Source organism: Fodinibius sp. (assembly GCF_034521915.1).
Lineage (GTDB): Bacteria > Bacteroidota > Rhodothermia > Balneolales > Balneolaceae > Fodinibius.
On sequence record NZ_JAXHLU010000002.1, the window covers coordinates 1 to 52,729 of the forward strand.

General features: G+C 45.5%; 79 protein-coding genes, 2 tRNA genes and 1 pseudogene (1 of these 82 cut by a window edge). 74 read left to right on the forward strand and 8 right to left on the reverse strand.

The genetic code is table 11. The features are described 5' to 3' along the window. Nucleotides 1-836 precede the first annotated feature (836 nt). The gene (locus U5J89_RS15865; RefSeq protein ID WP_416208491.1) at nt 837-1,001 is read left to right on the forward strand and encodes a DUF4238 domain-containing protein; all 165 of its coding nucleotides are present in this window, start codon (nt 837-839) and stop codon (nt 999-1,001) included. Nucleotides 1,002-2,261: 1,260 nt separating this feature from the next. Here the strand turns inward: U5J89_RS15865 and U5J89_RS01850 are convergent. Continuing rightward, complete coding sequence (locus U5J89_RS01850; protein WP_322573909.1) at nt 2,262-3,332, reverse strand: IS110 family transposase; 1,071 nt, start codon at nt 3,330-3,332, stop codon at nt 2,262-2,264. A 285-nt stretch (nt 3,333-3,617) separates the two neighbouring features. Here U5J89_RS01850 and U5J89_RS01855 point away from each other — a divergent pair, with 285 nt between their 5' ends. Then, a complete protein-coding gene (locus tag U5J89_RS01855) occupies nt 3,618-4,022 on the forward strand; it encodes a hypothetical protein (protein ID WP_322573910.1) in 405 nt (134 codons plus the stop codon). Then, entirely contained in the window at nt 3,991-4,578 is a 588-nt protein-coding gene (locus U5J89_RS01860; protein WP_322573911.1) for a serine hydrolase domain-containing protein, read from the forward strand. Before U5J89_RS01855 ends, U5J89_RS01860 begins: the two co-directional genes overlap by 32 nt. A gap of 1,410 nt (nt 4,579-5,988) precedes the next feature. On the opposite strand, the gene U5J89_RS01865 is transcribed toward U5J89_RS01860, so the two are convergent. Beyond that, entirely contained in the window at nt 5,989-6,549 is a 561-nt protein-coding gene (locus U5J89_RS01865) for a tyrosine-type recombinase/integrase (RefSeq protein ID WP_322573912.1), read from the reverse strand. 516 nt (nt 6,550-7,065) lie between these two features. Here U5J89_RS01865 and U5J89_RS01870 point away from each other — a divergent pair. From U5J89_RS01870 to U5J89_RS01880, 3 genes are all read left to right on the forward strand, one after another. Next, entirely contained in the window at nt 7,066-7,734 is a 669-nt protein-coding gene (locus U5J89_RS01870; RefSeq protein WP_322573913.1) for a helix-turn-helix domain-containing protein, read from the forward strand. Between the two features lie 260 nt (nt 7,735-7,994). Next, entirely contained in the window at nt 7,995-8,723 is a 729-nt protein-coding gene (locus U5J89_RS01875) for a hypothetical protein (RefSeq protein ID WP_322573914.1), read from the forward strand. Nucleotides 8,724-8,749: 26 nt separating this feature from the next. After that, a complete protein-coding gene (locus U5J89_RS01880) occupies nt 8,750-9,037 on the forward strand; it encodes a TPR end-of-group domain-containing protein (protein ID WP_322573915.1) in 288 nt (95 codons plus the stop codon). A gap of 398 nt (nt 9,038-9,435) precedes the next feature. Here U5J89_RS01880 and U5J89_RS01885 read toward each other — a convergent pair whose 3' ends face one another. After that, the gene (locus U5J89_RS01885) at nt 9,436-9,888 is read right to left on the reverse strand and encodes a carboxypeptidase-like regulatory domain-containing protein (RefSeq protein WP_322573916.1); all 453 of its coding nucleotides are present in this window, start codon (nt 9,886-9,888) and stop codon (nt 9,436-9,438) included. Between the two features lie 524 nt (nt 9,889-10,412). On the opposite strand from U5J89_RS01885, the pseudogene U5J89_RS01890 reads away from it, so the two are divergent. From U5J89_RS01890 to U5J89_RS01900, 3 genes and pseudogenes are all read left to right on the forward strand, one after another. Continuing rightward, nucleotides 10,413-10,704 (forward strand): annotated as a pseudogene (locus tag U5J89_RS01890) (ferritin). Between the two features lie 240 nt (nt 10,705-10,944). Beyond that, nucleotides 10,945-11,511 carry a hypoxanthine phosphoribosyltransferase gene (gene hpt, locus U5J89_RS01895; RefSeq protein WP_322573918.1) on the forward strand — a complete coding sequence of 189 codons (567 nt, stop codon included), beginning with the start codon at nt 10,945-10,947 and terminating at the stop codon, nt 11,509-11,511. A 75-nt stretch (nt 11,512-11,586) separates the two neighbouring features. Continuing rightward, nucleotides 11,587-11,676: transfer RNA gene (locus tag U5J89_RS01900), tRNA-Ser, on the forward strand. Nucleotides 11,677-11,811: 135 nt separating this feature from the next. Here U5J89_RS01900 and U5J89_RS01905 read toward each other — a convergent pair. From U5J89_RS01905 to U5J89_RS01925, 5 genes are all read right to left on the reverse strand, one after another. Next, nucleotides 11,812-12,996: a tyrosine-type recombinase/integrase gene (locus U5J89_RS01905; RefSeq protein WP_322573919.1), complete on the reverse strand. Its 1,185-nt coding sequence runs from the start codon at nt 12,994-12,996 to the stop codon at nt 11,812-11,814. A 2-nt stretch (nt 12,997-12,998) separates the two neighbouring features. Then, nucleotides 12,999-13,313, reverse strand: coding sequence for a hypothetical protein (locus U5J89_RS01910; protein WP_322573920.1), 315 nt, complete (start codon nt 13,311-13,313; stop codon nt 12,999-13,001). Then, complete coding sequence (locus U5J89_RS01915; RefSeq protein ID WP_322573921.1) at nt 13,310-13,699, reverse strand: helix-turn-helix transcriptional regulator; 390 nt, start codon at nt 13,697-13,699, stop codon at nt 13,310-13,312. The genes U5J89_RS01910 and U5J89_RS01915 overlap by 4 nt, the downstream gene beginning before the upstream one ends. Nucleotides 13,700-14,049: 350 nt before the next feature. Next, nucleotides 14,050-14,256, reverse strand: a complete 207-nt coding sequence (locus U5J89_RS01920; protein WP_322573922.1) for a hypothetical protein — start codon at nt 14,254-14,256, stop codon at nt 14,050-14,052. 177 nt (nt 14,257-14,433) lie between these two features. Then, entirely contained in the window at nt 14,434-14,835 is a 402-nt protein-coding gene (locus U5J89_RS01925) for a helix-turn-helix domain-containing protein (protein ID WP_322573923.1), read from the reverse strand. Nucleotides 14,836-14,901: 66 nt separating this feature from the next. On the opposite strand from U5J89_RS01925, the gene U5J89_RS01930 reads away from it, so the two are divergent. The 65 genes from U5J89_RS01930 to U5J89_RS02245 all read left to right on the forward strand — a co-directional run. Then, a complete protein-coding gene (locus U5J89_RS01930) occupies nt 14,902-15,144 on the forward strand; it encodes a hypothetical protein (RefSeq protein WP_322573924.1) in 243 nt (80 codons plus the stop codon). 26 nt (nt 15,145-15,170) lie between these two features. Then, nucleotides 15,171-15,563, forward strand: coding sequence for a hypothetical protein (locus tag U5J89_RS01935; RefSeq protein WP_322573925.1), 393 nt, complete (start codon nt 15,171-15,173; stop codon nt 15,561-15,563). Continuing rightward, the gene (locus tag U5J89_RS01940; protein ID WP_322573926.1) at nt 15,560-15,817 is read left to right on the forward strand and encodes a hypothetical protein; all 258 of its coding nucleotides are present in this window, start codon (nt 15,560-15,562) and stop codon (nt 15,815-15,817) included. Before U5J89_RS01935 ends, U5J89_RS01940 begins: the two co-directional genes overlap by 4 nt. Nucleotides 15,818-15,821: 4 nt before the next feature. After that, nucleotides 15,822-15,989 (forward strand): hypothetical protein, encoded by a 168-nt coding sequence (locus tag U5J89_RS01945; RefSeq protein ID WP_322573927.1) that lies wholly within the window; start codon nt 15,822-15,824, stop codon nt 15,987-15,989. Nucleotides 15,990-16,004: 15 nt separating this feature from the next. Next, nucleotides 16,005-16,994: an ATP-binding protein gene (locus U5J89_RS01950; protein WP_322573928.1), complete on the forward strand. Its 990-nt coding sequence runs from the start codon at nt 16,005-16,007 to the stop codon at nt 16,992-16,994. A 113-nt stretch (nt 16,995-17,107) separates the two neighbouring features. Continuing rightward, nucleotides 17,108-17,992 (forward strand): hypothetical protein, encoded by an 885-nt coding sequence (locus tag U5J89_RS01955; protein WP_322573929.1) that lies wholly within the window; start codon nt 17,108-17,110, stop codon nt 17,990-17,992. A 1-nt stretch (nt 17,993) separates the two neighbouring features. After that, a complete protein-coding gene (locus tag U5J89_RS01960) occupies nt 17,994-18,659 on the forward strand; it encodes a hypothetical protein (protein WP_322573930.1) in 666 nt (221 codons plus the stop codon). A 17-nt stretch (nt 18,660-18,676) separates the two neighbouring features. Continuing rightward, nucleotides 18,677-19,363, forward strand: a complete 687-nt coding sequence (locus tag U5J89_RS01965; RefSeq protein WP_322573931.1) for a recombinase RecT — start codon at nt 18,677-18,679, stop codon at nt 19,361-19,363. A 120-nt stretch (nt 19,364-19,483) separates the two neighbouring features. Next, nucleotides 19,484-19,864, forward strand: coding sequence for a hypothetical protein (locus U5J89_RS01970; RefSeq protein WP_322573932.1), 381 nt, complete (start codon nt 19,484-19,486; stop codon nt 19,862-19,864). Nucleotides 19,865-19,889: 25 nt separating this feature from the next. Further along, nucleotides 19,890-20,384: a hypothetical protein gene (locus tag U5J89_RS01975; protein ID WP_322573933.1), complete on the forward strand. Its 495-nt coding sequence runs from the start codon at nt 19,890-19,892 to the stop codon at nt 20,382-20,384. Further along, the gene (locus U5J89_RS01980; protein ID WP_322573934.1) at nt 20,374-21,123 is read left to right on the forward strand and encodes an MBL fold metallo-hydrolase; all 750 of its coding nucleotides are present in this window, start codon (nt 20,374-20,376) and stop codon (nt 21,121-21,123) included. Before U5J89_RS01975 ends, U5J89_RS01980 begins: the two co-directional genes overlap by 11 nt. Before the next feature lie 81 nt (nt 21,124-21,204). Continuing rightward, nucleotides 21,205-21,432 (forward strand): hypothetical protein, encoded by a 228-nt coding sequence (locus U5J89_RS01985; protein WP_322573935.1) that lies wholly within the window; start codon nt 21,205-21,207, stop codon nt 21,430-21,432. 194 nt (nt 21,433-21,626) lie between these two features. Continuing rightward, nucleotides 21,627-21,726: transfer RNA gene (locus tag U5J89_RS01990), tRNA-OTHER, on the forward strand. A gap of 125 nt (nt 21,727-21,851) precedes the next feature. Beyond that, entirely contained in the window at nt 21,852-22,070 is a 219-nt protein-coding gene (locus U5J89_RS01995) for a hypothetical protein (protein WP_322573936.1), read from the forward strand. Between the two features lie 95 nt (nt 22,071-22,165). Beyond that, nucleotides 22,166-22,585: a RusA family crossover junction endodeoxyribonuclease gene (locus U5J89_RS02000; protein ID WP_322573937.1), complete on the forward strand. Its 420-nt coding sequence runs from the start codon at nt 22,166-22,168 to the stop codon at nt 22,583-22,585. Beyond that, on the forward strand, nt 22,585-22,908 hold the full coding sequence (locus U5J89_RS02005) for a nuclease domain-containing protein (RefSeq protein WP_322573938.1): 324 nt from the start codon (nt 22,585-22,587) through the stop codon (nt 22,906-22,908). The genes U5J89_RS02000 and U5J89_RS02005 overlap by 1 nt, the downstream gene beginning before the upstream one ends. 28 nt (nt 22,909-22,936) lie before the next feature. After that, on the forward strand, nt 22,937-23,125 hold the full coding sequence (locus tag U5J89_RS02010) for a hypothetical protein (protein ID WP_322573939.1): 189 nt from the start codon (nt 22,937-22,939) through the stop codon (nt 23,123-23,125). Nucleotide 23,126: 1 nt separating this feature from the next. Further along, complete coding sequence (locus U5J89_RS02015) at nt 23,127-23,396, forward strand: hypothetical protein (protein ID WP_322573940.1); 270 nt, start codon at nt 23,127-23,129, stop codon at nt 23,394-23,396. After that, nucleotides 23,371-23,571: a hypothetical protein gene (locus U5J89_RS02020; RefSeq protein WP_322573941.1), complete on the forward strand. Its 201-nt coding sequence runs from the start codon at nt 23,371-23,373 to the stop codon at nt 23,569-23,571. The genes U5J89_RS02015 and U5J89_RS02020 overlap by 26 nt, the downstream gene beginning before the upstream one ends. Before the next feature lie 192 nt (nt 23,572-23,763). Beyond that, nucleotides 23,764-23,946, forward strand: coding sequence for a hypothetical protein (locus tag U5J89_RS02025; RefSeq protein ID WP_322573942.1), 183 nt, complete (start codon nt 23,764-23,766; stop codon nt 23,944-23,946). Beyond that, nucleotides 23,946-24,134: a hypothetical protein gene (locus U5J89_RS02030; protein WP_322573943.1), complete on the forward strand. Its 189-nt coding sequence runs from the start codon at nt 23,946-23,948 to the stop codon at nt 24,132-24,134. The genes U5J89_RS02025 and U5J89_RS02030 overlap by 1 nt, the downstream gene beginning before the upstream one ends. Nucleotides 24,135-24,303: 169 nt before the next feature. Next, nucleotides 24,304-24,495, forward strand: coding sequence for a hypothetical protein (locus tag U5J89_RS02035; protein WP_322573944.1), 192 nt, complete (start codon nt 24,304-24,306; stop codon nt 24,493-24,495). Between the two features lie 592 nt (nt 24,496-25,087). After that, on the forward strand, nt 25,088-25,489 hold the full coding sequence (locus U5J89_RS02040; RefSeq protein ID WP_322573945.1) for a hypothetical protein: 402 nt from the start codon (nt 25,088-25,090) through the stop codon (nt 25,487-25,489). A gap of 2 nt (nt 25,490-25,491) precedes the next feature. Continuing rightward, on the forward strand, nt 25,492-25,686 hold the full coding sequence (locus U5J89_RS02045; protein WP_322573946.1) for a hypothetical protein: 195 nt from the start codon (nt 25,492-25,494) through the stop codon (nt 25,684-25,686). Between the two features lie 3 nt (nt 25,687-25,689). Then, entirely contained in the window at nt 25,690-26,535 is an 846-nt protein-coding gene (locus U5J89_RS02050) for a hypothetical protein (protein ID WP_322573947.1), read from the forward strand. After that, on the forward strand, nt 26,507-26,995 hold the full coding sequence (locus U5J89_RS02055) for a hypothetical protein (RefSeq protein WP_322573948.1): 489 nt from the start codon (nt 26,507-26,509) through the stop codon (nt 26,993-26,995). Before U5J89_RS02050 ends, U5J89_RS02055 begins: the two co-directional genes overlap by 29 nt. Nucleotides 26,996-27,092: 97 nt before the next feature. Next, a complete protein-coding gene (locus tag U5J89_RS02060) occupies nt 27,093-27,662 on the forward strand; it encodes a hypothetical protein (RefSeq protein ID WP_322573949.1) in 570 nt (189 codons plus the stop codon). Further along, nucleotides 27,662-28,438 carry an N-6 DNA methylase gene (locus U5J89_RS02065; RefSeq protein WP_322573950.1) on the forward strand — a complete coding sequence of 259 codons (777 nt, stop codon included), beginning with the start codon at nt 27,662-27,664 and terminating at the stop codon, nt 28,436-28,438. The genes U5J89_RS02060 and U5J89_RS02065 overlap by 1 nt, the downstream gene beginning before the upstream one ends. Nucleotides 28,439-28,454: 16 nt before the next feature. Further along, nucleotides 28,455-28,757 (forward strand): hypothetical protein, encoded by a 303-nt coding sequence (locus U5J89_RS02070; protein ID WP_322573951.1) that lies wholly within the window; start codon nt 28,455-28,457, stop codon nt 28,755-28,757. Between the two features lie 42 nt (nt 28,758-28,799). Next, nucleotides 28,800-29,012, forward strand: a complete 213-nt coding sequence (locus U5J89_RS02075; RefSeq protein ID WP_322573952.1) for a Cas9 inhibitor AcrIIA9 family protein — start codon at nt 28,800-28,802, stop codon at nt 29,010-29,012. Continuing rightward, a complete protein-coding gene (locus U5J89_RS02080) occupies nt 28,984-29,217 on the forward strand; it encodes a Cas9 inhibitor AcrIIA9 family protein (RefSeq protein WP_322573953.1) in 234 nt (77 codons plus the stop codon). Before U5J89_RS02075 ends, U5J89_RS02080 begins: the two co-directional genes overlap by 29 nt. Beyond that, on the forward strand, nt 29,214-30,542 hold the full coding sequence (locus tag U5J89_RS02085; RefSeq protein WP_322573954.1) for a PcfJ domain-containing protein: 1,329 nt from the start codon (nt 29,214-29,216) through the stop codon (nt 30,540-30,542). Before U5J89_RS02080 ends, U5J89_RS02085 begins: the two co-directional genes overlap by 4 nt. 18 nt (nt 30,543-30,560) lie before the next feature. Next, on the forward strand, nt 30,561-31,343 hold the full coding sequence (locus U5J89_RS02090; protein ID WP_322573955.1) for a hypothetical protein: 783 nt from the start codon (nt 30,561-30,563) through the stop codon (nt 31,341-31,343). Between the two features lie 4 nt (nt 31,344-31,347). After that, nucleotides 31,348-31,773 (forward strand): hypothetical protein, encoded by a 426-nt coding sequence (locus U5J89_RS02095; protein ID WP_322573956.1) that lies wholly within the window; start codon nt 31,348-31,350, stop codon nt 31,771-31,773. Continuing rightward, nucleotides 31,773-31,985 carry a hypothetical protein gene (locus tag U5J89_RS02100; protein WP_322573957.1) on the forward strand — a complete coding sequence of 71 codons (213 nt, stop codon included), beginning with the start codon at nt 31,773-31,775 and terminating at the stop codon, nt 31,983-31,985. Before U5J89_RS02095 ends, U5J89_RS02100 begins: the two co-directional genes overlap by 1 nt. A 3-nt stretch (nt 31,986-31,988) precedes the next feature. Beyond that, the gene (locus U5J89_RS02105) at nt 31,989-32,126 is read left to right on the forward strand and encodes a hypothetical protein (protein WP_322573958.1); all 138 of its coding nucleotides are present in this window, start codon (nt 31,989-31,991) and stop codon (nt 32,124-32,126) included. Then, entirely contained in the window at nt 32,119-33,186 is a 1,068-nt protein-coding gene (locus U5J89_RS02110; protein ID WP_322573959.1) for a phage Gp37/Gp68 family protein, read from the forward strand. Before U5J89_RS02105 ends, U5J89_RS02110 begins: the two co-directional genes overlap by 8 nt. Next, a complete protein-coding gene (locus U5J89_RS02115; RefSeq protein ID WP_322573960.1) occupies nt 33,159-33,806 on the forward strand; it encodes a hypothetical protein in 648 nt (215 codons plus the stop codon). Before U5J89_RS02110 ends, U5J89_RS02115 begins: the two co-directional genes overlap by 28 nt. Before the next feature lie 97 nt (nt 33,807-33,903). After that, nucleotides 33,904-34,560, forward strand: a complete 657-nt coding sequence (locus U5J89_RS02120) for a hypothetical protein (protein WP_322573961.1) — start codon at nt 33,904-33,906, stop codon at nt 34,558-34,560. Continuing rightward, nucleotides 34,553-35,326: a hypothetical protein gene (locus U5J89_RS02125; protein WP_322573962.1), complete on the forward strand. Its 774-nt coding sequence runs from the start codon at nt 34,553-34,555 to the stop codon at nt 35,324-35,326. Before U5J89_RS02120 ends, U5J89_RS02125 begins: the two co-directional genes overlap by 8 nt. 28 nt (nt 35,327-35,354) lie before the next feature. Next, nucleotides 35,355-35,900 (forward strand): hypothetical protein, encoded by a 546-nt coding sequence (locus U5J89_RS02130; RefSeq protein ID WP_322573963.1) that lies wholly within the window; start codon nt 35,355-35,357, stop codon nt 35,898-35,900. After that, nucleotides 35,890-37,236: a hypothetical protein gene (locus tag U5J89_RS02135; RefSeq protein WP_322573964.1), complete on the forward strand. Its 1,347-nt coding sequence runs from the start codon at nt 35,890-35,892 to the stop codon at nt 37,234-37,236. The genes U5J89_RS02130 and U5J89_RS02135 overlap by 11 nt, the downstream gene beginning before the upstream one ends. Before the next feature lie 3 nt (nt 37,237-37,239). Then, complete coding sequence (locus tag U5J89_RS02140; RefSeq protein ID WP_322573965.1) at nt 37,240-38,901, forward strand: hypothetical protein; 1,662 nt, start codon at nt 37,240-37,242, stop codon at nt 38,899-38,901. A 6-nt stretch (nt 38,902-38,907) separates the two neighbouring features. Further along, entirely contained in the window at nt 38,908-39,651 is a 744-nt protein-coding gene (locus U5J89_RS02145; RefSeq protein ID WP_322573966.1) for a hypothetical protein, read from the forward strand. Between the two features lie 110 nt (nt 39,652-39,761). After that, entirely contained in the window at nt 39,762-39,935 is a 174-nt protein-coding gene (locus tag U5J89_RS15870) for a hypothetical protein (protein ID WP_416208493.1), read from the forward strand. Continuing rightward, the gene (locus U5J89_RS02150) at nt 39,907-40,050 is read left to right on the forward strand and encodes a hypothetical protein (RefSeq protein WP_322573967.1); all 144 of its coding nucleotides are present in this window, start codon (nt 39,907-39,909) and stop codon (nt 40,048-40,050) included. Before U5J89_RS15870 ends, U5J89_RS02150 begins: the two co-directional genes overlap by 29 nt. Before the next feature lie 897 nt (nt 40,051-40,947). Then, a complete protein-coding gene (locus U5J89_RS02155; RefSeq protein ID WP_322573968.1) occupies nt 40,948-41,136 on the forward strand; it encodes a hypothetical protein in 189 nt (62 codons plus the stop codon). A gap of 1,744 nt (nt 41,137-42,880) precedes the next feature. Further along, nucleotides 42,881-43,624, forward strand: a complete 744-nt coding sequence (locus U5J89_RS02160) for a hypothetical protein (protein ID WP_322573969.1) — start codon at nt 42,881-42,883, stop codon at nt 43,622-43,624. 66 nt (nt 43,625-43,690) lie between these two features. Next, nucleotides 43,691-44,317, forward strand: a complete 627-nt coding sequence (locus tag U5J89_RS02165; protein WP_322573970.1) for a hypothetical protein — start codon at nt 43,691-43,693, stop codon at nt 44,315-44,317. Between the two features lie 38 nt (nt 44,318-44,355). Further along, nucleotides 44,356-45,480: a major capsid protein gene (locus tag U5J89_RS02170; RefSeq protein ID WP_322573971.1), complete on the forward strand. Its 1,125-nt coding sequence runs from the start codon at nt 44,356-44,358 to the stop codon at nt 45,478-45,480. An 11-nt stretch (nt 45,481-45,491) separates the two neighbouring features. Beyond that, complete coding sequence (locus tag U5J89_RS02175) at nt 45,492-46,088, forward strand: hypothetical protein (protein WP_322573972.1); 597 nt, start codon at nt 45,492-45,494, stop codon at nt 46,086-46,088. A gap of 3 nt (nt 46,089-46,091) precedes the next feature. After that, nucleotides 46,092-46,484: a hypothetical protein gene (locus tag U5J89_RS02180; protein ID WP_322573973.1), complete on the forward strand. Its 393-nt coding sequence runs from the start codon at nt 46,092-46,094 to the stop codon at nt 46,482-46,484. Further along, nucleotides 46,484-46,831, forward strand: coding sequence for a hypothetical protein (locus U5J89_RS02185; RefSeq protein WP_322573974.1), 348 nt, complete (start codon nt 46,484-46,486; stop codon nt 46,829-46,831). The genes U5J89_RS02180 and U5J89_RS02185 overlap by 1 nt, the downstream gene beginning before the upstream one ends. A gap of 50 nt (nt 46,832-46,881) precedes the next feature. Next, nucleotides 46,882-47,217 carry a hypothetical protein gene (locus U5J89_RS02190; protein WP_322573975.1) on the forward strand — a complete coding sequence of 112 codons (336 nt, stop codon included), beginning with the start codon at nt 46,882-46,884 and terminating at the stop codon, nt 47,215-47,217. A gap of 70 nt (nt 47,218-47,287) precedes the next feature. Next, nucleotides 47,288-47,764, forward strand: coding sequence for a hypothetical protein (locus U5J89_RS02195; protein ID WP_322573976.1), 477 nt, complete (start codon nt 47,288-47,290; stop codon nt 47,762-47,764). Then, nucleotides 47,764-48,033, forward strand: coding sequence for a hypothetical protein (locus tag U5J89_RS02200; RefSeq protein ID WP_322573977.1), 270 nt, complete (start codon nt 47,764-47,766; stop codon nt 48,031-48,033). Before U5J89_RS02195 ends, U5J89_RS02200 begins: the two co-directional genes overlap by 1 nt. Next, a complete protein-coding gene (locus U5J89_RS02205; protein ID WP_322573978.1) occupies nt 48,033-48,794 on the forward strand; it encodes a hypothetical protein in 762 nt (253 codons plus the stop codon). Before U5J89_RS02200 ends, U5J89_RS02205 begins: the two co-directional genes overlap by 1 nt. 11 nt (nt 48,795-48,805) lie before the next feature. After that, complete coding sequence (locus U5J89_RS02210; RefSeq protein ID WP_322573979.1) at nt 48,806-48,982, forward strand: hypothetical protein; 177 nt, start codon at nt 48,806-48,808, stop codon at nt 48,980-48,982. A 7-nt stretch (nt 48,983-48,989) separates the two neighbouring features. After that, nucleotides 48,990-49,520 (forward strand): hypothetical protein, encoded by a 531-nt coding sequence (locus tag U5J89_RS02215; RefSeq protein ID WP_322573980.1) that lies wholly within the window; start codon nt 48,990-48,992, stop codon nt 49,518-49,520. Further along, nucleotides 49,520-50,020, forward strand: a complete 501-nt coding sequence (locus tag U5J89_RS02220) for a hypothetical protein (RefSeq protein ID WP_322573981.1) — start codon at nt 49,520-49,522, stop codon at nt 50,018-50,020. Before U5J89_RS02215 ends, U5J89_RS02220 begins: the two co-directional genes overlap by 1 nt. Nucleotides 50,021-50,027: 7 nt before the next feature. Continuing rightward, nucleotides 50,028-50,975 (forward strand): hypothetical protein, encoded by a 948-nt coding sequence (locus U5J89_RS02225; protein WP_322573982.1) that lies wholly within the window; start codon nt 50,028-50,030, stop codon nt 50,973-50,975. 26 nt (nt 50,976-51,001) lie between these two features. Next, nucleotides 51,002-51,202, forward strand: coding sequence for a hypothetical protein (locus tag U5J89_RS02230; RefSeq protein ID WP_322573983.1), 201 nt, complete (start codon nt 51,002-51,004; stop codon nt 51,200-51,202). Nucleotides 51,203-51,204: 2 nt separating this feature from the next. Next, nucleotides 51,205-51,414, forward strand: a complete 210-nt coding sequence (locus U5J89_RS02235) for a hypothetical protein (RefSeq protein ID WP_322573984.1) — start codon at nt 51,205-51,207, stop codon at nt 51,412-51,414. A 29-nt stretch (nt 51,415-51,443) separates the two neighbouring features. Beyond that, nucleotides 51,444-52,082 (forward strand): hypothetical protein, encoded by a 639-nt coding sequence (locus U5J89_RS02240; protein WP_322573985.1) that lies wholly within the window; start codon nt 51,444-51,446, stop codon nt 52,080-52,082. A gap of 18 nt (nt 52,083-52,100) precedes the next feature. Continuing rightward, a protein-coding gene (locus U5J89_RS02245) for a hypothetical protein (RefSeq protein WP_322573986.1) crosses the window boundary here: on the forward strand, nt 52,101-52,729 show its 5' portion. 19 nt of this gene lie beyond the right edge of the window; only the first 629 of its 648 coding nucleotides appear in the window; its start codon is at nt 52,101-52,103; its stop codon lies off the right edge, out of view.

Here is a 52,729-nt window from a genome sequence, read left to right on the forward strand (position 1 = left end):
AGCTGTACTATGCATTAAAATCCAAATTTATCGTTTAAGCTCGGCCCAAAGAAAACTTTTAAAAAATTTACTGTTCGAAAAAGGCAACTCGAATTCCTATTACAAAAAACACATTTAACTCCTTAAGGAGTAGGGAGCTAATCAATGGTGAAAATAATCTTACAAAAGAAGGCTTCCTCAAAAGCTTAGAGTTCATTAGCTTGAGCAGCAGTGCAAATTTCTATCTCTGAATTTAGATAGTAAAATTTTTCAATCCATTGATAATCCAGAACTTCGCAAGCATTCAAATGGTTTAAAGATCGAGGTTATGTTGGTTCATTTTGTGAAGGTGGAATATTAACTGTTTTAAAAGCCTTATCACTTGATAAACTAACAAGAACGTAAACCCATTTAACTCAAGAGAAGATTCTTGTACAAGATTCCTGAGAAGCCCAATTCAAAATTTTGAGTGATCAAAAGGATGAAATTTTAAACTCCAATTCTAAAAACTTTCTCAAGGACCGGTTTTTAAATAATTTCTCCGAAATAGTTAGTTATAATCTATTCAGGAATATCACCCTGGTCTTTCAATTGAGTTTGCTAAGCATTAGAAAAGAAATTAGATCGAGAAATTCTTTTTCAGGTTGCCAATATGTTTCCCGATCTCCATATGATTATAGAAAAGGATGGCCAGATTTAACATCATCATAATTGAGAAAATTAATTCGTCAAAATTTCAACAACCGATAAATTACATCAGAGCCAAATTCAGATAATAAATTGGCTCATCCTTGTAATTATTAAATTTAAACTAAACCAAAGAATAAAAGTGTCTTACCAATCCCGAAACTTCTAACATGAGTAACCTTTCACGCAAGCATCATTATATTCCCCAATTTTATTTAAAGGGCTTCTGTAGACGTGATAATACATTTTCAGTTTATGACAAAGAATACGATCATTTTAGAAACGATCCTCAAACTCCAGCAAGCAATTTTTTCGAAAGGTATCAGAATAGGTAAAAGTAAATGGTGTGAAAACAGATAAAATCGAAAGACTTTCCAAGAACTAAAAACCCAAATTTCTCAGTTATTTGAATTAATTCAATGGGAGCACATCAAAAGAATATTATTACTAAAAGAAGGTGTATATCTTCTCAAACTTTTATAGCCATTGAGTTTGGCGTCTCCTATTACATTGATAGTTTTGCAAATGACTATGCCAAACCGTTTTAAAAAAGATAGAAAAAGGATAATGCTTGATGGAGTTCCAATTGGCGATATAGAAGAAATAAACCATTTATTAAAAACAAACAATGACTTTCAGTACTATTTTACAGATGTTTCTATTTACCTATACTGACATTTGATATTTATTCAATAATCATTGCCTAGACAATTGGTACATTTTTAATGTAGAAGATAAATCAAAGTGGGCAAAACAAATTTGTAAAAAACAATACAAATTGTAATTGAAGATATAGAAAGCTTCATGAAATTTTCTGGCATATTAATTTCCCGCTCACAAAATCAAGAGTCTTAATCCATAGCCCAATAGATGAAAAACTTTCTGAATTAGAACCTTCATTCAGCTCAATGCTATCATTTTTAATATTAACTAAACACAAAAATCATTTGCGGCAAATCCAGGATTATATTTCTGAAATAGTAAATATCTTCAAAAGAACTCGAAATAAAATTAATCCAAAAGCGCTATACAAGAATGTTCTCAATCACATAATAAAGTACACCTAACCTATATATGGCCTCCAATGTCAAGTGGCAATAGCATTCCCTGGCAAGAAAAATTTTCCTCACCTAACCGCACTCGATAGCCTTTCCGTGGAATTGTACTACAAGCAGTATTCAACGATGGTTTGCAGCATCATGACTGCACCAAACACATATAGAGGCTCGACAGCTGGCAGTCAGTATATAAACCGACTGTAACCAACCGGTCCTGCCGGTTGCAAGACGGCCATAGAACATATTGCGTACCCTGATCCCGGATGATCAAGCGCGGGGCTATGGCATTATCGAATCGCCATTCCAGTTATGGAGCATCTCGGAGCAGGGGCAGTACATGCCGATGGTTTCGGCACACCACATGCCGAGTATCGAAAAATCCAGGGGCAGCTACCGCCTCCAATCAAGCGGTGCGAGCTGGGCGTTATGGCCTGGCCAGCCGAGGAATGATCTACAAAATAGTCATAGTGAATGGGCTGGACGAAAGGCTCTTACCATAAAGCTTAGTTAGACGTCGGGCTGGCGGTAGCTCCCCATTTATGTTTTTTGTTTATTCATGATCGAATTTGTCAGAAATTTGTGCTCATTAAAGGGTTCCCGCCGCTTGAGCATATAATAGACCGCCACTCCCAGGCGCTTGGCAATGATGGTCAAAGCTTTTCCTTTTCCGTGACGGCTGATCAGGCGATTATAATATTTTTCAGCCTGGGTATTTCCTCGCAGATATAACAGAGAAGCTTCCGAGAAGGCCCACCGCAGGTGCGCATTGCCGATGCGGCCGCCAGTGGTCCCGTAATTTTTTCCATTGGAGGATTTCTGCCCTTTCACCAACCGGGCATAGGAGCAAAACTCACCCCGGCTGGGAAAACGGCCAATATCGTGGATCTCGTAGAGCATCGTCAAGGCCAGCACATCCCCGACTCCTCTAATGCTTTTTAGAAGGTACAGGCTTGTAGGATCGTGTCCCTTTGCCAGAGACAAGATCTGCTTATCCAGTCGTTTGATGATCGGGTCATAATGGTCGATCAGTTCCAAATCGGTTTGAATCATAAGCTGTACAACCGGATCGGGAAAATGCCCCACGATATCTTTATCCCGGCGATGATGTGGGCGCGAGAGTGTCCCCAACGACGGCAAATTGTACTGGCTCGTTGTATTTTGAATATGCCCCAACAGCTCCGCCCGTTTGCGGACAAAATGATTGCGCCGTCGCATCAAATCCCGGGTCGCCCGCATCTGAGGCGGATAGACATAAGCCACCGGAAAGTTCCCGCCCCGTATCAGCCGGGCGATCTTCAGCGAGTCGATGCGGTCGTTCTTGGTTTTGACTCCGTGAATGGCCTTCATATACAGGGCGTGACCCAGGATAAAGTCAATGCCCTCTTGCTCACATAGATCTGCAATCCAATACCAACAGAAAATGCACTCAACACCAACGACAAGACCATCCCGAAACTCGGCAACGGCTTCTAAAAAAGCTTCCGGAGTGCACGGACGGTTCTTGTGATAGACAACGCTGCCTTCGCTGTCCAGGATACAGATGTACATAAACCTTGCGTGTAGGTCAATTCCGCAGTAATATGAATGGATACCGGTATAAACGTTCATGGTTTTTCCTCCTTGAATAAGTTATAGGTAAGAACATAATGTAAGCCTCGGAGGAGGCCATGAACAATATCACGCGTATTAACGCGGACACACCTCGCCAGGTCCCAGCCGCTCTTGGTTTTAAGGCTCATCTTTCGTTAGTTGCTATTCAACAGTCAATTCTGTGCGCACCTTATGCGCAAGGTCGTTATACAGCCTTTTTTCTGTAGCATCCACACTACTACGGTGTAAGAAATCTATGTAGAAAATTGATAAACATATCTTTGCCGCAAAATAATTTTGAATATGACAAAACAACAAAAAATAACGCTGGCTGTTGTGGGCATCCCTCTCCTGGGTCTGGTCGCTCTGCTGTTTTCTCTTTATCCCTTTTTTGCGGAAGATGTGCCTTCCCTGCGGCCGTTCGGTTGGTTCGATCTTCCGGAAACGCGCCCATATACGGAAGGAGAGATTGCGCCCGGTTATCACGATGCCGCTGATCGTGCACGCGACCTGCTGCGCAATCATGTTAGAGACATCAACGTGCCGGCATTCTCAGCCGCGATTGCCGTTGATGGTAAACTCGTCTGGTCTGCAGCAGTCGGCTATGTAGAGTTAGAGCAGAAACGGAAGGCCACGCCAAACAACACTGTTTCGCATCGGATCTACTTCAAAAGCGGTGACCGGAACCCTGTTTGCCCGTATGGTTGATGACGGTTTCATCGACATCGATACACCGATTTCCGCATATGTGGGCGATTTGCCCAACCCCCACTGGGAACAGCTTACACCTCGACAGCTCGCCTCTCACACAGCGGGTATTGTTGGATACGAAGAAAATCGAGACTTGATCGGAGTGTATGGCGCCATGCGACTTCAGGGCAGTCATGACAATGTCGCGGAAGGTCTCGAGTATTTCGACGATACGGAACTACTCTACAAGCCTGGGACAGATTTTTATTATTCGTCTTTTGACGTCAATCTGCTATCCTTTGTCCTGCAGGAAGCCGGCGGGGAATCGTTTCAGGATCTAATGCAAGAGCGTGTGCTGCGTCCGCTCGGACTGGAGAGCCCCCTTCCCGATGCCCCACATCCTGATCGTGCTGAGTTCTATCATATTCAAGAGGGGCAGGCGCAACGATGGAGAGAGGTCGATCTCAGCATGAAGCTCGCGAGTGGCGGGTTCATGGCCACCCCCAGTGATCTGGCACAGGTCGGAGTAGCTTGGCTCGATGATGAATTTATTTCACTCGAAACACGTCGGTAATTCTGGACGCCGCAAACATTAGCAGATGGCACTGTTAACGAACAAAATTACGCGCTCAATTGGCGTGTCAGTGAAGCAACCGAGAGCATACCTTTCAGGTACATACATCACGGTGGTGTCTCGAAGGGTTCCATGTCGTGGCTCGCTGTTATTCCAGAACAACGCATGGCCATTGCCCTCACAATCAATACTCGTGTGTGGCCCTTTCCTCGCTGGTTGACCGTCTTTCCCGAGCTCGTACATGCTTTCAATGATTCGACCTCGACCGAGCTACGATCTCGGTAAGGCATCACTCAAAATGACCATGGGCACGGCAACTATTATGGTTGCGCTTACAGATATTAGTGCGCTTATTTGAGGGCAAAAGCCCCAAACAAGGAATGGCTGTATAACCAGCGTTTCGACATCGGACTTGGCCGCTCATGGCTTTTAAAGAAAGTTTTTCAAGAGTTGCCAGTAAAATCCAGACTTTTACCACTTTGTTAAGTTGGAAAATGGCCAAGCCGGTTAAACGCCAAAGCCGTTATGGCACAGTATGCTATCCATTGAAAAATTAACCGAAATTAAACTACTATTATCATGAGTTGTTACGTATGTGGTGCAGAAAAAGAATCTGTAGAGCATGCACCTGCAAGATGTTTTTTTCCTAAGAATAAACGCAAGAATCTAATCACCGTTGACTCATGTACTGAACATAATGAAGACACATCTAAAGATGACGAATATGTAGGAGATCTATTGCGATGGCCATTAGTAATAATGATGTAGCACATCAACATTTTGTAAATAAATGTGTAAAATCATTCCAAAATAGTATCAAGGCCTTTTAAAAGAAACAACTGATATAAAAAAAGAGAGTTTATGTAAGAGATACTGAGAGCAAAAACAAGCAACTTAAACCGACATATGCGTTCCAATTGATAGAGAAAGAATAGATCAAGTATTAGAAAAAATAATTATAAATCTGTATAAGAAATATGAGTCAGTGGGAACGTGAACTGTTTACTGCTTCTGAACACTTAAGAACAGAAGAGATCAAAGCGGATGAACTGGTTTGATGATACAGAATCCAAGAAAAAGTTGATGAGCTAAAGTTTGAAGGAGCTAATCCAAAAGTTTTCAAATATTCTTTTTAGAACCAGAGGAGGAAAATCTTCATAATAACATTCTGATCACTAAATTTTATGAAGGTTTTGAAGTTTGGATTATTGCCAAACACAAGTGGTCCTAAAAATTTAGTTAAATAATTGTGCAATAACCCGCGCATTAACGCGGACACGCCTCGCCAATTCTTTGCCGTTCTTGGTTTTAAAATTCATCTTTCGTTAGTTGTAAAATAAACAGAACTGCGTGTGCCGGTTATGCGCCAGGTCGTTATAGGGCTATACCAGCAAAAAGAAATTGGATAATCTATTTACACTTCAAATTTTCGATTGGGCTTTGCACATCTCTAAGGGTCCGGGATGACACGTGCGTGTAAATTTGTGTTGTTGATATATGTTTGTGTCCCAGTAACTCCTGAATGAATCTTGTATCTGTTCCATTATCAAGCAAGTGGGTGGCAAAACTATGCCGGAGTGTATGGGGTGTAGCCTTTTTCTTAATACCGCAGATCTTCTTGTGTTTTCGCATCAAGGTCTGAATGGATGAAGCTGAGTATTTGCCACCATTCTGCCCTTCAAAGAGATATTCTTTAGGTTTATATTCATTCACATACTCTCGAAGCAGAAGAAGCACTTTTCGGGATAACAACGAATACCGATCTTTTTGCCCTTTTCCTTGATGAATGCGGATTTGCATTCGGTCGGAATCAATATCTTTTATTTTCAGATCCAGAAGTTCACCAACCCGGAGTCCTGCTGAATAGATCAGGGTAAAAATAGATTCATACTTTATGTTTATAAATGAATTCAGCAACCTCTCTACTTCCTGAACCGAAAGTACCACAGGGATTCTACTCGGTTTTTCCATTTTGATATTGAAATCAAAATCAACATCCTTATCTAAAACTTCTTGATATAAAAAATTAACGGAAGCCAGACAATTGCTTCATCATGGAATAGCTGTAACCCTGCTTCTTTTTACAATGATGAAAGAACAGATCCAATTCTTTTGAAGAAACTTTAGGAATCTGATTTAAACTGAGATACTCCAGAAAAACTATTCAATCAATTCTGATAAGCTCTAAGTGTATTCTCGCTATAATTCTTCAGCGTAAGCTGATGTTCGTACTTTGAGATTATCTCGGATTATTTCATCTTATCCTTACTATTTCAAGAATAACATGAATAAAACGTGCGTACGAAGCAAGGATAACCTCAACAGCATTGGTCATATGCCAATGTTGTACAAGATTTCGTCGTGTTGCACTAATTACTTGAACTCACATAATTTAATAAAACTCATAAAATGCCATCCAGTTAAACCTCCATTAGTTCTTAATTTGTTTAACTTGAAATGTCTCCACTAAAGAAATTCGATATTTAAATGAGTACGGATCTTAATTCACACAAAGATTTTCAAGAAAAACCATTGGGGAGCACTTTGGTCGATAAACTGACCTATGAAATCGAGTCAAATCTTAACAATGACCAATTTGGGGTCAATAGTTTGGCACAGGCGGTCGGAATGAGCAGGTCTAGTCTTCATAGGAAATTGAAAAGGCATCTGGGTGTTTCAACAAGCCAATTTATCCGCGAATACCGATTGAAGAGAGCTATGGAGATTCTTAGGAACGAAGGGATAACCGCTTCTGAGAGTGCATATCGGGTAGGATTCAGTAGTCCAACCTATTTCAACACCTGTTTCCATAAGTTTTATGGAATTACCCCAGGAGAAGTCAAATCAAAAAGTAGCAATGAAATTGAAAATCTTATCCATGGCCAGGGTACCACAATCGCAAAAAGCAATACCAAAAAAAGATTGCTTTGGGCGTTAATTTTACTACCGGTATTCGTATTGGCAATCTTTTATTTATTTGGTCCGGAGGCAAAGGAGAACCAAGAATCGAAAAAAAACGAAATCAACATCGATGGAAAATCGATAGCCGTACTACCCTTAAAAAACTGGACAGGAAACACCGATTTGGAATATATTTCCGATGGTATGACCGATGCCGTTATCTCAAGACTCACGAAAATCGAATGCTATCGATAAGGTAGTTCCCTTTACTTCGGTCCTACAATACAAACGATCCGAAAAGTCTATACTGAGAAATTGCCAAGGAATTGAAGCGTGGCGAACCTTTTACAGGGAAATCTTCAGATTTCCGGTAATCAAATCAAAATCAACTTACAATTGATTCATGGCCGAGTTCGAACGTGCATCTTTGGTCGGAAGAATACACTAAGAGAGTGGAAGAGCGATGAAATTTTTAAGATACAGACTCGAGGTGGTAGAGGCCAGTTGCCAAAAATATGAAGGCTACCATTTTAGAAAACGAAATGGCAGCTATACAAAAAATACCTACCAAGAATAAACAAGCCTACTCCTACTATCTTCAAGGAGATTTTCAAAGAAATAAAGCAAGCGAATTATCATATTCCAACGCAATAAGCTTTTATGAAAAGGCCATTGCACTAGATTCAAGTTTTGTCCAACCGTATTTAGATATGGCTAATATTTATAACCTGGGAGGAGGCGTATGGGGTTCTTATAATGAGCAAACAGCTTGGGGAAAGGCAAAAAAACTCTTAGAAAAAGTGTTGGAAATAGAACCGGAGAATCAACAAGCCGAAGAAGAATTACATACAGGTGAATTTTTTTATAATTGGAATTTTAATCTCGTGGAAGGCTATTATCAAAACATCTTAGAAAATTCTATCTATGATAAATCGCCTGTCATCTCTCTTGATTATGCTATAAAAACAGGAAGACCTAAAGAAGCCTTGAAAGCATCTGAGTATTTTATTTTGAACGATCCTTCCAATGTGTTTTTTCCTTTTTTCAGAGCTGAAGCACAGTTCTTTTTAGGCTCAAGTCAAGAAGCAATGGAAACATTATATAACTCGGACCCACTCTACAGCGATAACTGGTTTTACTTACGAGAGTCTGCAAAACTGTATTATTATCTTGGAGAATATGAAAAATCTGAAATACAGCTAGAGAGAATACTTTCCAATTTTCCGATTATCCCCCAATTTTGATGTGGCTGAACTTGGTCTATGCCCAGATGGATGACAGTCAGAATGAGGTAAATAAACATTTGGAAGAGTTGTTCACAAAGTACAATGAAGGCTCATCGGGCAGTCCTGCTTGGTTCATAGCGCTATACTATTGCACCTTGAATGATTATGAACGCGCTTTTGAGTGGTTGAACAAGTCTTATGAAAGACATGAAGTGGAAATGACCTGGTTACGGGAAGAACCTCTTTTGGCCCCATTAAGGAACGATCCACGATACGTAGATCTGTACGAAAAAGTTGGCTTTTCCAGTATCGGATTACCTATAAAGTCTTGATCAAAAATTAGTTTCCCAAAAATGACCATTTCAACATCGTTTGAAGGTTCTGCACCATAATTTCAACCCCTGGACAAAATTTTAATAATACCGCAACATGCCTGTTAGGTGGTGTTTAGTACTTCTTTACATTTTTATAACATTCAATTTTGAGGGGCAAGATAATCTTGTACTGCAATCAAAATTTAACACTAAAATCTAAAGTTATGAAAATAAGAACGACATTTATGGTTATGGGAATTCTATTACTTGCATTTACTGGTTGCAAGGGACAAACTTCAAATGTGGAGGAGAAAAAAATTGACTTGATCACTGATGAATTTCCCGAAGCAAAGCAAGAAGTTATGGAAACCTTTGGCGCCATTGCCCAAAGCATTAAAGATGGTGATTTGGATAAACTAATTTCCTTCCACGCGTATGGTCCAAAATTTACTGAATTCAAAAATGGGGAACCCCGCAATGGTATCCGCCACCACTTCCTCGATGGAACCCGAGTCACCGGCCACACTCAGCCGCAGATCCAGATTGGCCGCCAGCCCCGGCGCGGCCACCACGCCGCCAACTTCACGGTTGCCGTATTCCGGGTGGGCGATGCGAAGGCTGTAGCTACCACGAGGCAACTCCAGCTCGAAGCTGCCGTCGGCACTGGTGGTGGTGGCGTAGTCAGTGCCCGGCGCGGAGATGCGCGCACCGGCAATGGCGCCACCGGTTTCCATGGAGGTGGCAACGCCCGCTACGGTGCCGGTGTGGAGCGCTTCGGTATTGCCGCTGTCCACCACGCGGATGGAAGTGGCCGGTTCGCCCTGGGCGGGAATGGTCACCGAGAACACCGCGGACTGGCCGTCTTCCACAGTGAACTGGAAGTTGATGGTCGTCCTTCCACGCCCAACGGAGCCGGTATGCTCGCCGGCCTGCAGGTTCTCCGGAGCGAAAGAAGCCCTCACCGTCAGTGCCCCCCGCCTCGGCACCATCGATATTGACGGTGGCCCCAGCTCACCGGGTCTTCCCGGTCTTCCAGGCATTGACCAGCAAATCCTGTGCCTGCGCGTCTCGCGCCTGCAACCAGCAGTGCGGCTCCCCCAGCCAGTTTCGGAGCACGCGTTAACGACGTTTGGAACCCTCTTTCGGCACGCGGTGAGGTGGGCCCAGGCCTTCGGCAGCATTGCCCATCCCGGTCGATGGCAACGACGAGCTATTCCCGGACTTCGGTACTTCGGGGAGGGAGGCTATCGGTCAAGCGTTTCAGCTTTGTTGCTCTGTTGTTATATTTTCATGACAGTGATGGGGCGGACGGCCAGCCCAGGACCTGCGGGGGCGATAAGAGGTATGATGATGACTCCGAATTCCTGCAATCACGTGAACCGGGGAGAAAGCAATGTCGAATGAGGGTTACCACGAAACCTGTAGCGGAGCTGAGCGACGACACTCTGCGACATGCACCGCGCGATTGTGTCGCTGATGGAGGAACTGGAAGCGGCGGACTGGTATCAGCAGCGGGTGGATGCCTGGAGGACAAGGAGCTGAAGAAGATCCTCATCCATAACGGCAATGAGGAGAAGGAGCACGCCGCCATGGTGCTGGAATGGATTCGCCGCCGCGATCGCGGTGTTCGATGAACATCTGCGCGAGTTTCTACGTTGACCGACAAGCCGATCTCCGACGACTGAAGGCGGCTCGTGGGGCCAGACAGGCCCGCCGGTGGCGGCGTCTTCACGTCGCACACACGGAAGGGGCCCTTCATTGTTAATAAGAAAAAAGTGCTTGTTATAGAATCTTTTGAAGAAACGATCTGTGCTCTTATCTTTCCGCCAATTAAAAATCAGTTATCCCGGGGTACTATTTCGGAATTGGTTAAGTGTGATTCCGAGACGAAATGGTACCTGAGAACTAAGTAATTACTCCAATACATGTCATTATACACTCCCGAAACTGTTAGCTGTAACGGCGAAACATTTAGTACATATCTTACTCAAAAAGAGCTTGATGAACGAGTAGCCGAATTGGGTGATGAGCTGTCATTAAAGTACGAGGGCAAAGATCCCATTTTTATTGGTGTGCTTAATGGTGCGTATATTTTTCTTTCGGATTTGATGCGCCAGGTCGATATTCCCTGCGAGGTCGACTTTTTGAAGCTAAGCAGCTACGGGGATGAAAAAGTGTCGTCGGGAGAAGTGACTGATCTTAAAGATATTGATGCTGATATCGAAGACCGACATGTAATTTTGGTAGAAGATATTGTGGATACCGGCCTTTCGATGAATTACCTGGTGGATAAGTTACAGAAGAAGAATCCCGAATCTATTGCTACGGTAACGCTTTTGCACAAGACAGAGGCGACGCACCACGACGTGCAGCTTGATTATGTGGGATTTGAAATTCCCACACTTTTTGTTTTGGGATATGGCTTGGATTATGCTCAAGAGGGACGAAATTTAGCACAAATTTACATCCTTGATAGTGATCCGGAAGAATAACCATGTTTCACAAAAGAAATATAAGTTAACCATTGATAAAATTTGCTGAGGCGCTTATATTTGCGACTCTTTATTGGAGAGGTGGCTGAGTGGTCGAAAGCGCTCCCCTGCTAAGGGAGTATACCCCCATAAGGGGTATCGAGGGTTCGAATCCCTCCCTCTCCGCAAAAAAGGCTATTTGTAGGGTCTCAACCTATAAATGGCCTTTCTTATTTTGGTAGGTATGCAACAGATGTGTTGCCAGAAACTTACTATTATCTTACTGTATCGCACAAATATTGGGAAAATATTACTGTATACTTACATCCATCTGAGAACCGGATGATCCCAAATGGTGCCATCGATAGAAGTGCCGAACGGTATTGCCTTCAAATATTTCTGCGTTGTCTCAAGAGAAGAGTGGCCTAATATTTCTTTCAGGTCATTTAGTTTCATACCGGACCGGGTGGGAACGCTGTCATCAGACAGGAACCGCACGCAGAACATATCTTTTAAATTATACAGCGTTCGCTTTGGCTTGTCGGTATAGACATGCTCCCAGGCTTTCGTAAACTCCCGGGATAATTTTTGCTTTGCATAATTAGGCTTGCGGCCCAATAGGTAACGAGAGTCTCTCATCGAGTGTTCAAGCTGCCTGTATCGCTCGTCGGTTATGATATCCATAGCCTGCCCCGCCTCAAAGAGAAGAGGCACGTTACGCTCTGATTTTACCTTCGTAGTAAAATCTTCACCAATGAGAATATAGTTGTCATAAACATGGGATAGCTTAAGTTTTGATAGCTCAACCGGACGCATGCCCGTGCCGGCAAGGATCATCCATCCCAGCACGATCCAAGCGGAGTGATTGTTGGCAGGTTTTACGCTCCCCCGCTTTTCTGCCTGGTAAATCGTTTTTAGGTGATAATCAATCAGCTCCGAGAGCTCCTCCGGATGAATGAACTTCGGGATCTTTCGCTGCGGTTTCTTCGGTTTATATTCAGGCTTTCGCTCAATATATCCTTTTTGTTTACACCAGTTAAGAAACGTATTAATAGAAATATAATCACCGTTTCGGGTGTGATTGGAGGTAACGCCATCACGGAAGTAGAAATCTTCCAAGTCCTGCTCGGTTAAATCAGTAACGGATTTGTTTCCGACCTCCCTTACAAATTTACGCATCACATACGTTTCCCGCTTGGCCACACTGTCGCTCCACCCGCGTTGCCCTTTTGACCGTGCCTTGAAACGAACAAACTCCTCAACAGCTTCTTTCAGACCGATTGATCGACTCGTATTTGGCCTCTCATACCACTTTTTTATCCAGGGATCATGCTTTCGATTCCCATTCTCATCAATATTTTCATACTTCCACTCCAGCTCTTTCTTTTTATTTAACGCCTTTTCCCTATCATCTGTTTTTAAGGATTCTCTGACCTGCTGTGGTTTGCGATCGCTATCTGACCAAATAAGACCAAACCGTTTCCCATTCTTGACAAGTGAAGCCATCGTTATCCAACTAATCTCATGTATGTTTCTTTGTTTTCCCAATCCTGCCGGCTGGCATCATCCTTCTTTATCGCACGTTCCACATAGTCGGCCACGCCGCCTACCATCTGACGTGCGCTCCAATTGTATTCCTCGGCAATGCCCATCAGATACCCAACGTCATGCTCCACATCAAGCTGGGTTGCAAAGCCGGTGGCCGTCTCGGATGCGATAATATCTTGTACCTTTTGGCAAAATATAGCCTGTATATCATCGTGCTGGCAGGCGATCTTGTGGGCCTGGGTAACCTCTTCTTTAAATAGAAATGCTCCGCTCATGACACGTAGTGATCGACGTTAAAAAGGTCTGATTGTTCGGCCTTTTTTAGCTCTTCGCTGATGTAAGCAAGGTGGCGCTTCATCTGCATTTGCATCTCCTCATATCTCTTTTTCGGGATCATCACAAACGGTTCACCGCCATCATCATACATCAGCGTCTCGACAGGCTTGTCTAATTTTTCGGCCATCTTGGCCAGTTCCATATAGGAAGGAGGCCGCACTGGATGATTAGCATCCTCCGCCCACCGGGATAAATATTGAACGCTAAGGCCTGCAGATTCCAATACCTCAGTGGCTGTAAATGGACTTTGATTAATGAATTTTTTTAGGCGCTTGGCCATCTTGTCGGTCGACAGTATTTGTCGTTTCGTGGTGATTGTTGCCATAATATCATCCTATTTATTTAACCCTTAAGGAACGTTCATGAACCCTTACCGAATGGTTCGGAACCATAAAACGGTAATTATTTAACACCGGTTAAGTTAGATTTTAGTCAAGGTGAACTCGGTAATTGTTAAAAAGTGTAAAATTGATCGCTGATATATACTATAGATCATTTTTTTATAATCGGCGTTTAAATAGTGCTAACGCCATTTATTTAACCCTTCGGAACCATTACCTAACCCTTCGGGAACGTTCCCCTAATGGTTCGCAATAGTTTTAGTTTTAATTATAGTTTATATAAAACCTGATATAAGCGCGTACGCGCGTAGTAGTTATTAATTATTTATAGATCCTATATGTCGGCTTCTGGTTCTTTTTCTGATTGCCGGTTCAGCAACTGATCAAATCGTTGTTCAATTCCTTTGGACTTTTCGTAGATCCCCCAGATAAAAAAGGGCAGGAAGAACCATAGGATAGCCCAGATAATAAGTATGATGGTAAGAAGCGTAGCCAAGAATCCTGGAAGCGAACTTACCAATTTTTGTATCTCTCTAATCATCTTTTCTTAGTCTTAATTTGAATTGTTCTAAATTGTTGAAAGTTCACAAAATTTGAATTTCATTAAGAAAGAATTGGGATGACGCTACCTGTCAGCCAACAATTTATATTTCATTTTTCATCTACAGAGCGCAATTAAAAACTATTACCAGTATGAGCAAGAATGAGCTATCATCAACTAACCCTCAAGATCAAGATCCCGCAATTTCCGAATTTTCTCAGTTAAGTCTTGAAGATCATTTTGAATCTTTTCTGCTTCTGATACAAGAGCTTCGAGAAGAAGATCCCGAGCGTTATAGGGAGTACCTTCATCGTTTGTGCGGTCTTCTAACTGATTAAAAGCTTTTTCGTATTTATCATTCTCACCGCCTGTGAGATAGTCTAAACTTATATTCTCACAACGTTCTTGAATCCTGTTTAGATCAACAGCGCCACGCTTTTTCCAATTAGAAAGCGTACCTGTAGAGCTATATCCAAGCTTTTCTGCCAGCTCAGTGTCTGTTTTAACACCTACCTCTTGACGAAGCCTTGTGAGAAATTTATCGACATTACTAACTTTTGTGAGATTTTTATTTGACATTCTCACACCGTTTGAGTTATATTCACAACAGAGTTTCACAACAATGATTCACAAATATACAAAACCATGAATAAACAAACAGATTACGACGAGCGCCGAAAGCAGCTTACCAAGGCTCGTACGGACTTCGATCACACCGTTCAGGATGTCGCAGACCAACTCGGTTATTCTAAGCGCCGAATATATCATGTTCTGAAGTATCCTAATGAGAATCCAGATTTATTCAAGGAGATATCTGAGTATGTACAGAGTGCCGGATATCCCTTTGAGGACTCCGAGAAAGAAAACCTAACCACCGCCAAGCAATAAAATCTCATAAAAGAATGCCCAGTTTTATGAAATCCATATCCCAAATACTGAATGAGATCACCGGCGGTGTCGAGCCAATGTGTACCGTTAAAGAAATTGCCGGAGCCTGTAAGGTCCACGAGCAAACGGTGTATAGCTGGACGAATCCGGACGGAACAGAGCCCAGGTATTCGCAGCTGGTAAATCTTAGCCATTATCTCATCCAGGAATACAACTATCACAATTTGGCCATGCAGATGATGTTGCCGTGCAGTGGCCGTGCTAATGGGAGGGTGCTGGATGATTTGATGAAGCTCTATGAGTTTGGCACCGATCTGAGCCGCGCCTTTGCCGATGGCAACAAAAATAAATGTGAGGTTGCACTGGGTCGTATGGATGCTGAAATGGAAGATCTTAAGAAGGAAGTGGGGGATTTATGAGCACGCAAGCCCTACAGGAATTAGATACCGCAGAACAGCGATTACAAAAGGTGAAGCGAGCAGTACAAAATGTGGACCGCGTGATTCACGACATGCGAGATGAGTACCGGATGCTGGATACTGAGCTCAATGTAACAACCATAGCCAATATGCTCGACTGCCACCGGTCAACAGTACATCGCATGTTAAAACGCGGCGACTTAAAGAGTAAGAAAGTTCAAGATGTTCTAAATCATTGCAAACAAAAATCATAAAGAAATGAACGGATTAACCCTATTTGTCATAGAAATGCTGGTTTATACGATGCTGGTGCTTGGCATTGGCATACAGATAGGTATCCGACACAATAAAAAAGGCCCGATCCCGAGTAATCGGAATCAGGCCAAATCACCATTGAGCACTAGGCTCAACGACAAAACCAATTAAAAACTACTCAATATTATGAAACTTCAAAAACTCATTTTAAAGAACTTTAAGGGGATACGCGACTACACCTTCGAAGCTGATGGTCGATCGATGAATGTATTCGGCCGAAATGAAACCGGAAAGACCACGCTTTTTGATGCAATGACGTGGCTGCTTACCGGCAAGGACAGCCGCGATCGGTCAGCTGACAGCTTTGGAATTAAAACGCGCGATAAGAATGGTGATGTGATCCACAATATCGAGCACGAAGTGGAGGGCGTATTTGATGAGATAACCCTTAAGCGCTGCTACCAAGAAAAATGGACACGAAAGCGGGGCGCATCGCAGGAAACCTTCTCGGGCCACACCACTGATTACTGGGTAGATGGCGAACCGGTGAAGGCTAATGAGTACCAGGAAGCCGTGGAAGAAATCATGCCGGAGCGACTGCTTAAGATACTTACGATGCCCGATTACTTTCCCGAGCAGATGCACTGGTCCGATCGCCGGGATGTGCTCTTCGATTTGGTAGGCGATATCGATACCGAGGAAATTATCACGAACTATGGAGATTTAGAGCGATATCCCAAGGTGCTGGATGGCAAGAGCCATGAGGCCCGGGAGAAGATTTTGAAAGAGAAGCGCCGCGATCTGGATAAGGAGCTCGATAACATTCCCGGACGTATTGATGAGCTTAATGGTCGACTCTATACCGATATTGGGGATGTGGAGGAGGCCAAAGCCACGGTCACAGAGCTGAAAGAAAAGAAAGATACTATTGAGGCCAAGCGATCGGAGGTAAAAAGCGGTGGCCGTGTTGCCGAGCTGAAAGTAGAACGCAATGAACTGCAGGCGAAAAAGCAGAAGCTCAAAAACGAACACCAACAGCAAATACAGGATTCGCTTTCCGATCAGCGCCAGAAAGTAAATGAGCTTCAAAATAAGGTTGATGAGGCTGAACCCAGCTGGCGGGAGTCCAAGCGGGAATACGAGAGTTCATCAGCAGAAGACCGGCTATCTAAATAAGTAAGGCATAATAAGTCGATGCTATTGAGGATGAGCTTCAAGCCCTTCGTGATAAGGAGCCCGAACCAGCCAATGCGTTTGAGCCTGAGAAATGCCCGGTATGTGAGCAGACAATGCCGGATGCCGAGGAGCACGACTATGAAGCCTACCTTGAGGAGTTTAACGAAGATAAGGCCAATGATATCAAGGCCAAGAATATTGAGCTGCAAGAGGCTGAAAAAGATGCAGAGACCGTAGCTGCCCAACTCGAAATAGCTGAGGATAATGCTTCCAAGGCGAAGGGCAAGCTTAATCAACGCAAACAGGCGCTCGAAAAAGCCGAGGCGAAGCTCCAAGAACAGAAAGAAAATCAGCCGGAGTTCACGGCTACCGATGCCTTCCAGGATATCCAAGAGGAGATCAATGATATCAGCGTCAAAATTGAGAACCACCAAGCCGAAAAGGAAGGGCAGTTAGCCAAGTTGAACAACCATATTTCAGATCTTGACGAGCAGATCGAAGCTGCCCAGAAAACGATCCACAAGGCGCAGGAAAACAAGCGCACCAATGATCGCATTAAAGAGCTGGAAGCCGAACGCAGGGAGGTGGCCGAGCAGCTGGAACAGGTCGAAAGCGACTTGCATCTTATGGAAGAATTTGTCCGCGCCCGAAGCGCCTATGTGACCGACAAGGTCAATGAGAAATTCGACCACGTAACATGGAAGCTTTTTGAGGAGCAAATAAACGGCGGCATTTCCGAGACTGCTGATGCCGTTTATAAAGGTGTTCCGTTTTCTAAAGGCTTAAACAACGCCGGACGCATTCAGGCAGGGCTCGATATTATTAATACTCTGAGTAAGCACTACGGAAAGTCAGCGCCGGTGTGGATTGATAATGCTGAGGGAATTATTGACATCCCCGAGTACGAACTGCAAATAATAGCTCTTTATGTATCAGCGTCTGACGATAAGCTTCGTATCGAGTCAAGAGAAGAAAATAAACTTGCAGAGGTAGTTTAATATGGCTGGACACAGATATAAAAATATAAAAGGGAATAAATACGGTCGCCTTACAGCTATGGAATTTGTAGGCAAGGATCGCCACAGTAGGGCTGTTTGGAAGTGCCTTTGTGAGTGTGGAAACCATACAGAAGTCGCAGGAACGAACCTGTGGAACGGTTACACCAAAAGCTGTGGATGCCTTTTCGATGAGATGAATCGAGGTATCACTGTTGATGAGGACGGTAATACCAAGAGACTCTATAAGATTTGGGCATCAATGAAACAAAGGTGTCTTAATCCTAATGAAAAAAGTTATCCATACTATGGTGGGCGTGGTATTAAGGTCTGCGATGAATGGATGGATTTTGAACCATTCATGAACTGGGCTTACAAGAACGGCTATGATGATGAGAAAACCATAGATAGAGTTGATAATGATGGGAATTATGAACCATCCAACTGTAGGTGGGTAGGCCGTTCCGTTCAATCTCTCAATAGTGGCTCTATAAATAATAGCTCTGGGATTAAAGGGGTAACCTGGGACAAGGGTAAAGAGAAGTGGATAGCCCGTATTTATAAAGATGGGGAGCTCGCTTACTACGAAAAGTTCGATGATATCAATAAGGCTGAACAATCAGTGAAAGAAGAAAGAAAGAAAATTTTGAACGAAGCAATCGCTAACTAAAACCAAAAATCACCATTATGAGTACTGACAACCAACAAAACCAAGAAAAAGAAACCGCAGTAGAGAAAAAGAAACCGACCTATGCCGAGCGCTTTGTCGGCAAGGTTGAGCATGAATTTAACGGGGCCGTTGGCCATGGCGTTGAGTTTACTGATAACGAGAAGCAGCTCGCTTCAAATCTCTTTATGAAAATAGACAGCGCCCTAAAGGCCTTTGAGTCAGACCGCCATGAAAAGTCAAGCAAGCCTGCCTATACGTGGGGCAATATAAACATGCAGCAATTGGCTATTGATGCGGTACATCGTGTCCGGCTGGGGCTTGATGCGTTGATCGATAATCATATTCATCCGATCCCATATCTGAATGGTAAGACCGGGAAGTATGACCTTGACTTGCAGATCGGGTACAGAGGGATGGATTATTACCGGAAAAAGGTAGCATTGGAAGAGATTGATGACATTCGTTATGAGTTGGTACATGAGAACGATGATTTCACGCAAATAAAAAAGGACCGCAATCACGAAAAAGACACCTACGAATTTAATGTTACCAAGCCATTTGATCGCGGTGAAGTGGTAGGTGGTTTTGGCTATATAACCTACAAAGACGAGCGCAAAAACAAGCTTGTTACGGTATCGGAGAAAGATTTTAAAAAGAGTGAAGATTCTGCTCCATGCAATAGTTCTGGGGCAAGTGGCCTGTAAGAATGAGATTATAAAACCCTTGTCCATCGTGTTACTGAGGAGATAACTGTTGACCCCGAAAAAGTTAATCCATCCTACCACTATGTAGAGCATCAGGACAATCCCTATAAGGAGGGCAATATGGAGGTTAAAATTGAGCAACCCGATGTCGATGATCGCGAATCAATTGATATCGGCATGGATGAACAGCCGGTAAAAACCGAGTCCGAAACCACCAACGGTAGTAGTGAGCAGCAAGGTTCTACAGAACGTAAAAATGATGTAGAAAATGATACTGCATCGCCGGATCCCGAACCTACAACCCAGGGCGGCGTCGCTGATAACGACGAACGCGAAACCATTAAGGCCGAGGTCAACGAGCTGGGCAAGCAGGTGTTTGGCAATACGAAGTGGTATTCCCATTCCAAGGCCATGGCTGCCAACGTTGATGAGAATGCCGAGGGGATACACCAGCTCGATATCGAAGGGCTCAGAACGCGTCAAGCGCCAACTCCAACATAAAGCCCAAGCGGAGGCGTAGATTATTATGAAATTCAATGTAGAAGTAGAAATCGACTGGATCCACAGCGAAGATAGTCTTGACGAGGGAATACAAAAGAAGCTAAAAAGGGAAGTTGTAAAAAAGATCTGGGATAAAATCGAGGATAAGGTTGACGAGCAGGTTATGAAAGTAGCCGAAGAACGTGTCAATCAGCACATGGATGAGAAGATCCAGAAAGAAGCATCCGTATTGGCAAAATCAGGAAAATTCAGCCCAAGCTCACGGTATTACAAGGGGCCAGAAGATCCGACTATAGAAGAGTATATGCGATATCAGTTCTCTGGTAAAAGCAAGCTCAATATCGAAGAAGTGCTCAAGGACAGAGCTGAGAAAATAGCTGAGAAGCTAAAGGATAAATATGATATCCACTTTGCTCAGCAGGTGATCCTCAAAATGAGAGATCAGAACCTTTTGAAGGATGATGTTGAAGGTGCCTTGTTTGAATCCAAAATGAAAGATGAGGGCACCGATGCTAATTAATCACTTAACATCCGGATCAGATGGCAACGCAATTATCGTGGACGACGGCTATTCCAAGCTGTTGCTCGATGCCGGGGTATCCTACAGCAAGCTGGCGAAATGGATACGCCCAAGCAGTTTGTCAGGGGTACTCATCACGCATGAGCACGGCGATCACAGTAAGGCCGTGCCGGAGCTTGTACGACGAGGCGTCCGAGTCTATGCCAGTAAGGGCTCGTGGGAGGCGTTGGTTTCCGAAAACAACATACCAATAACCGTTACCAGCACGCTCAAGCATTTAGATCAGCGCGAGATAGGCACGTGGATAGTGATGCCATTCCTGGTAGAGCATGACGCTGAGGAGCCAATGGGCTTTCTATTTCAGAGCAAAGAAACCGGAAAGAAGGGCGTATATATCGCCGACAGTGCTTATGTGAATTACAACTTTTCAGGGGTTACGCATTGGATACTGGAAGCCAACTACGCGGATCACATTCTCGAGACCTCCGAGGATGAGGAGTGGCTCAAAGATCGGATCCGCCAGTCGCATTTCAGCTTTGATGACCTCAAGAAGTTCTTTCGCGACTCCGATCTCAGCCAGACCGAGGAGATTCACCTGGTCCACCTGAGCAGTCGCAACAGCGACGAACAGCTATTCAAAAACGAAATTCAAAAACTAACCGGAGCACCGGTGTACACAATTTCCGATTCATCCCGGAAGGACAACGGAATTGGCCCCAAAAGCCAAGCGCTCAAGTAGCGTCTCTCTTGATGAACAGCGCCCTGTCGGTGTTGACCCGCAGGCAGGGCTTCTTTTTTAACCTGAACAAACAAATACAATATGCAGACAATAAATGATGGTGAAGTTGATGAATTATTTACTGGTGAGGCTTCTGAGCTTTCAGATAAACTCACTGAAAAGATGGAAAACGGGGAGGCTGATGGAGGTATCATAGCCAACCTTCCAGAAGCTGATCAGGAAGTTGAAATAAACGGACTCAAATTTAATGTCCAGCAAGTTACCAAAAGTGGAAACGTGATTTTAGAGCCTAAGGGCTTAAAAACATGAAATGCCCTGATAGCAAACAACGAGCGCTGATGAAGCAGGCCGTGAAGAAGCCCGTGTCAACGTCCTGTGGAAGCCGACGCAATTAGGAAAGCCCTGTCGGGGGTCGGGATCCCGGCAGGCATATAGATTTGACGTATTGAATATGCGGGACTCTTTCCAGTTGTCGCCCGCTTAACAATGTGTGTAACTGGGTAGCCGGAGCGTCAACAGTTGGCAAGCCAAGCCAATGAACACGACAGGAGGTAGTATTGGCGAAAAAGGAAACTACAGCAGGTTCGAATCCTGCCTCCGGCTCAACTCCATAAGGAGTAGTAATCCTGCATAGTGCAGGTGACAGAACCTTGGAAGGCTCTGAATAATAAGTCGCCCGCGGGGAGCGATATCCCCGCAGAAATTATGAGTAATGCGAACAGAAACATGTGAAGAAGGTCTGGACCACGCCGCCCAAACAGAGCGAGTACCGGCTGGCCGAGCTGTTTAACCGCTACCGGCAGATCGTACTTGAGCTCAAAGGGCTAACGCTGCAAGAGCTGGCCGACATTCCACACCAGCAAGAGCTGGAAGATCAGATTTTAAACGACTTTGTGAAATTAGAACAGAAATATTTAACCGACGAGCCAGAACATGTTACAAGCTGATATAACCGATATCGATTACGTTTTCATCATGATTGCTATATGCGCGATCTATTCGATTATGCTGGCTGTGCTTAAAGCTTCGGTGCGTAACTGATATGACAGACCTGGAGATATTCATACCGCAGCAACCGTTTTCGCAAAAGCGTCACCGCGATGGCAAAACGAAAAGTGGCAAGGAATATAAGTACGATCCCAGTGCTTCAGAAAAGAAGATTATTAAGGAGCGGTTGCAATTTTATAAACCGCCGCAACCTCTAACCGGCCCGCTTGTGCAGGTTATCGAGGTGTATTTTCAGACGCCGCAGAGTTGGAGCAAAGCCAAGCAGGAGCGCCACGAAGGGCGCTATCGTCCCAAGACGCCAGACTACGATAATATTGAAAAAGTGTATGGCGATGCGATGAACGGCGTGATTTATAAAGATGACAAGCAGATTGTGAACAACAATACCAAGAAATATTACAGTATGAACCCGCGGACCATCATCCGCATAACCGAGCTTGAACCGATAGAATAATGCTTTTAAAGCCACAGAAAATAGAATCAGAAAAGTTGCGCGAGTGGTGTAAGGGACAATCTTGCACACTTCGAATCCCAGGTGTTTGTAAGGATAACGGACGCAATACCTGCGGATGTCATTTGAATAGCAACGCCAAGGGATGGGGCAATAAATCGCCGGACTTTCTAATGGTTATCGGATGTTACCGGTGCCACGAATTTATCGATGGCGGGTGGGTGCACACCGAGTGGACCAAAGCCGAGGTACAGGCCGAAAAGCTCCGAGCGCTTAAAGAATCGCTAATCCTATATGCGAAACACGGATTTTTAATACTCAACTAAATCACCATTAAGCAAAACCAATAATACCATGACAACACTGCAAAATTTTGAAAAAGCAAGAATCAGATATAAAGGGAAAGAGCTCGATGTCTATTACGAAGAAACAAGTAATGGGATATCACTTCGTGATAGTTATGAATCTGGAACACGGAATCATGTCGGTATCGACTTCAATGACCAGGATGAAGTAAGGGATAAAATAAGAGCCCAATATTAATATGAAACCCGGAGATAAGGACATATACAAATGCTACCAGTGCGGGGACGCGATTATTGTGGGGATGGTTGACAAGGGTACGGTACCCACATTCCCGCGGTGCGTAAGTCGCAGTTGTGATGGAATGATGCACCGGGCGTTTAACCCGGTGGATGCTACCGGACGCAGGCCAACGTACCAGCTGGTCCGTGATCCGGATGCCAAGACCGACAAACTGAAACTTCAAAAAATCAATGAGGCCGACAATGCCGATAGCCAAAACCACCGATAAAGAGCACGTGCAAAAGTACATTGATCAGATGGACCGGATGCTTCGAGACAGTGCCTACGATTGGGCATGGGATCGCATCGCAAATCTGAAAGATGTGGTGGAGCACAAGCAGGAGATCGAGCCCGAAATCATTAACTGCCTGCAGCAGATGCGGCGAAAGTGCGGTGATATATGAAAGAGCTGCAGGAAAAAGCAATGATTCTACAGTTTTCGGCCATGTACCTCAAGCTGAAATACCACGAAAAGAAGTTAAAAACCATTATTAAACGCTTAAAACGTTGATTATGAAGAAATCTGATGCCATCATAGGACAGCCATTGCGCGATGGGTTTGATAAGGGAACTGAACTGAAATATTTGGAGGTAGTATGAGCGGGATCTTAGTCAAACACAAGGACGGCCGTAAAGGTATTGCGTACCGGAAGGATCAGAATAAGCCTGGATTAGTAGATAAGGTCGTCGTCCAGTTTCTGGATGAGGATATGAACAAGGACGGTGCAAAACGTTCCGTAAAAGCAGAAAAACTAACACAAATAGGATTTGTAGACTGATGAGACCACAAACCAAGAAGATGCTGAAGCTACTGAAAAAACACGATCGCATTAGCGATTTAGAGGCCACCGGCAAAGGGGTGATCAATCCCCGGCGGGAGGCTGGTATTCTTATCCGGTGCAATGACAAGAAGGTAAATATCATTGCGCAGTCGGGCACCAAACGCGAATACGAATTGGCAGAATGATGAGCGGACTGAATAAACCAAATCATAACGAGTGGGAGCGACACTGGCGCCCGAACCGAGAGCATATACTGCGGACACTGCAGCGCATGTTTCAGCAGGACGTCCCAGATCTGACTAAAGCGATCGCTAATAACTTTGACCCTAAAGAGCCAAGAAATAGGAATTGATTATGGCTTACAACCCGTCACCAAAAGTGCGAAAGGCAGAGGAAGTAGGTAAAGAGTTCGGCTTTGATAAGGTGATAATCATTGGCATTGATGAGGATGCACAAGAGTATGAGACAATTAGCTGGGGCAAGAATAAGATCGAATGCGGTATCGCAAAATCGATCGCTGATTACCTGTCACAGAGAGGTTCATGAATACTATAAACAATTAATCAAGGAAATAGGAGGAGTTAAATATGAAGACAGGTGTACAATCCAGATTTTAGAAGTACGAAAGAAAGGTCGTGTTAGAAGGCCATTTAGAAGAACTGGATGGACCAAGACTAGAATCATAGAACTGTTCCTAGCATGAAGGGTACATGAAGGTGACAATTAGAAAGACAAAAAGCCACATGCTAAAAAGGTGCATCGACTTATGGCGAAAGCATTTATCCGAACCCAGAAATAAACCACAGGCAAATCATAGACGGAGATCCCGCAAGTAATCATGTTAGTAACTTGGTACGTGAACAGATTATGAGACATTCTTGCTGTGACACTGGAAGAAGACCATTAAGGAAGCAATGTTCCCACGCAATTAGATGAAATAGGTAATTGAAATAAAAAAATTTACAAAGGCAGGCAGACATTAATTGCGATGCCAGAAATAGATCACGACTCACAATCGGGTTAAAAGTGGAATCTGATTGAAATATAAATAAAGCCCTCGAACCCTGCTAATGTCTCGGCCAAGACTAAGCGCAGGGAACGGGGCCTTAACCACTAACCCTCAAAGAGGATTAGCGCAATGGAATCTACAAAGCAGATTGACAACCACAAAGCGACGGTCCACAAGACCGACCATTACACCCAAGAGCAACTCGAGGAGCTCCAGGAGAAAGCTGATGGACAGGAAAAAGATCTGGCCCGGTATTTCTGGAAGCATCCCTTCGGGCGCTTCTCTCCATCCCAATTGCACCGTAACTGCGAGTTTATCGACTGGCCACTCACCTCTACGCGCAGGGCGCTTACCAATCTGACCAACGATGATATTCTAGTAAAAACGGAGTATACCGTCGAGGGCAAATACGGTCGCGACGAGCATCAGTGGCGGTGGAAACGGCCGGCTGATTTCAAGGTTGAGCCTAAGCAGGGCGATATGTTTGGCACTCCCAAATCCCAAAACAAAGGCCCTTACGCAGAGGTGTAGCTATGGTGCATTGGAGTTGGCTTATAACGGCATTTATAGCAGGCATGGTTGTCTATGGCATGTTATCGCTGGTCAGTGAATTGCGCGATCGCCGGCAGGTAGCTCAGCTGTATCGGGAAGAGCACCTAAAACGAAACCAGTCGGTCGATGTCAGCGCAGACGATTTTACGCAAGAATTAGAACTACATAAAAATTAATCAATGGGAAGAAACAGACGTCTCAATACCCACTTTTGGAACGACACTTTTATAGCGGCACTGGAAAAAGATCAGAAACTGCTCTACGTATATCTCATAACGAGTCCCCTCGGCAATATGCTGGGTGTGTACGAGATCCATCCCCGCCGCATCGCATTTGATACCCGCCTGGATAAGGACACCATCACCGAAGGCCTCAAAGCCTTTGAGCGTGCTGGCAAGGCCAAGTATGTCCACGGCCACATTATCATGACCAACTTTGTGAAGAATCAGAACTACAACAAGAATATGAAAAAGTCGGCTGCCAAGGTGATCCCGAAGCTACCACAGAAGGTGCTCAACGATCCATTTTTCATAAAGGTCTGGGATCAGTTTCAAAACCTGCCGTATGCCCGGGAAATCCTCAAAGAAGAGGGGGTGACGATTGGCAGTCGCAACCAGATAGAAACCGGCGGCCAGAATAAACAGGAAGAGGAGCCCGAAAACGATAGCGATCTGTTTGACAGTAAGTGGCGAACCAGGGGCGTGCCGGTGCCCGAGCCGCTGCAGATCGAAGGCTTTGTCGAGCGATACGAAGAGTACTGGGATTACATGATGGAGTCGCGCAAGATGCGTTCCTCATTGAGTATGGTAGAGTCACAATTCCGCAGGCTTATTGAGCTGAAGGAAAAGGGCAACGACCCGCTCAAAGTGATCGAGCAAACCATAAACGCCGGCAACAAATCATTTTATCCGCTTAAAGACCAAGAATTTGAATCTAAAAAGAATAGCAATGGAAGCAACGGACACAAAAGTAGAACAGACCAGACTTTCGACGCAGGTGAAGAACTCATTGGAGGAGGCGGGTAACGAAACGCCTGCTGAAATTGAAACCAAGGCCGAAGCCCAGGGCATGATGCACCTGATAAACCCTAACCGCCGACAAATGGCCGTGCTGTTTGATTACGTGCAGAGTATTGGCGCGGATAAACAGCTGCTTAGCAATCATCCCGATGAGGAGAAAAAGAAAACGCGGAATCAGGCGGTCTTTCAGAAATGGTTCCAGACGCTGGTCGTCCAGAATGGGCGATTTCCGAGAGACATCCCGATAGATTTTGTCTTGCAGCACTTTGCGCAATGCGTAGTCCAAAATAAGGTCGATATCAAAGGTTTTAATCTACGCGAGCAGGTCCGCGCCTTTCACGAGTACCTGGACAATTATGAGCGAGAGCTGAGGGGCAAGTGGTGGCAGTATCAGAATCCGGACCAGCGCCCGAAAGCTATTACTGAATCAGCGAACACGGAGCGAAGAGGAAACTCAACAATCTGATGAAGAGCGAGCACAAAAATTAAAAGAAATGTACGGGGCCGATGAGGTACCCGAACACTTACAGAAGTTCATTACAACCTAAAATAAAGCAATCACCATGAGACAAATACACGAAAGTAAAATCCAAGTAGACAAAGTGAAGTTTGAGCTCGAATATATCGAGACCACCTTCCTGTTGATGGCCGGCAAACAAGAGCCGGAGGAGTTCAGGCAAAAAGCCTATGCCAGTCCGCATCCCGATCTTATCAAACAACGCCAGAAGATACGGCGTCGGTTTGTGGAGATCTTGGACATGCCCGGCAAGGATGAAGATATGATCGACCGCTTTATCCTGAAAACCATTGAGTTCAACCATGATAATGGCCAGCTCAAGATCGAGGCGAAGTTCAAGACGCCCGCATTTGCCAAGCCGGTAACCATGAAATGCGACTGGTCCAACGACTTTGCGCTCAAAGAGTACGAGCAGTTTCTGCAAGAGGTGAAGCTGTTTATCACCAAGCAGAAACGAGCGCAGTCCGACATGTTCGGCGGCGATGGGTACGACGATGATTCCGGATCCAAACCCGGATACCAGGCGCCCGAAGATCGACAGTTGGAAGGTCGCAGTAAGGGACTGCCTGCCCATGAGGAGGTTGACGAAGACGAAGCTGAAACCGCAGCCGCATAATGTCCACTGATAACAGTGACATATTAAAGCCGCTCGACCGTATCCAGCGCCGGGGCTATACCATGAGTAAGGTATTCCGGGACTGGGTACGGCTGATGCTTTATGCATTAATGCGCGACGATGAGAAGTACCTCGAAGTCATGGAGCGCTATCCCAACGACCGGGAAAAAGGCGAACGTGAAGCCGATCTGTTTAAGAAAGCCTTCTGGATCCTGCAGGATAAGATGGGCAAGGATTCGGAAATGAAAGCCAACCCCAAAGAATACCTGGGCGACTGCTATATGGAGATTGCCGGCAACTACAGCGTACAAGGCATGGGGCAGTACTTCACGCCACAACCAGTGTGCGATATGATGGCCCAGCTGACGATACCCGAAACGGAAGATCAGCAACCGCGCGTCGCTGATCCCGCTTGTGGATCCGGACGCCTGCTGCATTCGGCGGCTAAATTATTACCAACCGACGCCCACTTCACCGGCATAGATTTGGATAGCATTTGCGCTCACATGGCCGCGCTCAACCTGACGTTTTTCAACATGGATGGCGTAATCATCTACGGCAATGCACTCTCGATGAAATACTTTCGTGGGTGGATAACGAAAAGATCACCGCTGGGCGGGAAAATACGCCAGATGACAGAGGAGGAGCTGGATGAGTACCGGGAGCTGCGCGGGGAGGCCTTAAAACAGGCCGCAGAAACGCGTGAAAAGCGACCGGGACCCGTCGCAATAGAGGGTAACCCGGAGGAAATGGAATCGCAATTAGCACTTTTTTAACCAACAAATCACCATTATGACATACCATTTTGACGTAGAAACAAAAGAATCTGGACAACGCAGGAAATACGGTGATAGCTATTATCACTACATCATTGAGGATAAAACTGAGCGGGGAGTACCCGAGCATATTGTAAAGCAATTTTGCACTGGTTTTGTAGAACCAGCAAGGTATTCTCAGGAGCAGAGGAAAGAGAAACTCAATGAGCAGGAGCCGGGAAAAATAGACGCTATTGATTTTGCAAGCTACTACACGAAATTCGAGAAGATAGGCGATCGCAAATACGAATATAAAGTCGTTAGCCCTTCAACCTGCTAACGCAACACAAATCACCATTGAACTACTAAAGACCACAAAACCATGGCAAAAGTAAGCGATCATTTTAAAGAAACGATAGAAGATAAGCTTCAGGTAATGGCAGATGAGGATCCCTTATTTGCCAAGAACCTGGAAAAAGAGGACAAAGATATTGAGGGGTGTATTAATTACATCCTCAGTCAAGTCAAGAAGATTGGAGCCCAAGGCTATACCGATGAGGAGATATTTGAATCTGGCCGCTCACTACTACGATGAGGATGATCTTGATGAGGCCGATCCCATTGACTGCAATGTCGTTGTCAACCACAAGCCGGAGCTATCCGATGAGGAAAAAGAGGAGCTTCGGGAGAAGGCCCGCAAAAAGGTGATGAGAGAAGAGCGCCAGCGACTCCATTCCAAGAAGCGGAAATCTACCAAGAAAGAGCAGGAAGATGAACAGCCAAATCTCTTTTCATCATGAAGCCTAAGACAAAACTACAGAAGAAAGTCGTCAAGCTATCCTGCAAAGTACCAGACGTTTCGGAAGAGGATAAGCGGTGGGCCGAGGAGGCTATCTTCGACAAGCATTACGTCGAGTGCAGGAACCGCTATAACTGTCTGGAATGTGGCCACAAGTGGAATCCGAATAATGCTGAAATGAGCAAGTATATTTTGCCTACCACCTGTCCGGAATGTGGGGAGAGGAATCTTAATCATGTTGACCACTGGGAGACTGACGAAAGCAAGTATGAGTACTGGGCTATTATTGATGTGGTAGAGGGCTTTCAGCTGGTCCGGATCTTCTTTACCGAAAAGTATATGAAGCGGAAACAGCCTGCCCAGTATATCCACAACGAAGTGATGCAGCACTGGATCCGAGAGGATGGAAAAATGACGTCCATGACCATGCTGGCCAGTAGCATGGGGGCATATAACTACTATGATTCGTGGAGCTATGGCAGCGACCTTGAGGTGCGTACCAATTCGCATAACCACAAGCGGCGCCAGTCTATTATCCCTTGGAAGATTCGCCCTGGCCGAAATACGTTGCCCATTATTCGTCGTAACGGATACAACGGCTACTTCAAAGATGAAGCGCCACACCTTTTCTTTTCGGCAATATTGAGGTATCCCGAAGCGGAAACCTTGCTGAAGGCCGGACAGATATCACTCTTCAAGAAGTGTGTGAGCGTAGAAGGTGAACTCCATTCAAAAATAGAGAAGTATTGGGATAGCATCTGTATTGCTATGCGGAACGATTATATCGTGGAGGATGCCAATGATTGGTTCGATTACCTGGGCTTTTTAGAAGAGTTCGACAGGGACTTGCATAATCCGTATTACATCTGCCCGGATAACTTTAAGCAGGCTCACGATCGATATAATGAAAAAATCCGAAGAAGGAGAGAGAAGGAGCGCCGAGAGCGAAAGCGCCGGAAAATGCGTGAGAATCATGCCAAGTATGTTGAAAGCAAAGGTCATTTCTTCGATCTGCAAATCAGCGCCGGTGATATTAAAATCGTACCACTAAAATCACCACAAGAATTTATCGAGGAAGGAGAGAAGCTCCATCACTGCATCGGAAATAGCAGGTATTACAAAAAAGAGAACAGCCTGGTAATGTCAGCACGGATGGATGGTGAGCCCGTTGAAACTATTGAGGTGGATCTAACCAATTTGGAGGTCAGCCAGGCCCGAGGCCTGCAGAACGAAGCGACCGATCACCACGACAGGATTGTCGAGGCCGTTCGCCAGAATATGAACAAAATCGCAAAACGAGCACAGCAACAAGAAGTAGCAGCTTAACCACAAAACCAAATCACCATGAGTACAGCAACCAAAACAGAGAAACCGATATTATTCAGCACCGAGATGGTGCAGGCTATTCTTGATGGCCGGAAAACCGTAACAAGGCGGGTGATCAAGGCTGATGAGAAAGGGCACGTTTGCAGAGGTGGAACGTGCATTGAGTTACATGAGGAGTACGGCCTTGTGTGGCGACCTTACGGAGGATCACCTTTGCGAGAATATCCCGATCCCGAAGAGTATTGTCCATACGGATACCCAGGACAAGAACTTTGGGTTCGTGAAAGCTGGCGTCCGATAGCCTGGGATTGCGACCGCGCCTACTGGAAGATCCAGTATAAGACCGGCGATGAAGTCGTCTTTCACGACCAGCTGTATCCGCCGGAGAACCCGAAAGATCAGGACTTGCACCTGCGACTCCATGATGAGCTGAAAGAGAAAGGAGCGCCCGAGCTGGACCGCGAAGAGGGTGGATGGAGTACCGAAACGATCAAAGAGCACTTGGCATGGAAGCCGAGTATCCACATGCCGAGAGGAGCGTCGCGAATCCAACTAAAAGTCGAAGATATCCGCGTCGAGCGTGTGCAGGATATAACTGAGGGGGATATTGAGAAGGAAGGTGCTGATATCCATTGGCGGCGCAATTTATCGTATGTAAATGTTGATAGTCATGTTAAGCCGTCACCAACAAAATGGTTTCGTGAACTCTGGGATCAGATCAACGCCGACCGAGGCTATCCCTGGGAGAGTAATCCGTGGGTATGGGTAGTAGAATTTTCAATCAAAAATATCAAAGAGTAGTACTATGGCAGGAATCAAAAACAAGAGTTCAAAAGACAGCCCGGCTAAGACCCTGGGAAATATTCAGGAGGTGTTAGCCGAACATGGAGCGCAGAAAATTCAAATGGAATATGAAAACCGAAAACCGGTAGCCCTTAGTTTCTCAATGTGGGTAGGCGGACAGGAGTTATTCTTTCGGCTTACCGTTGACGTTGACGGTATGCTGCAGGCTATGAAGGATGATCCTAATACCCAGGGGACCTATTGCAACCGAGAACAGGCCGAGCGCACCGCTTGGAAGAACCGACTTGACTGGTTGCAGACTACATTGGCACAGATCAAATCGAATCAGGCGCGGATGGAAGAGCTGCTTCTTGGTTTTGCTATAACCGATGATGGACAAACGGTTTATGAACGATTGAAATCAGGAAATAAACTACTCACTGAGTAATGCTAAAATCAACCGTAGGCATACTCATTGCGCTACTGCTGCTACTGCCAGCCTACAAGCTGGAAGCGCCTACCGAGACCTTCCCCAAGGCTACCGACAGCTGGGGACGTCCGGTATGGTATAACACCGTGGTGGACACCTGTCAAAACGCAAACTGGCGAGTGGTGGATTGCCCGAGAGAATTGCAACTAATCGTAGATAAACCGGAGTAGGATATGATGATTAAAGAAAGACTGGAAATATTTTTTGTGATGATGGGATATGCTGTTATCGGATTATTGAGCCCAGATATATTCCACAAAATGCTTAGTGAATGGTATAAGGAAACAAAAAAGGAGTTAGAAAATGAGTGAATCAAAAATAGAATGGACGGACGAAACTTGGAATGTAACCACCGGCTGCACGCGAGTGAGTGCTGGCTGTGATAACTGCTATGCCGTACAGATGACGAAGAGGCTGGCCAACATTGGCCACACCGAAGAGAAGTATTCCGGACTGGTAAACGAAGGCAAAGATCATTTTAACGGTAAGGTGAAACTGCATCCGGACGTACTCGAGGAGCCGCTGCACTGGCAGAAACCGCGGCGGGTATTCGTAAACTCGATGAGCGACCTGTTTCATCCGGAAGTGCCGTTTGAGTTTGTGGCCGCTGTATTCGGCGTGATGATATACTGCAGTGATCACACCTTCCAGGTGCTTACCAAGCGTCCCGATCGCATGGCCGAGTTCTTCCAGTGGTTGGATAAAGGTGAAATTAAAAACGCAGATGGGAGCGTAGTTTATGACTACGACAATTCCCGGAAATGTATTCAGTTCGCAATTAGCGAACTTGACTGCAAAGAAACCATGCTCATGCAGATGTGTAACGTGAATGGGCGGGAATGGCCAGCGCCTAATGTCTGGCTTGGTACCAGCGTGGAAAACCAAGAGGCAGCCGATGAGCGGATCCCGCATCTCCTCGAGTGCCCGGCAGCAGTTCGGTTTCTTAGCTGTGAGCCGCTGCTTGCAGGCGTTGATTTGTGGAAATGGATAGCAGAAGATCCTACAAAGCCCGAAATAAACAAACAACTTCCATCCGAGTACCAACCATTACATTGGGTAATAGCGGGCGGCGAATCCGGACCAGGAGCACGGCCAATGCATCCGTACTGGGTGCGAGGCCTTAGGGATCAGTGCCAGGAGGCCGAGGTGAGTTTCTTCTTTAAGCAATGGGGTGCTTGGAAGGCTTTAACCACAAAAGAAGTAATTGGAAGATCAGAATTTAGTGATACTCCGAATGGTAGAAATGGCACTCCGGAGGGAATAAAATTCATTGAAGGCGAACATGATTATTACTTCGAAAAAGTTGGCAAAAAGAAAGCGGGCCGAAAATTAGACGGTAAGGAATGGAATCAGTTCCCGGAGGTAGAGTGATGACAGCTGAACAAATAGACGCCTATTTACATCAGTATTTTCTGGATGGCTACAAATATCAGATCAGCAACTCCTACATCTTTGATTGGGAATGTGACTTCTTTGCAGTTGCCAAAAGTGGATATACCTATGAGGTTGAGATCAAGGTGTCTCGCAGCGACTTCTTTGCAGATTTCAACAAAGAGGAAAAGCATCGAGCATTGGCATGGGAAGGAGACAGGTATGTGAAACGGACATACATAGCTCCGGAGGTATCAGATCGGGTGATGGAAAAGCTGAAAAGCGATAAATTTCACTATCCGCCCCAGAGCCGAATCAAAATAAAACCTATCGAGGATGTACGCCCCAATAAGTTTGTCTTTGCAGTACCAGAGGGATTGGTAACTGAGGATGAGGTGCCAGACTATGCTGGTCTAATGTATATCAAACCGAGCAGGGGCCGATATATTCGTTCCCATGAGTGTGAGTACGTGAAGCAACCACCAGCACTGCATAAAAAGAAGCCTGATTTCACAAAGAGACTATTAAAAAAGTTCTACTGGTATTACCGAAACAACAGGGAGCTCCCAAAAACGAAATCCCAGGTAGGTATTGAGAAGCAGCAGGAATATGCGAGATGAGTTAATCAGTAGGCTTCACTCAATTTTTTTTGCTTAAAACTTATCCTATATTAAAGATAGATACATTACTCAACCGTTAATTTTATCTATTTGAAAATTGGATATCGTCTATAAGCCCATTTCGCAGCTCATTGATTGCGAGTACAACCCGAAAAAACTAAGCCCCGAGCAATACGAACAGATCAAATCGAGCCTATTAAAGTTTGGCTGGACGTTGCCGGGTATCGTAAATGTGAATCCCGACCGGGAGAATGTGATCATTGATGCGCACCAGCGTAAAAATATCACAAAGGCAGAATATGAAAAGCACGGAACTAAGTTTGAAGAGGCCAAATACCAGGGCGACGAAATATTAATCCCCTGCATTGAACGTAATTTAACGCTGGATCAGGAACGGGAGCTTATTATCCGCCTCAAAAAAAATACCTCAAGTTGGGATGAAGAGCTACTGAAAGAAGCCTACCAGGTAGATGAATTGGCAGAAATGGGATTTGCTGATAAGGAGCTCGATTTCATGGTGGAGGAAACTGAAAACGATGAGTTCGATGATCCGGAGATAGAGTTTACCGATCAAATGCTTTTGGAGCACAACTATGTGGTTCTGTATTTCGATAATCCAATGGACTGGGAGGTGGCTAAAGAGAAGCTGGGCCTTGAAAAGGTGAAAGAGCTTATTGATGTCAAAGAGCCTACCAAGGGCATAGGCCGAGTAATGGAAGGGAAACAGATATTGGACCGATTGAGTGATGAATGATCTAACTGTTGTGATACCGTCGTATGGAAGAGCAGACAGCCTGCCGGGAGCGGACTATTTCGATTTTGCCAAGTATGTCGTTCCCGAATCACAGGCAGATGACTATGAAAGGGCAGTGGGCGGCGACCGGCTGATAACGCTCCCGGACTCCGAGGATGGCTCTATTGTCAAAAAGCGTAATTGGATCATGCGAAACCTTCCGCGACCACTTATGATGCTTGACGATGATGTGAAGCGCATTACCTACACGGAATTTGATTTTGATGAGGATGGTACCCCGATTAACAATGGCTACCGAACCTATCCCCAGGAGGAGGTTGAGGATCTGTTTATAAAGTGCACCAATTTATGCTATCAGTTTGGGTCTAAGATGTGGGGTGTGAATCAAAACACCGATCCAATGAACTATAAGCCGTATCGGCCATTTAGTTTAACCAATCCGGTACTTGGGCCACTGCAAGGACATCTTGATCACGACCTGCTGTTTGATCAGCGTGTTGGCACCAAGGATGATTATGATATGTCGCTCCAACAGATCCATACCTTCGGCAAGGTACTTCGATTCAACAAGTTTGCTTACGATTGCCGGCATGGAGATAACAGTGGAGGTATTGTAAGTCAGCGCCACATGCAAAAGGAGATCACATATTGTGAAGCGATAATGAATAAGTGGGGAAAGGATGTGATTGAGTACGAGTTACCACCGGAGAAAATGAGCGATTTGCTCAATGCTAAAAAGGTGAATGTACCCATCGGAAACGTGTAAATCGCAGTTTGTACATAGGCAGTTTGTAATGGCATCACGAAAACGAAAGCGAAAAGAGATCGACCGAGACCGTAAAATCCTGTCTGAGTGGCTTGCAATGGGTAAAACGGACGAAATGAGCCAGACAGCAATGGCCGAAGAATTGCGTCAAATCACAAACGCCGATTATACGCTCTCTCAGCAGCAGATCAGTTATGATCTAACCTATATCGAAAAAGAGTGGAAAGAGTCGCGCATCGAGAATGTCCACAAGGCCAAGATGCGGGAGCTTGAGAAGCTGAAAGGCTATGAGCGGATGGCTCGTAAAGGGTGGGATCGATCTATTAAAGAGAAGGAGAAGCATAAGCGGAAGGTAAAAAACGAGGCCGGGGAGCGGACAAAGGAAATTCAAGTTGAAACCGAAGACCCGATTGGGGATCCACGATTCATTAACTCATTGGTGAAGATCTCCAAACACCGCGCAAAGATTATGGGATTCGAAGCTGCTCAAAAACATGAAGTTACTGGTAAGGACGGAGGCCCAGTAGAGATAACGGAAGTTGTGGTTGAAATGCCGGAGGATAATGAGCAATGATACACAAAAGCGCCCTAAGCGATTTAAAGATATATCCCGCATTTCGGAGGATGGTAAGCTTCGGCTTAACCTCCACCGGGGACAGGCTAAGGCATGGAAAAGTGATGCTCGCTTTGTTTGTGTTCTTGCTGGAACGCAGGGCGGAAAGACTTCTTTTGGCCCTTATTGGTTATGGAGGGAAATTAAACGATGCGGTCCGGGCGACTATATGGTTGTTACTCCAACCTTTACGCTATTGGAAAAGAAAGCGCTACCGGAGTTTCTTAAGTTCTTTAAAAAACGGCTGCAGCTCGGTGATTATGTCGGTGGATCCAAGAAAACATTTACCGTTAGTGAGGCAGGAAAGGAGAGGTTATTTGGAGAGGACTATCAAGATAAATACCACGACACCGAGACAAAGATATTTTTTGGGCACGCTCAGGATCCGGAAAGCTTGGAGTCAGCAACGGCGAAAGCAGCATGGCTTGATGAGGTGGGGCAGAAGAAATTCAAGCTTGGTTCATGGGAGGCCATCCAGCGCCGATTATCTATTCACCAGGGGCGAGCACTATTTACAACCACCCCTTATAACCTTGGTTGGCTCAAACAGGAGATTTGGGATAAGCGCAAAACAGATCCCGACATTGAGGTTATTCGATTTGAAAGTAAGGATAACCCCATATTCCCAATTGAGGAGTGGTATCGAGCGAAAGCAACACTGCCGGGATGGAAGTTCAACCTGTTTTACCGAGCCATATTTACGAAGCCGGCCGGCCTTATTTATGATTCTTTTGACGAGGATAGTTGCAAGATACCTCGTTTTAATATTCCTGATGAGTGGCCGCGCTATTGGGGTTTCGATTTCGGCGGCGTTAATACCGTTTGCCTGTTCTATGCTAACGAGCCGGGCACCCAGAAGTATTACCTGTATCGAGCTTATAAATCAGGAAATAAATCAGCCAAGGCTCATGCACGTGCCATTACAGCGAAGGAGCCCAAATTACCTGATGATTGCCGGGGCGGTGCTCCCAGTGAGGACCAGTGGCGCAGAGAGTTTCGAGATGCCGGTATTCCAATTAAAAAGCCACGCGTAAAAGATGTTGAAGTTGGTATTAATCGAGTTCACGGCGCTCATAAGCAGAATAAGATTATTGTATTTGATGACTTGGACCATTACCTCGATGAGAAAATGACGTACTCCAGGAAACTTGATGATAACGATGAGCCTACTGAGGAGATCGAGGACAAAAATAAGTTTCACCACATGGATGCCGAGCGCTATATCATCGGATCATTAATGACTGATAAGAAAGGAAGTACAAAGAAAAGTTACTCTAAATCATATACAACACCTTAAGTTATGAAAGCATTTAGCGAGTTTTCCGACAGTGAAATCAAAGATCATGTAAGTAAGGCCCATAAAGACCACTCCAATGACTACGATGCCAACACCAAGTTTTTAAACGGTGATCACTGGCAAGAGGGTAAAGGGTGGGCCGGAGCATTGCCGAGCGAAGGAAATAAACGACAGCAAGCTATATCAAAAATTAAGAAGCTGTTTACCTCACAGAACGTGATGAAAGAGATTACCCGGCGACATAAATCTGCCGTCTTGGGTAAAGAGCCGCAATGGGGCGTTGACCTAAAGCGAAGCCTTGATGAGGATGAAACACCGAAAGAGGCCGAGCAGGAAATGATTAATGAAATAATGGCCGCCCTTACCCAGTGGTGGAAAGAGCAGGAGGTACACACAGTGCTTGAGGATTGGCTGGAAGCATTGCTGAAATCCTCCCGTGCAGTATTACGGATTTATATTCCGAGCACCTACTTAGAGAACGGCACTATTGATACCAGTGGCGAACTGCCAGACCAGCTTCAAAAGATACATGTCGAAGTGGTGGAGCCTAACAAGGGCGCGGTTATTGAAAACACCTCCGAGAACAGCCGGGCCGGCATCATGAGTTTCAAGGATGATGACGAGAATGAAATCTATGAGATCACCTATCTGAATGAGGAGGGCCAAACGATTATCAAGAACCTATCTGACGAGCAGGAATCCGAAGGCTTAAATCTTGGTGGGAATCTCACAATGTACGAAGGTAGCCGTGATCTGTTTTTAACAGAGCAGATCCGCCAGCAAAATAAGCTCCTTAACAAGGCGCTTACGATGATGAGCAACAATGTGGATTCGGGTTTCTTAGAACGGATATTTCTAAACGCCCAGCCTCCGGGAAAGTGGGAGAAAAACGAAGAGACTGGCGAAGAGGAGTTTAAGCCCGCACCGTACAGGGTCGGACCTGGTACAACAAACTTTATCAATCCCCCGATGATTGAGGATGAGGAGGGGAAGACTGAGGCCTTGGGAACTGCCAATGTAAAATTCCGAGAGCCGGTTTCAAATGAATCCTTTTCAGAGGCCAAGTCGGAGGCTTATTCGGCGATACTGGAAGAGTCGCATCAAAAACATGCTCTTATTGCCGGTGATGCTACCGCCAGTGGAGAGGCACGTATTCAGGCGCTGGCAGACTTTGTTATGGATGCTCAAAACACGAAATCGACCGTTGACAAGGCCGGGGTGTGGTTGGTTGAAACGGTGATGTACCTTGCCTTTGATCTTACCAGCCAGGATGATAAGGTCGAAGAATACGGCGCATCGTTTAACTGTCGCATTGATCCGGGCAATATCCCAGCCGAGATGCGCAATGCAATTATTAAGCAGGTTAATGAGGAACTGTTATCCCGGTCTACCGCTATGGCCATGCTGGGTGTGGATGATATTGATGCCGAGATGGCCAAGATCGACAGTGCGGCCGCCCAGGCTCTTGAAATGCTTCGGGATCTGCGTAATGCAGATGTGCAATCGCCCACACTCACTAAAAAGTTATTGCGTGTTGTTATCGATGATAAGACATGGCTTGAAGATGAGCTCGAGGAGGGGGATATCTCCACCATTGAGGATGAGATCCAGCAGCAGATCGACCAGCGAACACAGCAACAGGATTTATTGGGAAATATTAACTGATAATATATGCCCGACTACGCCGATGAATACCGCAGAGCTCTCCTGAATGCACGTAACCAAGTGCTCAGTCCCCGCGGTGTACCCAAGCAGGCCTACCAAGGATTGATGCAGCTATATGCTCGCATGATTTCGGATATTAACCGCGATTTAGGAAGCGAAACTATTACCGGCGAACGTGCCGAGCAATTGGAGCGTATTATTACGCGTCGCTTTAACCAGCTGGGCGAACAGGCAGGCGTTCTTTTCCAACGGCGACGCCGACAGGTCGCAGAAGTAGCGGCGCAAGGCCATGCCGAAGCTATAAACCGTGCTACGCGAGCAGCCGGAGTGAGTGGCATATCCGTGTCGTTTAATGACATCCCGGACCAGGCGCTCGAAGTTATGATGCTGCGCAGAGGACTAACCGCCCGAAACTTTCAATCTGTTATCCGTCGAGGCTTGGTAAGCGCCGCTGATGATATCGACCAGTACCTGCAATCCGCTGTAGGCCGTGGAGTGAGCGCCGATCGAGCGGCTAAGGAACTGGCCGGGATCCTGTCTCGAGGCAATGATGATGTTTTGGACCTGGTGGAGGGGGGCCGGCTCATGAAATCCGATATCAACCGAGCACTTCGAGAAGGGGATATCGACATGCAAACCTATAATCGAGCCTCACAAGTGCTTTATGATTCCCGCCGGATACGTGGTAACCGAAATAAACACGGCGTACAGGGAAGCGGATCTTATATGCGCAAGACGAGGCTCCCATAGTCGGAGCCAGTAAATGGGAAGTCTCAGGTCGACATTACGGCCTCCCCAGTTCACCTGACGTCTGTTTACGGAAGGGAACGCCTGTTATTACCGATGAAGGTTCTAAGCCTATTGAAGATATTGAGATTGGCGATAAGGTGTTAACGCACAAAGATCGTTTTAAGCCGAGTAACTCGTCTTTATCGAAGAACCATTCCGGCTGGCACAGTTCAGAAGCTACGTTTCCAAGCGGGAAAAGTCAACCGAAGGAGGTAAATGACACCAGACCATCCTGTATTAACTGATCAAGGATGGATTCCGGCAGGCGATCTGCAAACGGATATGACAATTTACGATCTTGCTCAAGAATATAATCAACATCAGCGTCAGCCTTGCGGTGGCATGTATCACAAAGAGTAAGGTTTGAACGAAGGCGGATTCGTCTCGAATCGTCAGGAGACAATGTGATGCAGTGACACGATCCAGTTGAAGAGTAAATCCTGTATGGAGGGCCGATAATCACAGATTAACCAGACCTACCATAAGATAGTTTGAATCGTTCCTCAACATCTGGCAAGGTGTTGACTCCGTCAAGTTGCCAAGCCTTCTTCCGGTCAGACCTCAGCGGATAACAGGATTAACGTAAGAATTACCTTTATTCGGACCAGTTGCCATTTCGGTAATAGCTTCAAACACGCACGATTTCGAACAATGAGTTGCGGTCGGTCGATAAGATAGGTATTTCAAACTCATCTCCACAATTTGTTATCAAGTGCGCTTGCTCTCAACAGAATTTCATAAGACTCGCTTACGCTTTTAATTGCATTCAGAAGAGCAAATTCTCATTCCTTGCAGTGCCTAATGGGAGCACTTCACCTGCGCTTTGTCAAGGTCTTCTTCAGACATTCATCTACAGAATTTTTCAGGCTTTGGTTGGCATCTTGCATCAGCCATGATGCTTAATCTGTACTGCAATAAGTACGGTCATGAACTATCGAGAGGGTCTTCACAGTAGGCAGCATTCTTTGCTACATTGGCAAATAAATTTAGTAAAGTTTCTGTAACCATAATTTACTCAAAAGCAAGGATCATAAGCAATGAGGCTATAATAATGACATTTTAGGGTGAACAGGTGTATAAATGGAGTAAGAGGACGCATTAAATTCTTATGAACGGCTAATGGTCTCATAGAGTATCACTGCACTATTGCGTACCATGAATCGACCAATTCGGTTTAGGCAGGGAGTATTTCCGACTAACAAATGTAGCAGCACCCCGCACCCTTTCTGCGGATGTTCATACTTCTAGGCTGTAATCATGGAGCCGGACCAGTGGGGTAGCGGTGGGGCAGCATTACAAAAGCCTAATGATTACAATGAGGATCAGTTGCAATCTATGTTTGATGAGAAAACCGATCGCCACTTGGAGCGGCAGGTTGAGGTAGCGAACACCTATCAGAATCTGGCTTACGAGGTGGCCCAGGGATTTGGAGAGCAGGCGGCTTAGTCTGAATCGCTATCGAATGGTAGGGGTGGATCTCTTCCCATCTCGACAGCCCATCCAGGAAGTATGATCTTCTAGCCTGCGGCTCATACCATCCATGCTCTTGAGCTATTCGCAAATATCTTCCATAGCTGCCTAATTCATTTTCTGTACGCATCTTACTCAGATACTCGTAACGCCACCTTCGGCCGTTCTTCTTTCCCATCATACCCTAGACATGGAATAGCTCTTTAGATCCACTCAGATCCTTTTCCTTAAGCTCAAGCATAACGGTTTTTATTATCTTTCCTGCCGTAGTTATTCATTCTGCAGGCTTCAGGTACTTCCATTTCCCCTATTTTAAGCTTTTGAAAGTTATCTGCAAATTCGTCTCGGAGTTCTTACACTATTCATAATTATAGTCCTAGTTTTTCCATTTATCGATTTTCAATCGCTCACGCTTGGCGTCAAGTATCTTGTTGTGGAATACCATTCTTGTACTATTAGCAGGTGTACTGCCTACAAGTGCTTCTTTACATATTGATCATGTAGTTTTGGTCTTTTTCTTTTATTCCTAATAGCATTTCTAATTTCTGGGATTTGGGATAGAATTTTCTGTTTCTATGGAGATTTTGCCTTGACACTTGTTACTAAAACTTATTAGCTCCGTTCTTCTTAGGCTTGCTCAATTTGGGCTCCATTTCTGTAGACATATCGCCACATTCTACACATTCAAATTCCTTACCATTCTTTGTGATTCCCCCAAGCATTCCATAGAACAAGTTTCAGCACCTCTTTTTATTTGTGATCTATTTCTATAAAAACTATCCCCACAAACCAAACAAGTAAAATATTTACCCTCCCTTTCTGCATTCTTGTCTTGCTTGATTTATCTGAACATTCCCTTGAACACAATTCGTTATCTTGGGAAGGACAGTCCAAAACTCGCTGCACGCTTTGCATCCCTAAATTCACCTTCCGAGATGCTAAATGCATACATTTTCAGAACAATATTTTTTGTTCTTTGATTTATAGTCTCATTACCACAATGAGGACACTCTTTATTGAGTATTGCCCGCTCAGAAATGTTCTTATAAGCCCATTTTCTGCTACAATTATTCCATGATTCAGCTTTGTGTGTTTATAAAATCTTATCTAGCCACATTCTTTGCAATGTCATATACGAGCCTGTTGTTCGGCATTCATCTTGACATGGCCTACAGCAATAAATACTTTCTATTTTTAGCTTAGAGGTTCTCCAAACAGACTGGCCACAATTCTTGCAGTTTTTTCTAATTATCGCATCTAATTAATTTCTCTAAAATTAATCGATAAAGAGGAGAGTATTTTTTTCTCATAATATTGCACTATTGTCTTCATTTTACGCAGGAGTCAACTTTGTGGAGAGCTCATAACTCCCCTTCCTTTTTGAGTTGTTGTATATGATCGCGAATATACTGGCGGCATGCTCATTCCTTTCTTTGCGAATCTTCTTTCATCTTCCTTCATTTGATGGGCACTGATGTAGCTTAATTGATAATTCCTCTGGTCATCAGCCGTGTGTAAAAGCCTGGTTTGTATAATGATTATGCCAAAGTTATATAATTTATTTTCAAATAGAAAAGAATAGGCTTTTAAAGGCATGATAATTTTATCAGTTTGACAACAGGCGACTTGGCAGACTGACTTGCCAGCCTTTTTCAGGCCAAGGGTCTGAGTTCAACGAGCCCACTCAAGGAGTGAACTCAAACTAAACGCTGATAATTTTATGTACGATATTTTCCAACGTCGATTTACACCCACAATTCTTTTTGAAAACGATGATCCCGGCGGTAGCAGTACCGTCGAAGCTAAGTTGCCTGATGATGTTGTAGAGGGATTTCGCAACCTCATTAGCAAGGAGGGCGGAGGCAAAGATGCTGCGGCCACACTGTTTTTGGAGAACAAATCGCTACGTGATGATCGTCGCGAGCTACAAGAGAAGCTTGAAGGCTACCAGGAGATCTCTGAGGATCCCGAAGAGCTCAAAAAGAAGTTTAATGCCTACCAGGAGCTCGGCGAAGACCCCGAAAAGGTAAAAGAAAAGCTTGAGGCAGGGCAAGAGGCTATTCAAAAGAATGCCAAATACGAGCGCGAAAAACAGCATTCCGAAGTCGCTGAAGTTCAAGGATGGAATCCAAAGGTACTTAGTCGCCTGGCTGATGAAGATGCGGAATTTGAAGTCAAGACCCGCAAGAATGACGAGGGCGAAGATGAGAAGTACGGCGTCATTAAAACCGAGGATGGCGAAAAGGATCTCGAAGAATACGCGAAAGAGAACTGGGAAGACGTGCTGCCTGCCCTGCAGCATACCGGCGATAATGAAAACGACGATGAGGAAAAAAATAATACAAAGAATTTAGCGAATCAGTCCTCATCCAGCAATGGTAAGAGCAATGATGGCGGTTATCTGAACAAATGGAAAGAAGAGAACAAAAAAGCTGCCGGCATTGCCGAGGACGACGATAAATAGTTTTAAACTAAATAATCGGCCTGACATGCAAGGCGTGAAAGGCCCTAACCGATAAAACGGAATAATATGTCACGAACAACTTCTAATGTAGGAAAGCCCGGTTTTATCCTTGGGGTTAATTATGACGCCAATGATGGCCGGCAAGTGGATTTTAGCCGCGTTCCCACTTCTTTTGAGAATGCGGATGGCAATAAGGAATTGCCGGGAGGAACAGTAGTAAGCGAATTGGGATCCGGAAAGGTTGTACCGCGATCTTCAACGAAAGCAGCCATCACTAATTTAACTGAGGACGGTACTGGTACGGCTACGGCCACAGCAGCTGATCACGGTTATGAGGTCGGTGATGAGATTAAAATTACCGGCGCTGGTGTTGATGCTTATAATGGTACGTGGACAATCGCAACTGTACCTGATGCTGATACGTTTACCTTTGATGGCGTAAGCGGAAGCCCTGCCGATGACGGTAGCGGAGCAACAGCTGTTATTGTAGCAATGGGTATTTTGCTTGCTACAGCCCTTCAAGGTGATACCCAAGATGCGATTTCAGGATATGGACTCGTTATCGGTGGTGTGGTCTTCAAGAATCTACTTGAAGAAGATGGCAATTCAGATTTTGATACCTGGTTATCCGAGCTCAAGGAGAACGGTACCGGGTTCGTGTTCGAGAGCTACTCGGACGATCGATCAAACTAAACGAACCTAATAAACCTAATTCTTAAGAGCTTAAAACAATGGATATTACTTTTTCAGAAGCACTTGAACGATTGAATCGGGAGGCCCAAGCAGGCAATGCGGCCTTAGAGATGGCCCGCGACGCCCGCCCTTCCGAAGACTATGTATTACAACAAATTTTGCCCGAGCGTCTTGAACCGACGTATAAGGTTGAAAGCGGGAACATGATTATCCGTTCGACTATGGCCGGTGCCGTAGGTATGGACTCGGACTTTCCTGAAGGCGGTGTTATCACAGCTTCCGAGTTTCTGCAAAGCACTTCCAAGTTTGGTAATGCAGTAACCATTCCGGAGAAAGCATTGCGTAAGATTCAGCAATTGCAGCAGTCCGGAAGCAATATTGATATGGTCCAAGAGGCCATCAACTTTATTGACAAGCTGTTGATCCAACCGCACATGGATACCTTTGAGTATCTGCGTGGCCAGATCTTAACGACTGGCAAGATTGACTGGAAGTTTAATAAAAAGAAGATCAGTGTTGATTATGGCATTCCGTCTGAAAACAAACTGTCGAATCGTACCGGCACCAGTGCTTATGACGGAACGGATTCTAAGTTCTGGGATGACATTTATACGATGCAAAAACAGCAGAATTACGATGTCCAGGAATATCTGTGCCATCAAGATACGATGAATACCATTCTTGCCAACTCGGCTAATGCTATCCGTATCGAAAGCAAAGAGTCGTACAAGTATGGCTCTGTCTATGAAATTGTGAAGCTGGGTGAGTTGGAAAACAGCACGGTCGCTTCCAGTGATGCCCGTGATCGCATCCGCATCCGCACCTACATTATGGAAGGGGAGCTGATTGATCCTACCGACAAAGAGAATACCATCAAAAAGCCATTCTTGTCGGCTGGTAAGTTGGTTGCTATCGGAAGTAATGATCAGCGCGGTTATCGCGTAGGACAGGGTTCTACCGAAGATCCAATCTTCGATAATGCCCTGGGATATACCCATATCGGTCCAACCGTTGAGGGTAATGGCCAACCGGGACGTTATGCCCGAGCATTTACGCCCGAAGCCAAGCCTATGCAGTTGCGCGGTGAAGGTGCTACCAACGGATTACCCGTTGTGGAAGTGCCTCAAAAGATTTCAATCGCATCTACTGACATTCCAAGCTAAATAAATTCATTATGATTAATATTATAATCTTTCTAAGCATAGCAGTTGCGTTCCTTGCTGTCGGCTTTGCCCGGCAGGAGGAGCCTACTGTTACCGTACCACTGCAATCATCTGTGCGCTACAGGGGGGAATCATATCACCCTCATTCCGAAGGCGTAGAGATGCCCATTTCCCATGCCAAGGCGCTGGGATTTTCCGAAGACCAGTTCTTGGGAGAAGAGCCCGACGAGGAGGAGGATACCGGTGAATCCAAATCAGACGGCGACTCGGAAGGGGATGATTCATCCGGAGAATCAGAATCCGACGAGGAGTCTAAGGAAAACGAAGATAGCCAGTCAGATGAGCAGGCATACGAAGAGGATGCTGCCCAAAGTGCTGATCAAGAGGCTATCGAAGAGGCTGAAGCCGAGCAGGGTGATGAGCCCGACGAGGAGCTTGAGCCCATTCCCGATGACACTCCCGAATACGACGAGCTCATCAAGGATGAGCGTTTTGCTACTGTTGAAGCGTTGCTGGAGAATCAGGATCAGCTGACTGATATCAACGGCATTGCTGAAAAGACGGCAGCCAAAGTGGTCGATCACGTGAAGTCATACAAAGAGGGGTAAACCGTGTCCGCTACCTACGACATAACATCGCATCCACTACTATCTGACAAAGCCAAGGCGCTTTATAATGATGATCAGGATGCCTTTGATGCAGTAGTAGTAGCGGTCGAACGTACTCTCGGACTTCATGGCACTAATTTCAGTGGGGAAGATGCTGAAAAAGCGAAGTTGGCGAATGTATATCAGATCAACTATGAGCTTGAACAGACCACTGAGTCGATGGTCCATGAACGCATCGATCAAGGTGAGGAAACCTGGGTATATCGGGGCAATTTAAGCGCCAAGCATCCCAGGGCCGAATCATTAGCAAATGACTTGCTGGAAGAGGATGATAGCACATCGAGCTCAAGGAGCTCTCTGTCATCAACAGCCGTAAGCAATGAATCGAGCTGGTAATGTTTAGTTCAATCTATAACGATCACCTGTACGTTCCGGGAAGTTCGACAGGTGGTAGTCAGGATGATGACGGCGACTGGAATCCGGGAAGCTCCGGAGAGCCTAAGTACGATGGTAAATGTAATGCCCAAGAACCGGGTACCGGCGGTGGATTAAAGATAACGACCAGCGATACCGAAGTGAGCACAGAAACCGCAGACCTTTGGGTGTTTCTGAAGGATAAGGCGAAAGCAAAAGTTTTGAGCGTTGACGATCGCGGGACATTGACTTACAAAGGCCAGGAATTTGAAGTAGTCATTAAAAATAGGCGGCTAATAGACGGACTTATTGAGGTGAATACGATATGAAATTTCTTAATCAGAACGCTCGCAAGAGCACCAATAAACCACATAGCACTATGAAAGCGAAGCTTTTTTCTGTGTTGGCGCTGTTGGTTGCCGTTCTCTTTATGGGAGCGATCCAGCCTGTAGAGGCGTCAGCCGACGTAGACCAAAATATTGCTATCGAGGACGTGATCTCCTTTGATGAGACCGCAGATCTCGATATCGAGCAGGCATTCTCAAACGAAGCCGGGCCGCAGTACACGGCCATGGAAGTATGTCCGGTTGCCCAGAACTTCGAAGGGGATATCGACCATCAATTAATTATTAACGAACTGCAGGAGTACGGGCTACAAGAAAGGTATGACTTTTTACCGCATTGGCCCAGGTCGAACCTGCATTATTACGCATAAGAGAACTTTACCGAGCCCTGAAAGGGCGTCGCCTGTTACCGGCGGCGCTCTTTTTTAAAAAACAAATACCATGATTTACTGCCAACAATTACGCGAATATATCATCCGCCCGGTACTTCACGATCTGGGCAAATACACCCGGAATGCTGAAGAGCTGTTGCTGCTAACGGCTGCTCAGGAGTCCGGACTAGGAAAATACCTGCATCAGCTGGGCAATGGTCCGGCTATCGGTATTTACCAGATGGAGCCGGCAACACATGATGATATCTGGGAAAACTTTTTGAAATACAAGCCGACGCTGGGCGATACGATTTTGCGTTGGGAGATGCCAAGGGCGTTTACCGACAATAATGTTAAGGAAATGGCCGGCAACCTGTATTACGCGACGGCCATGGCACGGTGTTACTACCTGCGCTTTGCAGAATCCCTGCCATACTTTAAAGATGTGGAGGCGATGGCAAAATACTACAAAAAGTACTGGAATACTGAGGAAGGGGCGGCGACGGTAGAAGAGGCAATCTCTAATTATAAAAAATACGTTGACTGATGAGTGAAGCGACTTCGACACATACGCCTGACTGGGAGAGGATATTACGATTTGTAGAAATTATTATTGTGCTGGGCACACTAATTTGGACGGCGGCTTTTTTGCGTTCTGATATCAACAATAACACGAAGTGGAATAAGCGACAGGATAACCAGATAGACACCTATCAAGAGCGCGTGCGTGGAACGTATGTTCGGCAGGACGTAGCGCAGCAACGATACAAGAATTTGATTGACAAACTGGAGATGATCGACAAAAAGCTGGACTGATGGAACATCAACTTAAATACATATTAGGTATCTCGGTTGCGATTATTGCCCTGATAGGCCTGAATGTCTATCAGTACCAGAATCCCAAGGTGGTAGAGGTGCCCGAAGGTACCCAGCAAATTGATTCCACGTCGTGGGTACAGCGATCGGCGTACACCGACCGCGGACAGATTATTGACAGCCTGAAAGCCCAGAATGAAACGCTGGCTGAGAAGGTGAAGGAATCTAACGATAAGATTGCCAGCTATACGGCTATTAATGGCCGACTAAACCTAAAGGTTGATTCATTGAAAAAGCAGGCCACTTGGAACGCCGTTACGCTGGATCGGATGGTCGACCAGGCAAAGGAAATACAGGAAGATTCTGCTGATTCATCCGGTGTTATTCGTCGCTCGTTTACCGAGTCTCGGACCTTTGGGAACCAGCTGTTTAGAGTCACCGGCACGGTAGATGTAGAGCTTAATCCCTGCGGGTTTACGGCCGAGCAGATACAAATGGGGCTCGAGTGCCCGACCGATTTCTTCCTGCGCGTTCGACAGGATTTACAAATGAGCCAGCTTCGTGATATCCGCATTGATGTGGCCAGCACCTATAATGACAGCCGGACGCGGATGCTAACGTATGTCACTAGTCCGGATTTTGACAGTCTTGATTATCGCAGTTATACCGAGCTGCAACCGAAAAACGAGTTGCCCAAGTTCTGGATCGGCGCTGGTGTGGGCGTGGCAGTTACGTTAACAGGAATCATTCTTTTGAACTAAAGACGATGGTTATGAAAGCATTACTGGTAGAACTTTTGAAGATGACATTTACCCGGGAGCGCGGCGGACTTATTCGGCTCCGCAATGAAGATGAAAGCTGGGATTGGAAGGCGATATTGAGTCTATTTATCCGGCTTTTCTTGATAGCGCTCGTAGCATACGGCGCATACTACATTGAACTCATATAACAAGATTATGAAACATCCGATTTCGACCATATCAAATGCAGCGTACTTAATAGCAGGCCTTTGGCTGATATTAGATAGCTCGGCCTGGATGCAGGACTATGCCGGCATCATGGTGATGCTGTTGGGTATAGCGTCCGGAATCTACCACTGGACCGACAAATACTGGGCGCAGAAAGCGGATATCATCGCCATATTTGGCGCTTTTAATGCCCTTATGGCATGGCAGCTGTCGACATTTGCGGGATTTGCTGACTATGAAGTGTTGCTACTTTTGGTATCACTTGCATTGTCTGGGGCTATTGGAGCGACGTATCGGAGCTGGACCCATGAACAGATAGGATTTTTGGCTATACAGAACTTGATGGTCCTTTTTGTGCGATCGCTAGGACAGTTTATCCCGGCACTGCTATTGTATTTGGTTGGCCTTTGGATTGGACAAAAAGCCGAGCATGCTGATAAAGATTCATCTAAATATGATATCCCGCATGCGATCTGGCACTTACTCACGGCAACCGCAATACTACTTACAGGGTTGTAATGTTAAAGCCACCGCAAAATAACGAAGTATTTCCCGAGTGTGAGGGGCTCTTAAAGGCGTCCGAACATGCGAGTTCGTTCGGTCAGATCGTGAGCGTATCCGACGGCTTTTTGCAGCTGGATGAGCCCGATGGACATGCCGATGATGGGCACTGGCGTAGAGTAGTACTAATGCCGGTGACGAATGGTATTGCTGATGCACCCGAGCAGTTAGATAAGGTGCGCGGATATCGGTTTCGAGTGCGGTGTGATTTCATGCCTCCGCAGCTGGGTGAGGATGAAACCTTTGATGATATCGGATTAGATTTGCAGGCCTTCTTGGAAGGACAACACCAAAAGGTATATGAAGCGCTGCATGGCAAAGAGTTGACGCTCACAAAAGCCGAGCAGCTCTATAAGGTAAAGCGACTGATACCAGCCGGCAATATGCACCGCGAGCCGGATAAGGGATATCGATATATGGCAGCAGAATATTTAACGGTCTTAGGACCAACAAACTGAATCTATTATGAGTGATAACAAAAGATATCGCATTGGACCATGCTGGATTTTTACGGCACCTAATGTCACTGATCCATTTGATCAGTGGACAAACCTTGGCTATACCCAGGGGAATGTGATTGCCACCTTTGTAAATGGAAAAGTGATTTTAAATCGCGTGGATCAGCTGGGCAATATGCCGCTGGCCGCTGCGACCTACAAGTTTGGCGACAGCTTTGAGCTCAGCATGCCGCTTGTGGATAAACAAATTGATACGATGCTGAAGGCCGTGCCCGGGGCGGTAAAGATTACCGGCAGTGCTACAGACGTATTTGCTCTTGGCGAAGGAATGGACTTTATCAGCGGAGAGGCTTTTGCTCTCGTGCCGGTCGATGAGTACACCGAGGGATCGCCCTGGTGGGATGCCGAGCATGCGATCTATATGTTCAAAGGATATGCCAATGTGGCCGACCAGCTCGACATCTTCAAAGAAGTAGAAGAGGATGATCTGGGCGCGTATGAAGTGACGGTCACCCATGTTGATGATCAGAACGGACGCGGTGGTATTGGAGCGCTTTGGCGACTCGGCGTTGATGTGGTTGGGTTCGCCGATACTGGCTCCTTTTCATACGGGGTGACCAACAGCGATACCCGGGATGCTTTAAATGCCGATGGTATCGACAGCATGAAGGCACTCTATGATGCTACGACAATCAATATCAGTGCACACACGCCGCTGTTGACCGAAACGACCGGCCTGCGATATGGGCTCTATAATGTAACCGATCTGAATGTATCTAATAACGACTTCTCCCAGCAGGAGCTCTCGGATTTTGTCCATGAGATGTGGCTGGTGCGAACCATTATGGGCGCCAACAACTGTGTAATTGACCTGTCCGGGAATAACGGACTAAATACCCAGGCGACTAGTGAAGTGAGCGATCTTGAATCTGAAGGATGTACGGTAACTACATAAGAATTGTGAATTTCGAATGATGAATTATGAGTGAAGCAACTATAACAGAGGAAGAGTACCAGCAGGCTTTTTATAAAGCTGAATCTGATACCGTTGATCATTTTCCCGAACATTCTGAAGCGCTTTGCGGTGCCAAGAATAAGGATGATGAATATGAATGCCCGCTGTGTTATTTCAGCATTCAATTAAAGAAGCATCTCGGAATATTTCAGAAAGAAGAAAAATAATTATGGCCGAACAAAAAGAATCTACCGAACAAGAATATACGCATAACATCGTGGCGGTGCCGAGAGAAGATGGCACCTATAAAGATCCCAATGGTAAGCGCGTGGATCTGTACAAGTTTAAGAAGGAAAAGGAGCTACATACCAAGCATCCGACCTTCAAAGGCACCACGATTGGCGACTTTGTTAAACAGAGCAATTACAAAAAAGCATAACTCAAATCCTTAATAATAGGTGAATAATTATGGGTACTTATAAATTAGGACCATGCCTTGCATACTTGGGTGATCCCACTCAGGCAAGTGGCGCAGGAATGCAATTCTTGGGTCATATTCGAGGCGAAACGACCGTAAATCCAAATATTAACATCTCGACCGGACGTGTTGATGCCAAGGGCATGATGCCACTTGCTGATACGCTGTTCAACAGCGGACCGCAACCGGTAGCTAATGTTCCATTGGTAGATGAGCAGAAGGAGAAGCTCAAAGAGTTGCTTCCTGGTTCCTCTATTGTCAGCGACGGCGGCGACGGAGCATTGCTTCTTGGATCCGGCGTGCAGCGCATTGCCGTTTCTGAAATCGGTACGCTGTGCTTGATTCCTGTTGACGAAGTAGATCAAGGTACCAACGGTATTGATGCGCCGAATGCCTGGTGGTTCCCGCGTGCTATTTGCACCGACTTTGGGTCGATCACATTCGCATTGCCGGAGGGTGACGATAACTTGTCGACCTTTGCACGTGATACCGTATTGACGTCGCTGTATCACGATGTTGATCAGGCCGACAGTAATATTCCTAAGGATGCACGTCCCGGGTTCCGTGGCGCACCTTCAGAGGCCGGTATTACCGGATGGAGTCTGCCGGATCACAGTACTAATCTATAATATTTAGAGCTGTGAATTTTGAGCATCGAAACGTCATGTCTGCCGCGTGAAATACAACTTGGCGACCGTAAGGTTCGGGTGAGACCACCTACGGTTCGTCAGGCCGTGGAGATTCTGCACGTATTGCAGAATATGGAAGATGACGAGGATGTTCGGTTGCTTATGCAGCAAGTGCGAAAACTGGACTGGCTGGGTGGAATTGATATCATCGTCCACCTACGCAACCAGATGCACGGTGACCCCTTTGCATTTAGCACGTTGCTGAAAGATATCATACTACAGGGCTATGACCCCGAAAAGCAGACAAAAAAAGCAAAAGAGAGCGACGAAGAGGATATACCAAGAGAGGTAGACTGGAAGCGGCTGTTAAGCGAATATTGCCGGGCATATCCCGGCAGGGAGCCGTTTAAAGTCTGGGATGAGATCCCATTTCCGTTTTTCATGGAGATGTTGCCAGAAGCCCGAAAAGAAGAGGCAAGGCAACATATTAACAGCGCCTTTGAGGCCAGCTTTGCCATGGGCGGCTCCGAAAAAATGATGGAGACCTGGCAAGAGAAAGCAGGCTTTGAAACTCAAAAAGAGCAGAAAGAGAGCGAGTATACCGAAGATATCCCGCAAGAAGAACTCCATAAAGAACGCGAAGCACT

Bases quoted from the DNA above. Each gene is read 5' to 3' on its own strand.
- U5J89_RS15865 (WP_416208491.1), top strand. From the start codon at position 837: ATGAGTAACCTTTCACGCAAGCATCATTATATTCCCCAATTTTATTTA.
- U5J89_RS01850 (WP_322573909.1), bottom strand. From the start codon at position 3,332: ATGAACGTTTATACCGGTATCCATTCATATTACTGCGGAATTGACCTA.
- U5J89_RS01855 (WP_322573910.1), top strand. From the start codon at position 3,618: ATGACAAAACAACAAAAAATAACGCTGGCTGTTGTGGGCATCCCTCTC.
- U5J89_RS01865 (WP_322573912.1), bottom strand. From the start codon at position 6,549: ATGGAAAAACCGAGTAGAATCCCTGTGGTACTTTCGGTTCAGGAAGTA.
- U5J89_RS01870 (WP_322573913.1), top strand. From the start codon at position 7,066: ATGAGTACGGATCTTAATTCACACAAAGATTTTCAAGAAAAACCATTG.
- U5J89_RS01875 (WP_322573914.1), top strand. From the start codon at position 7,995: ATGAAGGCTACCATTTTAGAAAACGAAATGGCAGCTATACAAAAAATA.
- U5J89_RS01880 (WP_322573915.1), top strand. From the start codon at position 8,750: ATGGATGACAGTCAGAATGAGGTAAATAAACATTTGGAAGAGTTGTTC.
- hpt (WP_322573918.1), top strand. From the start codon at position 10,945: ATGTCATTATACACTCCCGAAACTGTTAGCTGTAACGGCGAAACATTT.
- U5J89_RS01905 (WP_322573919.1), bottom strand. From the start codon at position 12,996: ATGGCTTCACTTGTCAAGAATGGGAAACGGTTTGGTCTTATTTGGTCA.
- U5J89_RS01910 (WP_322573920.1), bottom strand. From the start codon at position 13,313: ATGAGCGGAGCATTTCTATTTAAAGAAGAGGTTACCCAGGCCCACAAG.
- U5J89_RS01915 (WP_322573921.1), bottom strand. From the start codon at position 13,699: ATGGCAACAATCACCACGAAACGACAAATACTGTCGACCGACAAGATG.
- U5J89_RS01920 (WP_322573922.1), bottom strand. From the start codon at position 14,256: ATGATTAGAGAGATACAAAAATTGGTAAGTTCGCTTCCAGGATTCTTG.
- U5J89_RS01925 (WP_322573923.1), bottom strand. From the start codon at position 14,835: ATGTCAAATAAAAATCTCACAAAAGTTAGTAATGTCGATAAATTTCTC.
- U5J89_RS01930 (WP_322573924.1), top strand. From the start codon at position 14,902: ATGAATAAACAAACAGATTACGACGAGCGCCGAAAGCAGCTTACCAAG.
- U5J89_RS01935 (WP_322573925.1), top strand. From the start codon at position 15,171: ATGAAATCCATATCCCAAATACTGAATGAGATCACCGGCGGTGTCGAG.
- U5J89_RS01940 (WP_322573926.1), top strand. From the start codon at position 15,560: ATGAGCACGCAAGCCCTACAGGAATTAGATACCGCAGAACAGCGATTA.
- U5J89_RS01945 (WP_322573927.1), top strand. From the start codon at position 15,822: ATGAACGGATTAACCCTATTTGTCATAGAAATGCTGGTTTATACGATG.
- U5J89_RS01950 (WP_322573928.1), top strand. From the start codon at position 16,005: ATGAAACTTCAAAAACTCATTTTAAAGAACTTTAAGGGGATACGCGAC.
- U5J89_RS01955 (WP_322573929.1), top strand. From the start codon at position 17,108: ATGCCGGATGCCGAGGAGCACGACTATGAAGCCTACCTTGAGGAGTTT.
- U5J89_RS01960 (WP_322573930.1), top strand. From the start codon at position 17,994: ATGGCTGGACACAGATATAAAAATATAAAAGGGAATAAATACGGTCGC.
- U5J89_RS01965 (WP_322573931.1), top strand. From the start codon at position 18,677: ATGAGTACTGACAACCAACAAAACCAAGAAAAAGAAACCGCAGTAGAG.
- U5J89_RS01970 (WP_322573932.1), top strand. From the start codon at position 19,484: ATGGAGGTTAAAATTGAGCAACCCGATGTCGATGATCGCGAATCAATT.
- U5J89_RS01975 (WP_322573933.1), top strand. From the start codon at position 19,890: ATGAAATTCAATGTAGAAGTAGAAATCGACTGGATCCACAGCGAAGAT.
- U5J89_RS01980 (WP_322573934.1), top strand. From the start codon at position 20,374: ATGCTAATTAATCACTTAACATCCGGATCAGATGGCAACGCAATTATC.
- U5J89_RS01985 (WP_322573935.1), top strand. From the start codon at position 21,205: ATGCAGACAATAAATGATGGTGAAGTTGATGAATTATTTACTGGTGAG.
- U5J89_RS02000 (WP_322573937.1), top strand. From the start codon at position 22,166: ATGACAGACCTGGAGATATTCATACCGCAGCAACCGTTTTCGCAAAAG.
- U5J89_RS02005 (WP_322573938.1), top strand. From the start codon at position 22,585: ATGCTTTTAAAGCCACAGAAAATAGAATCAGAAAAGTTGCGCGAGTGG.
- U5J89_RS02010 (WP_322573939.1), top strand. From the start codon at position 22,937: ATGACAACACTGCAAAATTTTGAAAAAGCAAGAATCAGATATAAAGGG.
- U5J89_RS02015 (WP_322573940.1), top strand. From the start codon at position 23,127: ATGAAACCCGGAGATAAGGACATATACAAATGCTACCAGTGCGGGGAC.
- U5J89_RS02020 (WP_322573941.1), top strand. From the start codon at position 23,371: ATGCCGATAGCCAAAACCACCGATAAAGAGCACGTGCAAAAGTACATT.
- U5J89_RS02025 (WP_322573942.1), top strand. From the start codon at position 23,764: ATGAGCGGGATCTTAGTCAAACACAAGGACGGCCGTAAAGGTATTGCG.
- U5J89_RS02030 (WP_322573943.1), top strand. From the start codon at position 23,946: ATGAGACCACAAACCAAGAAGATGCTGAAGCTACTGAAAAAACACGAT.
- U5J89_RS02035 (WP_322573944.1), top strand. From the start codon at position 24,304: ATGGCTTACAACCCGTCACCAAAAGTGCGAAAGGCAGAGGAAGTAGGT.
- U5J89_RS02040 (WP_322573945.1), top strand. From the start codon at position 25,088: ATGGAATCTACAAAGCAGATTGACAACCACAAAGCGACGGTCCACAAG.
- U5J89_RS02045 (WP_322573946.1), top strand. From the start codon at position 25,492: ATGGTGCATTGGAGTTGGCTTATAACGGCATTTATAGCAGGCATGGTT.
- U5J89_RS02050 (WP_322573947.1), top strand. From the start codon at position 25,690: ATGGGAAGAAACAGACGTCTCAATACCCACTTTTGGAACGACACTTTT.
- U5J89_RS02060 (WP_322573949.1), top strand. From the start codon at position 27,093: ATGAGACAAATACACGAAAGTAAAATCCAAGTAGACAAAGTGAAGTTT.
- U5J89_RS02065 (WP_322573950.1), top strand. From the start codon at position 27,662: ATGTCCACTGATAACAGTGACATATTAAAGCCGCTCGACCGTATCCAG.
- U5J89_RS02070 (WP_322573951.1), top strand. From the start codon at position 28,455: ATGACATACCATTTTGACGTAGAAACAAAAGAATCTGGACAACGCAGG.
- U5J89_RS02075 (WP_322573952.1), top strand. From the start codon at position 28,800: ATGGCAAAAGTAAGCGATCATTTTAAAGAAACGATAGAAGATAAGCTT.
- U5J89_RS02085 (WP_322573954.1), top strand. From the start codon at position 29,214: ATGAAGCCTAAGACAAAACTACAGAAGAAAGTCGTCAAGCTATCCTGC.
- U5J89_RS02090 (WP_322573955.1), top strand. From the start codon at position 30,561: ATGAGTACAGCAACCAAAACAGAGAAACCGATATTATTCAGCACCGAG.
- U5J89_RS02095 (WP_322573956.1), top strand. From the start codon at position 31,348: ATGGCAGGAATCAAAAACAAGAGTTCAAAAGACAGCCCGGCTAAGACC.
- U5J89_RS02100 (WP_322573957.1), top strand. From the start codon at position 31,773: ATGCTAAAATCAACCGTAGGCATACTCATTGCGCTACTGCTGCTACTG.
- U5J89_RS02105 (WP_322573958.1), top strand. From the start codon at position 31,989: ATGATGATTAAAGAAAGACTGGAAATATTTTTTGTGATGATGGGATAT.
- U5J89_RS02110 (WP_322573959.1), top strand. From the start codon at position 32,119: ATGAGTGAATCAAAAATAGAATGGACGGACGAAACTTGGAATGTAACC.
- U5J89_RS02115 (WP_322573960.1), top strand. From the start codon at position 33,159: ATGGAATCAGTTCCCGGAGGTAGAGTGATGACAGCTGAACAAATAGAC.
- U5J89_RS02125 (WP_322573962.1), top strand. From the start codon at position 34,553: ATGAATGATCTAACTGTTGTGATACCGTCGTATGGAAGAGCAGACAGC.
- U5J89_RS02130 (WP_322573963.1), top strand. From the start codon at position 35,355: ATGGCATCACGAAAACGAAAGCGAAAAGAGATCGACCGAGACCGTAAA.
- U5J89_RS02135 (WP_322573964.1), top strand. From the start codon at position 35,890: ATGAGCAATGATACACAAAAGCGCCCTAAGCGATTTAAAGATATATCC.
- U5J89_RS02140 (WP_322573965.1), top strand. From the start codon at position 37,240: ATGAAAGCATTTAGCGAGTTTTCCGACAGTGAAATCAAAGATCATGTA.
- U5J89_RS02145 (WP_322573966.1), top strand. From the start codon at position 38,908: ATGCCCGACTACGCCGATGAATACCGCAGAGCTCTCCTGAATGCACGT.
- U5J89_RS02150 (WP_322573967.1), top strand. From the start codon at position 39,907: ATGACACCAGACCATCCTGTATTAACTGATCAAGGATGGATTCCGGCA.
- U5J89_RS02155 (WP_322573968.1), top strand. From the start codon at position 40,948: ATGGAGCCGGACCAGTGGGGTAGCGGTGGGGCAGCATTACAAAAGCCT.
- U5J89_RS02160 (WP_322573969.1), top strand. From the start codon at position 42,881: ATGTACGATATTTTCCAACGTCGATTTACACCCACAATTCTTTTTGAA.
- U5J89_RS02165 (WP_322573970.1), top strand. From the start codon at position 43,691: ATGTCACGAACAACTTCTAATGTAGGAAAGCCCGGTTTTATCCTTGGG.
- U5J89_RS02170 (WP_322573971.1), top strand. From the start codon at position 44,356: ATGGATATTACTTTTTCAGAAGCACTTGAACGATTGAATCGGGAGGCC.
- U5J89_RS02175 (WP_322573972.1), top strand. From the start codon at position 45,492: ATGATTAATATTATAATCTTTCTAAGCATAGCAGTTGCGTTCCTTGCT.
- U5J89_RS02185 (WP_322573974.1), top strand. From the start codon at position 46,484: ATGTTTAGTTCAATCTATAACGATCACCTGTACGTTCCGGGAAGTTCG.
- U5J89_RS02190 (WP_322573975.1), top strand. From the start codon at position 46,882: ATGAAAGCGAAGCTTTTTTCTGTGTTGGCGCTGTTGGTTGCCGTTCTC.
- U5J89_RS02195 (WP_322573976.1), top strand. From the start codon at position 47,288: ATGATTTACTGCCAACAATTACGCGAATATATCATCCGCCCGGTACTT.
- U5J89_RS02200 (WP_322573977.1), top strand. From the start codon at position 47,764: ATGAGTGAAGCGACTTCGACACATACGCCTGACTGGGAGAGGATATTA.
- U5J89_RS02205 (WP_322573978.1), top strand. From the start codon at position 48,033: ATGGAACATCAACTTAAATACATATTAGGTATCTCGGTTGCGATTATT.
- U5J89_RS02210 (WP_322573979.1), top strand. From the start codon at position 48,806: ATGAAAGCATTACTGGTAGAACTTTTGAAGATGACATTTACCCGGGAG.
- U5J89_RS02215 (WP_322573980.1), top strand. From the start codon at position 48,990: ATGAAACATCCGATTTCGACCATATCAAATGCAGCGTACTTAATAGCA.
- U5J89_RS02220 (WP_322573981.1), top strand. From the start codon at position 49,520: ATGTTAAAGCCACCGCAAAATAACGAAGTATTTCCCGAGTGTGAGGGG.
- U5J89_RS02225 (WP_322573982.1), top strand. From the start codon at position 50,028: ATGAGTGATAACAAAAGATATCGCATTGGACCATGCTGGATTTTTACG.
- U5J89_RS02230 (WP_322573983.1), top strand. From the start codon at position 51,002: ATGAGTGAAGCAACTATAACAGAGGAAGAGTACCAGCAGGCTTTTTAT.
- U5J89_RS02235 (WP_322573984.1), top strand. From the start codon at position 51,205: ATGGCCGAACAAAAAGAATCTACCGAACAAGAATATACGCATAACATC.
- U5J89_RS02240 (WP_322573985.1), top strand. From the start codon at position 51,444: ATGGGTACTTATAAATTAGGACCATGCCTTGCATACTTGGGTGATCCC.